Annotated in this window: 39 protein-coding genes, 2 tRNA genes and 1 pseudogene; 31 read left to right on the top strand and 11 right to left on the bottom strand. The window is 66.8% G+C overall.

What is annotated here, in order from left to right:
* Positions 1–448, top strand: a pseudogene (locus E4L96_RS23855) (hypothetical protein); the annotation flags it as partial.
* Here the strand turns inward: E4L96_RS23855 and rnk are convergent.
* A complete protein-coding gene (gene rnk / locus E4L96_RS17770) occupies positions 355–846 on the bottom strand; it encodes a nucleoside diphosphate kinase regulator (protein ID WP_135208553.1) in 492 nt (163 codons plus the stop codon). The pseudogene E4L96_RS23855 and the gene rnk overlap by 94 nt on opposite strands.
* Positions 847–1,138: 292 nt before the next feature.
* On the opposite strand from rnk, the gene E4L96_RS17775 reads away from it, so the two are divergent.
* The 3 genes from E4L96_RS17775 to E4L96_RS17785 all read left to right on the top strand — a co-directional run bounded on the left by E4L96_RS17775 (position 1,139) and on the right by E4L96_RS17785 (position 3,729).
* Complete coding sequence (locus E4L96_RS17775; protein WP_135208554.1) at positions 1,139–1,582, top strand: hypothetical protein; 444 nt, start codon at positions 1,139–1,141, stop codon at positions 1,580–1,582.
* Between the two features lie 486 nt (positions 1,583–2,068).
* Complete coding sequence (locus tag E4L96_RS17780; RefSeq protein ID WP_135208555.1) at positions 2,069–2,659, top strand: TMEM175 family protein; 591 nt, start codon at positions 2,069–2,071, stop codon at positions 2,657–2,659.
* A gap of 2 nt (positions 2,660–2,661) precedes the next feature.
* The gene (locus E4L96_RS17785; protein ID WP_135208556.1) at positions 2,662–3,729 is read left to right on the top strand and encodes a DUF1176 domain-containing protein; all 1,068 of its coding nucleotides are present in this window, start codon (positions 2,662–2,664) and stop codon (positions 3,727–3,729) included.
* Positions 3,730–3,781: 52 nt separating this feature from the next.
* Here the strand turns inward: E4L96_RS17785 and E4L96_RS17790 are convergent, their stop codons facing one another.
* On the bottom strand, positions 3,782–5,029 hold the full coding sequence (locus E4L96_RS17790) for a serine hydrolase domain-containing protein (RefSeq protein ID WP_167758730.1): 1,248 nt from the start codon (positions 5,027–5,029) through the stop codon (positions 3,782–3,784).
* A gap of 133 nt (positions 5,030–5,162) precedes the next feature.
* On the opposite strand from E4L96_RS17790, the gene E4L96_RS17795 reads away from it, so the two are divergent.
* From E4L96_RS17795 to E4L96_RS17815, 5 genes are all read left to right on the top strand, one after another.
* A complete protein-coding gene (locus E4L96_RS17795; RefSeq protein WP_135208558.1) occupies positions 5,163–5,789 on the top strand; it encodes a hypothetical protein in 627 nt (208 codons plus the stop codon).
* Between the two features lie 108 nt (positions 5,790–5,897).
* Positions 5,898–8,063, top strand: coding sequence for a M3 family metallopeptidase (locus tag E4L96_RS17800; RefSeq protein WP_135208559.1), 2,166 nt, complete (start codon positions 5,898–5,900; stop codon positions 8,061–8,063).
* Positions 8,064–8,117: 54 nt separating this feature from the next.
* Complete coding sequence (locus tag E4L96_RS17805) at positions 8,118–8,525, top strand: hypothetical protein (RefSeq protein ID WP_135208560.1); 408 nt, start codon at positions 8,118–8,120, stop codon at positions 8,523–8,525.
* Positions 8,526–8,619: 94 nt separating this feature from the next.
* Positions 8,620–9,144, top strand: a complete 525-nt coding sequence (locus E4L96_RS17810; protein ID WP_135208561.1) for a MerR family transcriptional regulator — start codon at positions 8,620–8,622, stop codon at positions 9,142–9,144.
* Between the two features lie 32 nt (positions 9,145–9,176).
* Entirely contained in the window at positions 9,177–9,488 is a 312-nt protein-coding gene (locus tag E4L96_RS17815) for a DUF4404 family protein (RefSeq protein WP_135208562.1), read from the top strand.
* Between the two features lie 53 nt (positions 9,489–9,541).
* Here the strand turns inward: E4L96_RS17815 and E4L96_RS17820 are convergent, their stop codons facing one another.
* On the bottom strand, positions 9,542–10,054 hold the full coding sequence (locus E4L96_RS17820) for a DUF1269 domain-containing protein (protein WP_229414591.1): 513 nt from the start codon (positions 10,052–10,054) through the stop codon (positions 9,542–9,544).
* A 151-nt stretch (positions 10,055–10,205) separates the two neighbouring features.
* On the opposite strand from E4L96_RS17820, the gene E4L96_RS17825 reads away from it, so the two are divergent.
* The 3 genes from E4L96_RS17825 to E4L96_RS17835 all read left to right on the top strand — a co-directional run bounded on the left by E4L96_RS17825 (position 10,206) and on the right by E4L96_RS17835 (position 17,086).
* Positions 10,206–12,446, top strand: a complete 2,241-nt coding sequence (locus E4L96_RS17825) for a YgiQ family radical SAM protein (RefSeq protein ID WP_135208563.1) — start codon at positions 10,206–10,208, stop codon at positions 12,444–12,446.
* Positions 12,447–12,718: 272 nt separating this feature from the next.
* A complete protein-coding gene (locus E4L96_RS17830; RefSeq protein ID WP_167758731.1) occupies positions 12,719–14,131 on the top strand; it encodes an RCC1 domain-containing protein in 1,413 nt (470 codons plus the stop codon).
* Between the two features lie 129 nt (positions 14,132–14,260).
* Positions 14,261–17,086, top strand: coding sequence for an EAL domain-containing protein (locus tag E4L96_RS17835; protein WP_229414593.1), 2,826 nt, complete (start codon positions 14,261–14,263; stop codon positions 17,084–17,086).
* A 68-nt stretch (positions 17,087–17,154) separates the two neighbouring features.
* On the opposite strand, the gene E4L96_RS17840 is transcribed toward E4L96_RS17835, so the two are convergent.
* Positions 17,155–18,276 (bottom strand): AI-2E family transporter, encoded by a 1,122-nt coding sequence (locus tag E4L96_RS17840; RefSeq protein WP_135208565.1) that lies wholly within the window; start codon positions 18,274–18,276, stop codon positions 17,155–17,157.
* On the bottom strand, positions 18,273–18,713 hold the full coding sequence (locus E4L96_RS17845; RefSeq protein WP_181017625.1) for a cyclic nucleotide-binding domain-containing protein: 441 nt from the start codon (positions 18,711–18,713) through the stop codon (positions 18,273–18,275). Before E4L96_RS17845 ends, E4L96_RS17840 begins: the two co-directional genes overlap by 4 nt.
* Positions 18,714–18,931: 218 nt before the next feature.
* Here E4L96_RS17845 and E4L96_RS17850 point away from each other — a divergent pair, with 218 nt between their 5' ends.
* Together E4L96_RS17850 and E4L96_RS17855 are read left to right on the top strand one after the other, a co-directional pair.
* Positions 18,932–20,092 (top strand): GGDEF domain-containing protein, encoded by a 1,161-nt coding sequence (locus E4L96_RS17850; RefSeq protein WP_229414599.1) that lies wholly within the window; start codon positions 18,932–18,934, stop codon positions 20,090–20,092.
* Between the two features lie 87 nt (positions 20,093–20,179).
* Positions 20,180–20,824 (top strand): CCXG family PEP-CTERM protein, encoded by a 645-nt coding sequence (locus tag E4L96_RS17855; protein WP_135208568.1) that lies wholly within the window; start codon positions 20,180–20,182, stop codon positions 20,822–20,824.
* Between the two features lie 54 nt (positions 20,825–20,878).
* Here the strand turns inward: E4L96_RS17855 and E4L96_RS17860 are convergent.
* Both E4L96_RS17860 and E4L96_RS17865 read right to left on the bottom strand, forming a co-directional pair.
* Positions 20,879–20,955, bottom strand: a tRNA-Asp gene (locus tag E4L96_RS17860).
* Between the two features lie 36 nt (positions 20,956–20,991).
* Positions 20,992–21,067, bottom strand: a tRNA-Val gene (locus tag E4L96_RS17865).
* A 164-nt stretch (positions 21,068–21,231) separates the two neighbouring features.
* Between E4L96_RS17865 and E4L96_RS17870 the strand changes: the two genes are divergently transcribed.
* The 4 genes from E4L96_RS17870 to E4L96_RS17885 all read left to right on the top strand — a co-directional run bounded on the left by E4L96_RS17870 (position 21,232) and on the right by E4L96_RS17885 (position 27,030).
* Entirely contained in the window at positions 21,232–22,509 is a 1,278-nt protein-coding gene (locus E4L96_RS17870) for a glycerate kinase type-2 family protein (protein ID WP_229414594.1), read from the top strand.
* 221 nt (positions 22,510–22,730) lie between these two features.
* Positions 22,731–24,908, top strand: coding sequence for a TonB-dependent receptor (locus tag E4L96_RS17875; protein ID WP_135208569.1), 2,178 nt, complete (start codon positions 22,731–22,733; stop codon positions 24,906–24,908).
* Positions 24,909–25,012: 104 nt separating this feature from the next.
* On the top strand, positions 25,013–26,086 hold the full coding sequence (dinB, locus tag E4L96_RS17880; protein WP_267874338.1) for a DNA polymerase IV: 1,074 nt from the start codon (positions 25,013–25,015) through the stop codon (positions 26,084–26,086).
* Positions 26,087–26,133: 47 nt separating this feature from the next.
* Positions 26,134–27,030: a recombination-associated protein RdgC gene (locus E4L96_RS17885; RefSeq protein WP_135208571.1), complete on the top strand. Its 897-nt coding sequence runs from the start codon at positions 26,134–26,136 to the stop codon at positions 27,028–27,030.
* 17 nt (positions 27,031–27,047) lie between these two features.
* Here the strand turns inward: E4L96_RS17885 and E4L96_RS17890 are convergent, their stop codons facing one another.
* Entirely contained in the window at positions 27,048–27,533 is a 486-nt protein-coding gene (locus tag E4L96_RS17890; RefSeq protein ID WP_135208572.1) for an asparaginase domain-containing protein, read from the bottom strand.
* Positions 27,534–27,667: 134 nt separating this feature from the next.
* On the opposite strand from E4L96_RS17890, the gene E4L96_RS17895 reads away from it, so the two are divergent.
* Positions 27,668–28,423, top strand: a complete 756-nt coding sequence (locus E4L96_RS17895) for an L-asparaginase (protein WP_135208573.1) — start codon at positions 27,668–27,670, stop codon at positions 28,421–28,423.
* Positions 28,424–28,510: 87 nt separating this feature from the next.
* On the opposite strand, the gene E4L96_RS17900 is transcribed toward E4L96_RS17895, so the two are convergent.
* A complete protein-coding gene (locus E4L96_RS17900; RefSeq protein ID WP_135208574.1) occupies positions 28,511–29,515 on the bottom strand; it encodes a D-2-hydroxyacid dehydrogenase family protein in 1,005 nt (334 codons plus the stop codon).
* 367 nt (positions 29,516–29,882) lie between these two features.
* Between E4L96_RS17900 and E4L96_RS17905 the strand changes: the two genes are divergently transcribed.
* The 9 genes from E4L96_RS17905 to E4L96_RS17945 all read left to right on the top strand — a co-directional run bounded on the left by E4L96_RS17905 (position 29,883) and on the right by E4L96_RS17945 (position 40,637).
* Positions 29,883–31,733 carry a phosphoenolpyruvate carboxykinase (GTP) gene (locus tag E4L96_RS17905; RefSeq protein WP_135208575.1) on the top strand — a complete coding sequence of 617 codons (1,851 nt, stop codon included), beginning with the start codon at positions 29,883–29,885 and terminating at the stop codon, positions 31,731–31,733.
* A 157-nt stretch (positions 31,734–31,890) separates the two neighbouring features.
* Positions 31,891–32,319: a hypothetical protein gene (locus E4L96_RS17910; protein ID WP_135208576.1), complete on the top strand. Its 429-nt coding sequence runs from the start codon at positions 31,891–31,893 to the stop codon at positions 32,317–32,319.
* A 32-nt stretch (positions 32,320–32,351) separates the two neighbouring features.
* Entirely contained in the window at positions 32,352–32,969 is a 618-nt protein-coding gene (locus tag E4L96_RS17915; protein WP_135208577.1) for a TetR/AcrR family transcriptional regulator, read from the top strand.
* A 191-nt stretch (positions 32,970–33,160) separates the two neighbouring features.
* Positions 33,161–33,766, top strand: coding sequence for a 2-hydroxychromene-2-carboxylate isomerase (locus E4L96_RS17920; protein ID WP_135208578.1), 606 nt, complete (start codon positions 33,161–33,163; stop codon positions 33,764–33,766).
* A 54-nt stretch (positions 33,767–33,820) separates the two neighbouring features.
* A complete protein-coding gene (locus E4L96_RS17925; RefSeq protein ID WP_135208579.1) occupies positions 33,821–34,255 on the top strand; it encodes a GNAT family N-acetyltransferase in 435 nt (144 codons plus the stop codon).
* Positions 34,256–34,408: 153 nt separating this feature from the next.
* Positions 34,409–37,195, top strand: a complete 2,787-nt coding sequence (locus E4L96_RS17930; RefSeq protein WP_229414596.1) for a TonB-dependent receptor — start codon at positions 34,409–34,411, stop codon at positions 37,193–37,195.
* A gap of 25 nt (positions 37,196–37,220) precedes the next feature.
* Positions 37,221–38,303, top strand: coding sequence for an alpha/beta fold hydrolase (locus E4L96_RS17935; RefSeq protein ID WP_135208580.1), 1,083 nt, complete (start codon positions 37,221–37,223; stop codon positions 38,301–38,303).
* A 190-nt stretch (positions 38,304–38,493) separates the two neighbouring features.
* Positions 38,494–39,147 (top strand): response regulator, encoded by a 654-nt coding sequence (locus E4L96_RS17940; RefSeq protein WP_135208581.1) that lies wholly within the window; start codon positions 38,494–38,496, stop codon positions 39,145–39,147.
* Positions 39,144–40,637, top strand: coding sequence for a sensor histidine kinase (locus E4L96_RS17945; RefSeq protein WP_135208582.1), 1,494 nt, complete (start codon positions 39,144–39,146; stop codon positions 40,635–40,637). Before E4L96_RS17940 ends, E4L96_RS17945 begins: the two co-directional genes overlap by 4 nt.
* Here E4L96_RS17945 and E4L96_RS17950 read toward each other — a convergent pair.
* Complete coding sequence (locus E4L96_RS17950; RefSeq protein ID WP_135208583.1) at positions 40,549–41,037, bottom strand: hypothetical protein; 489 nt, start codon at positions 41,035–41,037, stop codon at positions 40,549–40,551. The two genes, E4L96_RS17945 and E4L96_RS17950, sit on opposite strands and share 89 nt — an antisense overlap.
* Positions 41,034–41,549, bottom strand: coding sequence for an SRPBCC family protein (locus E4L96_RS17955; RefSeq protein ID WP_167758732.1), 516 nt, complete (start codon positions 41,547–41,549; stop codon positions 41,034–41,036). The genes E4L96_RS17950 and E4L96_RS17955 overlap by 4 nt, the downstream gene beginning before the upstream one ends.
* 154 nt (positions 41,550–41,703) lie before the next feature.
* Here E4L96_RS17955 and E4L96_RS17960 point away from each other — a divergent pair, with 154 nt between their 5' ends.
* The 3 genes from E4L96_RS17960 to E4L96_RS17970 form a co-directional block, all read left to right on the top strand.
* Entirely contained in the window at positions 41,704–42,432 is a 729-nt protein-coding gene (locus E4L96_RS17960) for a hypothetical protein (RefSeq protein WP_135208585.1), read from the top strand.
* 55 nt (positions 42,433–42,487) lie between these two features.
* Positions 42,488–43,216, top strand: a complete 729-nt coding sequence (locus tag E4L96_RS17965; protein ID WP_135208586.1) for a hypothetical protein — start codon at positions 42,488–42,490, stop codon at positions 43,214–43,216.
* Between the two features lie 64 nt (positions 43,217–43,280).
* Positions 43,281–43,956: AraC family ligand binding domain-containing protein (locus E4L96_RS17970; protein ID WP_135208587.1), on the top strand; the 676-nt coding region annotated here is incomplete at its 3' end.

A 43,956-nucleotide genomic window follows, 5' to 3' on the forward strand; every position in this document is an offset into this window, starting at 1 on the left:
CCTCGAGAAAGGCTCTGCGGCCGGTAAGCCGGGCGAGGGCAAACCGTCCATCCAGCTGGCGCGGGCTCTGGTGCCGTCGGCGTCTGCCAAACCGGGCAAGCTGGTGACCGATGGCGCGCCGCTGGCCGCCGCCGCGGAGCCAGCCGCCGGCGCCAGCTGTGACGCTGCGGCGTCTGCCGGCAAGTCGGGCGGGCAGACCGTCCCGCCGACCGGTGAAATGCGCCAGGTCGGCGGCAAAGGCCGCCTGCAGTTCTTCACCGCGCCCGCGACTGGCTGTGAAAAGCGCGGCCTGTTCGTGGTCACCGGCGACCTGCTGGACGCGCACACGGTCTACCAGAACTTCACCTATGTGCGCTACGTGAACCCGAAAAACGGCCGTGCGGCCGAAGGCTGGGTCCAGAGCGAGCGCCTGACTGCCCCCAGCCGGACGCTGGCCGACAAGGACTGAAGGTCGTAGTCGCCAGCCCGCTCGGGCTGGTACACAATCTCGATGGCTTCGACCGTGAAGGTGCGGCCATCGGGATGCGTCCACTGGATGCGATCCCCCTCCCACAGCCCCAGCAGGGCGCTGCCGACCGGTGACAGCACGGACAGCGTGTCCGGCGCCTGCGCCAGATCCTTCGGGTACACCAGCCTGCGGCACAGCTCCGTGCCGTCCTCCAGCAGGCGGAACTTAACTTGCGAATTTAACGTACGACCTTTGGGTGGCATCTCCCAAGGCTCGACCGCGTTCGCGCGCACCAGCTCCTCCGACAGCGCCGCCGTGTGCGCGGCCGACGGTAATTTGGTCAACAAAATATCGATCCGGTTGAAATCGACGGACGAGATGGTGATGTCCGGGTTCATGTTTTGCTTCTCAATCTTGATTCAGTCCTCGGCGAGGACGGTTGTCATGCGCGCCTCAAGGGTGGAGGCGACACGGAATCGTGCAGAGGCTCGGCAAGCAGGCGTCAACGCTTGCCGAGCTTAAGCAAGCCGGGCAAGGATGCGGGGAGGAAGTGGGTGGCCGGGGTGGACATGGCGAATTGATTATACCCCCGTGGTTGGCGCACTCGCCGAGACACCGTGTATAGTTCAGCAGGTCACATTATTTACTGAACAACACGGCGCCGGGAACTGTCATGGGATTTTGTAAGCGATGAACACTCTGCTTCGCCTGCTTCTGCTTCTCGCTCCGCTCGTTGCTTTCGCTAGCGGTGGCCCCGATCCCATCGTCGGAACGTGGCAGCATACGCTCATCGTGCAGGTGGCAGACGGCAAGGTCGTCCGGCGAGAACAGGCGACGGATGGCTCCAGCATGGAATTCCGCGCGGACGGCACATGGACCTTGTCCAGTCCTCAGAATCAGGCTTCCGGCACCTATCGTCGGCTGGATCGGGACCGCATCGAAACCACAATCACCGGTTCGGACCACCCGCGGCAGATTGGCGACGCCTCGGTGAAGCGTGCGGTCGTGCAGAACGACAGCCTGATCCTGACCGTTGACTATGACAGCGAGAAGATGAAAGTCTTCCCTGCACGCGCCGACGGGACGCGCCCGCAGTCCATGTCTGTTACCTCGACGTTTCGCCGCGCACGGTGAACACATTTAGAGCCTGCATTGGCTCCCTTCACTGATCCCGGTCGCATCCTGAAAGTGAACTGAAATCGTCGACGTACTGCAAGACTGGAAGTTACAGCGAGAGCAATTCACTCTCCGGCCAATCTCATGACTCGTACACATGCAATTTTGTTCGTAGCGACGTTGATAATCTGTAGTGTTGTAGCCGCGTGTAGCCACCGAGCGTTTCGGATCGAAGAAGGATTCGCTGCGATCACTCCTAGGGAGACAATAGATCAGATCGTCAATCGACTTGGCAGACCAGACATGCGAGAAACCACGCATCCATTTACCCGATATGCCAGCGTACCGTGCGTAGAACCCTGCAAACTACGGCTCTGGTGGGAACATCCAATATTGAAGGGCTTGGAGGCGTGGTCCGTCGAGATCAACAGCAAAGGCACCGATATCCGCAAGGCGCACTTTGTATCCCCATGACGCGATTGAAACAGAACCAAGGGTAGCTATATGGGCAAGAACCGCCTGGAAGCCTTCAGCGATGGCGTCATCGCGATCATCATCACGATCATGGTGCTGGAGCTGAAAGTGCCGCATGGGGCGACGATCGAGACGCTGCTGCCGCTGTGGCCGATTTTCGTCAGCTACGTCCTCAGCTTCGTCTACGTCGGCATCTACTGGAACAATCATCACCACATGTTCCACGCCGTGCAGCGTGTGAGCGGCGATGTGCTGTGGGCGAACCTGCATCTGCTGTTCTGGCTGTCGCTGATCCCCTTCGTCACCGGCTGGATGGGCGAGAACCATTTCGATACGCTGCCCGTCTCGGCCTACGGTGGCGTTCTGCTGATGTGCGCGATTGCGTATTCGATCCTGGCGCGGCGCCTGGTCCGTCACCACAACACGGCCCTGCAGCGCGCCATCGGCAAGGACGCGAAAGGCTGGCTGTCGATTGCGATGTATTTGCTCGGTATCGGCTTGTCGTGGGTGCAGCCCTGGCTGGGAGCGCTCGTGTATGCCGCCGTGGCCGCGATGTGGCTGATTCCGGATCGCCGCATTGAAGGCCATCTCGCGGCCGAAGACAATCACAACAAGGAATAAATATGCTTCGGTGGAGCGCCTACGCTGTGCTGGCGCTGGCAGGCAGCGCCGCGCATGCCGCCGACCCCGCCAGCGTCAGCTTCCAGCACAACGACTGGGAACTCGCCTGCGACAACACCCGCACCTGCCGCGCCGCGGGCTACCAGCCGGACGACCAGGACGAGAATCCGGTGTCGGTGCTGCTGACCCGGCACGCAGGACCGAACCAGCCGGTCTATGGCGAGGTTCAGTTCGGCACTTACGGCGACAATGCGCCGGACGTTCCGGCCACCGTCACGCTGAAGATCAATGGCCGCGCTGCCAGCACGATCAAGCGCGACAAGAACCGCAACTTTCATCTCACGTCCGCCCAGGTCGCAGCGCTGCTCGCGGTCCTCAACAAAACCACCACGGTCGAATTCGTCGCCGGCGAGACCACCTGGACGCTGTCGACCAAAGGCGCGTCCGCCGTGCTGCTGAAGATGGACGAATTCCAGGGCCGTCTCAACACGCCGGGCGCGCTGGCGCGCAAGGGTACGCAGCCTGAAGACAAGGTGCTGCCGCCGCTCGCGCTACCGGTGATCGTGGCTGCTGCGGTGCCGAAAGCCCTCGACAAGGCGGCGCTGGCCGCGCTGGACCGCAAGGCCATCACGGCTGAACTGCGCAAGGCCATCAAGCTGGAAGACTGCGACGAACTCGCGACCATTGGCAGCGCCGAGAACCCGCTGGACATTGCGCCGCTCAGCAACGGCAAGCTGGTGGTCTCCGCCACCTGCTGGCGCGCCGCCTACAACACGGGCAGCGCCTTCGCCGTGATCAACGCGCAGGCGCCGTATGCGCCTGTCATTGTGACGACACTGGCCAATGACTACGCCGATGGCGTGATCGGCGCCAGCCAGAAGGGCCGTGGGCTGGGCGACTGCTGGTCCAGCGAGGACTGGACCTGGGACGGCGCCCGCTTCGTGCACACCCACGCGACCTGGACCGGCATGTGTCGCTTGATCGCTCCCGGCGGCGCCTGGGATCTGCCAAGCCTGGTTACCACAGTCAAAGCGGTGCCGGGACAGAACGCAGCGGACAAGGGCAAATAAACGGTCGAGCGGCGCATCCTGAGCGGTAGACCGTCGACTTCTGAGCGCCGCGCTACCAGCGACCATAGTGATTGACTACGCCGCGCCAGAACGCGTCGGCATCCTTGCCCAAAGTGGTGCCGCCGGCTTTGGCGGTGGCGTTGGCCGCCGTCTGCACCAGCACCAGCTTGAGGGCCGGGTCGATCAGGATCATCTGGCCGTACACGCCGATCATGGCGAAACGGCGCTTCTCGGTGGGGAAGGTCCAGAACTGGTACGAATAGCCGTAGTACGGCGTGGCCACATGCGGACGGAAGGCTTCCGGCGCGCGGCGCCAGTCGGTGGCCTCCATCAGGTAGTCCTTCGGAACGATCTCCTTCTGCGCCGGATCGTCCGGCCGCACGCCGTCGTTGGCGAGCACGATGCCGAGGCGCGCGTAGTCGTGCAGGGTGGCGTTGAAATTCCCGGCCGCGCGTTCCAGGCCGGTGCGGTCCGCTCGCCACAGGGCTGACGTCTCCGCGCCGATCGGCTGCCACAGGCGGGAGGTCAGGTACTCGCTCAGGTTCATGCCGGTGGCGCCGCGCAGGACGGCGGCCAGCACCTCGGTCTCCGCGCTGGCGTAGGCAAAGCGCGTCCCTTGCGGCGCATCGCGGACCGTGATGGTGGGGGCCGCGTTTTCGACACCGCCGCGGATCACCGCGCGCGCCCAGCGCTCCAGGTCATCGTTGCCGTCGTAGCGCTCCTCGAAGTGGGCGCCGGAGGACATGCGCAGCAGGTTGCGGATGGTGGTCTCGCCATACAGGGTGCCGGCGGTCTTGGGGAGGTAGTGGTCCACGCGGTCGTCCAGCGAGGCGATCTTCCCCTCGCGCAGGGCGATGCCGACGGCCAGCGAGACGATCGACTTGGCCATCGAATTGGAGACGAAGCGCTGCATGGGCGTGCGGTCGTACTGGTAGCGCTCCACCTGCACCACGCCGTCCTTGATGATCATGAGGCCCATGATGCGCTGGCGTGCCAGGTAGTCGCTGACGGTGAGGTTGATGCGGCCGTCCCCGCTCCAGCGAATCGAAGGCTCGCTCGCGGCGCGGGGCAGTGGCATCGGCGCGGTGCTTGGCGCCAGCACGTTGGCTTTACCGCCGAAAATGCCTTCGATCTCGCCTTGCGCCGTGAAGGAGCCGACACGTACCGCCTCGTCGTAGAACCAGTTCTTGGCCGTGCCGACCGGGTAGCCTTGAGCCTTGCCCAGTTTGTCTTCGTCGGGGGCCGCACAGGCTGCAGTGGCGGCCGTGGCAAACAGCAGTACATACAGGGGAGAGCGCATTCCCGCGTCCTTATCAGGGTGACAGCCCGACAGCTTACCTCGGCCGTGCCCTGCCATGTGCAGCCGAAAGATTGCCCATCAGACAGGAAGGTGTGTATAGTTGCCCGACCCTTAACCTTGTTGAAAGTGCACCATGACCGACAACGTTTATGCCGCCCCGCAGGCGAACATGTCGTCCGCCAGCGACCAGTCCGGCGACACCCGCTTCTTTGTGGTGTCGACCACCAAGCTGGCGGTGATGTACCTCGGCACGTTCGGCATTTACCTGCTGTACTGGTACTACAAGCAGTGGGAGCTGTACAAGGAAAGCCAGCCATTCGATTCCCCGGCAGGCAAGATCTGGCCTGCCATGCGCGCCATTTTTTCGTTTCTGTTCACGCACGCTCTGTTCGGCAAGGTGAAGGCGGCGCAGCCGGACCACCCCGCGGTCGCAGCGTGGTCGCCGATGCGGGATGCGACGCTGGTGGTGCTGCTGATGTTCGGGCCGATGATCCTGTCCTGGACCATGCCTGGTCCGCATTCGCCCCTCACGCCGCGGCTGATCGCCATGGCGCTGATGTTCCCCATCGCCACCGTGCTGTGCCGCGTGCAGGCGCGCATCAATGCCGTCTGCGGGGACGAGACGGGCGCGGCGAACCGGCACATCACCGGCGCCAACATCGCATGGCTCGTGCTGGGCTCCCTGGGCTGGCTCATCTTTGGCCTGGCCGGGATCGGCCTGCTGCTCGGAATGAATGAGTCCGGCGCGGACGGGTACTGAGCGTCACATGCATACATCCGCGTCCGTGACTGTGGCGGATGCGCCTGCTATTATCGGCGGCTGAGCTGGCCCGTGCGGCCAGCGTTTCTCAATGACCCGAGACACTTCATGACCCGTCGTCCCCAACTGCTCCTGATCGCCGCCAGCCTGGCGCTGATCCCCGCGGCGCATGCCGCCACCACGCCGGCCGCCAAGCCGGTGACCGCCACCGCTGTCACCGCCAAGCTGGATGCGTCCAACCCGTTCGCGAAAGTCAGCCCGCTGCCGCTGCGCTACCCGCAGTTCGACAAGATCAAGGACGAGCACTTTCTGCCCGCCTTCACCGCCGGCATGGCCGAGCAGCTGAAGCAGATCGACGCCATCGCCAGCAACCACAATGCGCCGAGTTTTGACAACACCATCGTGGCGATGGAACGCTCCGGCCAGCTGCTGACGCGGGTGGTCACCACCTTCAGCAACCTGCAGGGCGCGAACACCAACGACACGCTGGACGCGATCGACCGCGAGATCCAGCCCAAGCTGGCTGCGCACAACGACGCGATCTACATGAACGAAAAGCTGTTCAAGCGCGTGCAGACCCTGTACGACAAGCGCGATGCGCTGAAGCTGGACGCCGAATCCAAATACCTGCTGGAGCGCTACTACAAGGACTTCGTGCGCGCGGGTGCCAAGCTGTCGGCGGCGGACAAGGACAAGCTCAAGGCCCTGAACAGCGAGATGGCCGGCCTGCAGTCGCAGTTCTCGCAGAACGTGCTGAAGGAGATGAACGCCTCGGCCCTGGTGGTCGACAAGCGCGAGGACCTGGCGGGCATGCCGGAAGCGGACATCAACGCCGCCGCGGCAGCCGCCAAGGCCAAGGGCATGGACGGCAAGTACCTGATCGCGATCTCCAACACCACCGGGCAGGCACCGCTCGCGGTGCTGACCAACCGCGAAGTGCGCGCGCAGCTGCTGGCCGCCTCGATGGCGCGCGGCAGCCATGGCGGGGAGTTCGACAACCGCGAACTGGTGCGCAAGCTGGCCACCCTGCGTGCGCAGAAGGCCGCGCTGCTCGGCTTCGAGACCTACGCCGCCTATTCGCTGGACGACCAGACCGCGAAGGACACCGCGACCGTCAACAAGCTGCTGGCCGAACTGGCCAAGCCTGCGGTGACCAACGCACGCAAGGAAGCGGCGGACATGCAGCAGCTGATCGATGCCGACAAGGGCGGCTACCAGCTGGCGCCGTCCGACTGGGCCTACTTCAGTGACAAGGTGCGCGCGCAGCGCTATGCCTTCGACGAGAACCAGCTCAAGCCCTACCTGGAGCTGGACAACGTGCTGACCAAGGGCGTGTTCTTCGCCGCGAACAAGCTGTATGGGATCAGCTTCAAGGAGCGCAAGGACCTCCCGGTGTACAACCCGGACGTGCGCGTGTTCGACGTCTTCGATACCGACGGCAAGCAGCTCGCGATCTTCCTGTTCGACCCCTACGCACGCTCCAACAAGAACGGCGGCGCGTGGATGAACGAGTACGTGTCCCAGAGCGGGCTGCTGGGCACCAAGCCGGTGGTGGCCAACCACGTCAACATTCCCAAGCCCGCGGCGGGCCAGCCTACGCTGCTGACCTGGGATGAAGCCAAGACCATGTTCCACGAGTTCGGTCACGCGCTGCATGGCATGTTCTCCAACGTGAAGTACCCGCGCTTTGCGGGCACCAATGTGCCGCGCGATTTCGTCGAGTACCCGTCGCAGGTCAACGAGATGTGGGCGGCGTGGCCGGAAGTCCTGGCCAACTACGCCAACCATTACCAGACCGGCGCGCCGATGCCGAAGGAGCTGCTGGACAAGGTGATCGCTGCTTCGAAATTCAACCAGGGCTTCGCGACCACTGAGTACCTGGCCGCATCGCTGCTGGACCAGCGCTGGCACCAGCTGAAGGCCACCGAGATCCCGGCGGATGTCGTCGGCTTCGAGACTGCGGCGCTGAAGGACGCGGGTGTGGACTTTGCCGCGGTGCCGCCGCGCTACCGCACCACCTACTTCTCGCACGCCTTCGCGGGCGGCTATTCGGCGGGCTACTACTCCTACCTGTGGGCCGAGAAGCTGGATGCGGATTCGGTCGAGTGGTTCAAGGAGAACGGCGGCCTGCTGCGCAAGAACGGCGACCATTTCCGCAGCACGCTGCTGTCGCGCGGCGGCACGGCGGATGCGCTGGAGATGTTCCGCAATTTCCGCGGGCGCGAGCCGGTGATCCAGCCGCTGTTGATCCGCCGCGGGCTGACTGCGCAGTGATGTTCTCGCAGTGATGATCGCGCAGTGATGATCGTCTAAGCGCTTGACTTGTCTATGGCCTGCGGCTTCATCATGCAGGCCATGGACGATCTGACTCTTCTCGCGCAGGTCGAGGCTTGCGCGCTTGACCCTTCTCTCTTCAACCATGCGGGACACGTGCGGCTGGCGCTGGCCTGCCTGCACACTGCCAGCGGTGATGCCGATCTGGCCGCGGCGCGCTGTTGCGCGGCGATCGCCCGCTATGCCACGCATCTCGATGCGGCGGACAAATTCCACTGGACGGTGACCGAAGCGCTGGTGCGGCTGCTGGCGGCCGGGCTGCACGAAGAGATTGCACGCGATGCGCGGGCCTGCCTCGCACGGCACTACAGCGCCGCCGCGCTGGCCGCACCGCAAGCGCGGGCGCATTTCGTTGCGCCGGACCTGCTCCCGCTGCCCGGGTGCGCAGGTGCGCTCGGCTGATCCGGCTCATGCGCTCGCGGGGCGAACCGGCGCGGGCCGCAGCGCCCGCGCTGCATCTGCCGCCACTTGGCGCCGGCTCTGCTAACCTGACGGCATGAGCACCTACTCCATCGGCCAGCTCGCGCGCATCGCCGGCGTGTCTCGCACCACGCTGCTGTACTACGAGCAGGCGGGCCTGCTGGTGCCGCGGGCGCGTAGCGCGGCGGGCTACCGCCACTATGACGAGGCGGCTGCCGAGCGGGCGCGCCGCATCGCGGCCTACCGCGCCACCGGGATGCCGCTGGCGTCCATCGCCGCGCTGCTGGATGGGCAGGCCGCATCCGCCATCGAACAGCGGCTGGGCGAGATCGCGCGCGAAATGGCGCTGCTGCGCGAACAGCAGGCCGTGCTTCTGCGGCTGCTTGGCAAAACCGACGGTGGCCAGATGGACAAGGACCGCTGGACCGCGCTGCTGCGCGAGGCCGGGATGGACGATGCGGCCATGGCGCGCTGGCACGCGCTGTTCGAGCGCCAGTCGCCGGACGCGCACGCATCGTTTTTGCGGTCGCTGGGGCTGGACGACGATGAGGTGTCCCGCATTCGCTCCTGGGCCGCCGGAACCGGCCAAAACGGTGTATAAATGGTTCTCAACCGTCATCATCGAGGCTAGCCATGCAGGAACCGAATTCACCGTCCGACCTGAAAGCGCACCTGGAGAACGTCCACGCCGATGTGGCCGCCACCAACGACGTGAACCCCGAGCTGCGCACCCTTCTGACCCAGCTGGATGGCGACATCCACAGCCTGCTGCAGCGGCGCGCAGCCGAGACCGGCGCCGGGGTGCAGACCGGCGAGGAGCCCAGCCACACCTATGGGCTGGCCGAACGCGCGCAGGAAATCACGGCGCGCTTCGCGGCCGAGCATCCGCGCCTGGAGCCCACGCTGCGGCAGCTGTCGACCATGCTATCCAACATGGGGATTTGATCGACCGGCGCCTGCGCGGCCCTGGCACGGCCAGGGCGCAGGGGCGGGTGACGCTACGGGAAGGCCGGGACGTGTGCGTCCTGGCCGCCGAACTTGATCTCGGGGTGGCGGCTTTCGAGCAGCTCCTCGATCTCGGCCACGCGACGGGCGGGCAGGTCCACGATCAGCAGCACCTGGCCTTGCGCGATCCGCTCCATGAACGGCGCCAGCCGCGAATTCGGGTTGGCCGCGCCATTCATGCCCGAGGCCCAGGTGCCGAACAGCGCACCGCCGAGGCCGCAGGCCAGCACGGTCATCGCGCCCAGGTCCAGACCTTCGGGCGGGAAGGCCGTGATCAGCCCGCCCGTGATCAGGCCGACCAGCCCGCCGACCATCATGCCCATCTGCATAGCGTGGATCAGGTCGGTCTTGTGGAAGGGATTCCCGTCCGGCATATCCTGCGGCAAGGTCCCATCGCGGGCGATGAAGTGCAGGTGGCTTTCGCTGATCCGCTTGAGCAGCAGCTCGTCCAGGATGGCACGCGCGCTGGGGATGTCGGGCAGCATGTAGTACAGGCGGCGGTTCATGGTGGCCTCCTTCATGGGATTGTCACTTTCGTTATAGTCCGCGCAGGGCCCGGGCGCAATCGTCCGCTCTCAGCATTAAGCTTTTGATTATTAAGCCAATTTGCGACACCTGCCCCTGCGGGCAGTAAGGTTTTCCGGTACAATCACGCGGATGAATTCCCCGGTAAACCTGTTCGCGACCGTTCCCAAGCGGTCTGCCCGCGCTGCTGCTGCGCCTTTCCTCCCGATGTCCCGCGCCGAGATGGACAGGCTCGGCTGGGACCAGTGCGACGTCATCCTCGTCACGGGCGACGCCTACATCGACCATCCGTCGTTCGGCATGGCGCTGGTCGGCCGCCTGCTGGAAGCGCAGGGCTACCGGGTCGGCATCATCAGCCAGCCGGACTGGCACTCGGCCGAGCCGTTCCGCGCGCTCGGCAAGCCACGCCTGTACTGGGGCGTCACGGCGGGGAACATGGACTCGATGGTCAACCGCTACACGGCCGACCGCAAGATCCGCTCCGACGATGCCTACACCCCTAACGCCGAACCGAACAAGCGCCCGGACCGTACCGTCACCGTGTACGCCCAGCGCGCGCGGGAGGCATATCCGGACGTCCCGGTCATCATCGGCTCGATCGAGGCCTCGCTGCGCCGCATCGCCCATTACGATTATTGGTCGGACAAGGTGCGCCGCTCGGTGCTGATGGATTCCAAGGCCGACCTGCTCATCTTCGGCAACGCCGAGCGCGCGCTGGTGGACCTGACGCACCGCCTGAATGCGGGCGAGAACATCAAGGACATCCGCCACCTGCGCGGCACCGGCTTCCTGGTGCCGCACGGCTGGCTGCCGTCGCCGGAATGGGGCGTACACAACTCCTCGCGCGTGGACGTGCCGGGCAAGGTCGATCCGCATCCGAACCCGTATGCGATGGCGAACGAAGACAAGACCGCCTGCGCCACTGACGCCGCCAAGGCCGAGGCCGAGGTCGTCAAGCCGATCCGCATCATGACCCGCGAAGAGCGCCAGCAAATGGCGCGCGAGAAGCACGCCCGCACCGTGGTGCGCCTGCCCGCCTACGACGTGGTCAAGGACGACCCGGTCATGTACGCGCACGCGTCGCGCGTGTTCCACCTCGAATCGAATCCTGGCAACGCGCGTGCGCTGGTGCAGCAGCACGGCGAGCGCGACGTGTGGCTGAATCCGCCGCCGCTGCCGCTGCAGATGGACGAGATGGACGGCGTGTACGACCTGCCGTACGCGCGCAGCCCGCACCCAAGCTATGGCAAGGCGCACATCCCGGCGTGGGAGATGATTCGCTTCTCGGTGAACATCATGCGCGGCTGCTTTGGCGGCTGCACCTTCTGTTCGATCACCGAGCACGAAGGGCGCATCATCCAGAGCCGCTCCGAACCGTCGATCCTGCGCGAGATTGAGCACATCCGCGACAAGACCAAGGGTTTCACCGGCACGATCTCGGACATGGGCGGGCCGACCGCCAATATGTACCGCCTGCAGTGCAAGGACAAGAAGATCGAGGAGACATGCCGCCGCCTGTCGTGCGTGTATCCCAGCATCTGCTCCAACCTGAACACCGACCACAGCAAGCTGATCTCGCTGTACCGCAAGGCGCGCGCGATCCCGGGCATCAAGAAGGTGCTGATTTCGTCCGGCCTGCGCTATGACCTGGCGGTGCGCTCGCCCGAGTACGTGAAGGAACTGGTCACGCACCACGTGGGCGGGCTGCTGAAGATCGCGCCCGAGCACTCGGAAGAGAACACCCTGTCCAAGATGATGAAGCCGGGCATGGGTGCGTATGACGAGTTCAAGAAGCTATTCGACAAGTTCTCGCTGGAGGCAGGCAAGAAGCAGTACCTGATCCCCTACTTCATCGCCGCCCACCCGGGCTGCACCGACGAAGACATGCTGAACCTGGCGCTGTGGCTGAAGAAGAACAACTTCCGCCTGGACCAGGTGCAGACCTTCATGCCGACGCCGATGGCGATGGCGACCACCATGTACCACTCGCGCAAGAATCCGCTGCACAAGGTGACGGAGGATTCCGAGGTGGTGGAGACGGCGCGCAGCGGCAAGATCCGCAAGGTGCACAAGGCCTTCCTGCGCTATTACGATCCCGAAAACTGGCCGGTGCTGCGCGAGCACCTGGTCAAGATGGGCCGCGGTGATTTGATCGGCAACGGCGAGCGCCACCTGATCCCGCCGCCGGGCGGCAGCCTGGCGCAACGCGAGGAGCCGGTTGCGGCCGCTCCGGCACGGCGCGGCAACGCCACCGTGCGCGTCGCCCCCGCCCGCGTCCGGGCCCCTGGCATGCCTGCCGCGTCCGCGGCAACCGGCAAAGCCCGCCCGTCCATCCTCGACACCATCAAGACCAAGCGCCCCGCCAAGCGCTGACATCTTCGTCCGCGCCTTATCCCCGGATTCCTCCTACCCCTCTAGTCCGGGGTACGTCCCGCCTCCCGGAGCGGGGACGTACCCCGCCCTCAAACCGGTGAGAAACGATTCACTCGTCTATGTCGGGTATGGGGACGTACCCCGGCGTGGGAGCGGGGACGTACCCCGGTTTTGAGAGGGGAATTGGCGGTTATTCGGGGGATGGGGAGTTAATCGGCGCGGGTAGACTGGCCGGGTTATGGCTATATGCCGGAATTCGGCTTGAGATAATCATGAAATCATTTTGGATGCGGCCCTTCGCGCTGCTGCTGGCGCTGGCCACTTTGCTGACCGCGTGCGGCGGCGGAGGCGGCGGTAGCTCGTCGTCGACCGCGACCCCGTCCGGGCCGACCCTCACTTCGATCACGGTGGCGCCTGCGAACGCAGCCGTCAACGTCGGCACCACCCAGCAGTTCACTGTCACCGGCACTTATTCGGACGGCAAGTCGGCGGCCATCAGCAGTGACATCACCTGGTCCACCGGCAATTCCAGCGTGGCTATCATCGCCACGTCGGGCCTCCTGACCGGCAAGGGCGTCGGCACCGACATCGTGACCGCCAAGGTCGGCAGCGTCAGCGGCACCGCCAAGGTCACCGTCAAGGGCGCGTATCTCACCATGGCTGCCGGCGGTGCGCACAGCGTGGCGCGCCTGGCCGACGGGACCCTGCGCGCCTGGGGCCTGAACCGCTCCGGCCAGCTCGGCGACGGCAGCAGCGCGGACCGCACCACGCCCACCGTGGTCGGCACCGACAAGACCTGGAAGGATGTCGCCGCGGGTGAATTCCACACCGCCGCCATCAAGGCCGACGGCAGCTTGTGGACCTGGGGTTTCAACCAGAACGGCCAGCTCGGCGATGGCACCACCACCGACCGCGCCACGCCGGTCAAGGTCGCTGTCAGCGGTACCTGGGCCGCGGTCGCGGTGGGCAAGGGGCACACACTGGCGCTGAAAACCGACGGCACGCTGTGGGCCTGGGGCCGCAACTTCAACGGCCAGCTCGGCGACGGCACCAACACGGACCGCCTGGTGCCGACCAAGATCGGCGTAATCGTGAACTGGAAGAGCATCAGCGCCGGCGACACCCATTCGGCCGCGCGGCGCGCCGACGGCACCATCTACACCTGGGGCGGCAATGCCAACGGCCAGCTGGGGGCGGGCAGCACCACGGACAGCAACACCCCGGCCAAGGTCGGCACCTCGACCTGGGTCAGCGTGCTGGCGGGCGGCAGCCACACCATCGCGATCCGCTCGGACGGCGCGCTGTTCGCCTGGGGTGCCAATGGCAATGGCCAGCTGGGCCTGGAAGACGGCCTGGACGTGTCGGTTCCGACCCAGGTCGGCAGCGACACCAACTGGGCCGCGGCCTCCGCCGGTGGCGCGCACACGCTGGCGCTGAAGTCGGACGGTACCTTGTGGGCCTGGGGCGCCAACAGCGACGGCCAGCTCGGCCTCGGGACGCAGTTCGACGCCTTCACTCCGAAGCAGGTGGGCAAGGCCAGCACCTGGACCATCCTGTCCGCGGGCAAGGCGCACAGCCTGGCGCTCCAGGCGGACAACACGCTGTGGGCCTGGGGCCGCGGCGTGGAAGGCCAGCTGGGCGACGGCAAGGCTGTGTCGCAGACCGCGCCGGTACAGATACCGTAAGGCGTTTGACAGTTGTCCCAACGAAAAGGGTTCTCTGCGGAGAGCCCTTTTTTGTGTCTTCCGCTGACAAATCGGTACATAGAAATACTCATTTCCGACAAGAAGCAAGATAAAATCTGACAAATCGTCTTGTCTCTCCGCTCCATGGACCTGGCCAGCCTCCTCCGCCGCAAAAGTTTGTCCGCGCTGTCCGCCGTCCTGGCGGTTGTGGCGCTGGCGGTCCCGCTCTCGGCGCAGGCCCTGGAAAAGGTCACCCTGCAGTTGAAGCACACCCACCAGTTCCAGTTCGCGGGCTACTACGCCGCGCTGGAAAAGGGCTACTACCGGGACGCGGGCCTCGATGTCACAATTGCGGAGGGCCACGACGGCAATGAGCCCGAGCGCAAGGTGATCGCGGGCGAGGCCGAGTACGGCGTCGGGTCGTCCAGCCTGCTGCTGGCGCGGCTGGCGGGCAAGCCGGTGGTGGTGCTGGGCGTGGTGTTCCAGCATTCGCCGTACGTGCTGCTGGTCCGCCAGCACAACAGCTCGCCGAACATCCACGACATCAAGGGCAAGCGGGTGATGATCGGCTCGCTTACGGACGAGCTGACCCAGGCCGACGAGCTGGTCGCGTTCCTGAAGAAGGAAGGCATTCCGATGTCCAGCCTGATCCGCGTGGACCACAGCTTCAATCCGGATGACTTCATCAAGGGCAAGGTCGATGCGATGTCGGCCTATGTGACCAATGAGCCGGACTATCTGGACCGGGTCGGCTTCCTGTACGACGTATACAGCCCGCGCAGCGCGGGCATCGACTTCTACGGCGACAACGTGTTCACCAGCGAGAAGGAGCTGGCCCAGCACCCCGAGCGCGTGAAGGCCTTCCGCACCGCCACCATGCGCGGCTGGCAGTACGCGATGAGCCACCAGGAGGAGATCGCGGACCTGATCCTCTCCAAGTACACGCGCCGCAACGACCGCCAGCATCTCCTGTTCGAAGCGCGCCAGATGATCCCGCTGGTGCAGCCGGTGCTGGTGGAAATCGGCTACATGAATCCGGAGCGCTGGCACCACATCGCGGACGTGTATGCGGACCTGGGCCTGCTGCCCAAGAACGCGAACTTCGACGGCTTCCTGTACAACACCGGCAGCAACCGCGACCTGACCTGGCTATACCGGCTGCTCGCGGGCGCCGGCCTGCTGCTGCTGCTGGGAAGTTTGGTGCACTTCTCGCAGCTGGCGCGCGAACGCCAGAGGGCGCAGGTGGCGATCCGCAAGGGCGAGCAGCGCTTCCGTACCATGTTCGAAGAGGCGCCGATGGGCATCGCCCTGCTGCAGCCGGCCAGCGGCGCGTTCAAGGACATCAACTCGCGCTTCGCCGAGATCAGCGGGCGCAATGCATCCGACCTGCGCGCGATCCACTGGAACGACATCACGCATCCGGACGACGTCTACAACGAGACCGAGCAGATGGCGCTGCTCAAGAGCGGCAAGATCGAAGGCTTCAAGACCTCCAAGCGCCTGATGCGAGCCGATGGCTCGGTGGTGTGGATCGATGCCTCGATTGCGCGCATGGACGAAGAGGGCGCGGAGCCGCATCTGCTCTGCATGATCGAGGACGTGACCGAGAAGAAGAAATCGGAAGCGCTGATCTGGCAGCAGGCCAACTTCGACACGCTCACCCAGCTGCCGAACCGCCGCATGTTCCTGGACCGGCTGGAGCACGACATCCTCAAGTGCCGCCGCGAGAACAAGCGCATCGCAATCCTGTTCATCGACCTCGATCACTTCAAGGAAGTCAACGACACGCTGGGCCACCACCAGGGCGACGTGCTGCTGGTGGAGGCGGCGCGCCGCATCCGCAGCTGCGTGCGCGAGTCGGATACGGTGGCGCGCCTGGGCGGGGACGAGTTCACCATCATCCTCTCGGAGCTGGAGGCGGTGGCGCGGGTAGAGACCATCGCGCAGAAGATCATCACCGAGCTGCAGGCGCCGTTCGCACTGGGTCAGGAGCAGGCCTTCGTGTCGGCCTCGATCGGCATCACGATCTACCCGGACGACGCGCGCGACATCGACGACCTGCTCAAGCACGCGGACCAGGCCATGTACGCGGCCAAGGGCGCGGGCCGCAACCGCTTCTCGTACTTCACGCCGGCGCTGCAGACGGCAGCGATCAACCGCATGCGGCTCACCAATGACCTGCGCGCCGCGGTCAAGCAGAACCAGTTCGCGCTGTACTTCCAGCCCATCGTGCACCTGGAGACGGGGCGCGTGCACAAGGCCGAGGCGCTGATCCGCTGGCTGCATCCGCAGCGCGGCATCGTCAGCCCGCTGGACTTCATTCCGCTGGCCGAGTCCACGGGGCTGATCGTGGACATCGGCGAATGGGTGTTCCGCGAAGCGGCGCGCTGGGTGCGTAAATGGCGCGACGAGATCGACCCAGAGTTCCAGGTGTCGATCAACCAGTCGCCGGTGGAGTTCCAGCGCGACGGACGCGCCTACGACGGCTGGTTCGCGCACCTGCAGGAGCTGGGGCTCGCGGGCAGCGCGATGTCGGTGGAGATCACGGAAGGGCTGCTGCTGGATGCCAGCCGCGGGGTGCAGGACAAGCTGCTGCAGATGCGCGATGCGGGCATGCAGGTGGCGCTGGACGATTTCGGTACCGGCTATTCGTCGCTGGCGTACCTCAAGAAGTTCGACATCGACTACCTGAAGATCGACCGCACCTTCGTCCGCAACCTGGCGCCGGATTCGAGCGACATGGCGCTGTCGGAGGCCATCATCGTGATGGCGCACAAGCTGGATTTGATGGTGATCGCGGAAGGCGTGGAGACCGCGCAGCAGCGCGACCTGCTGACCGAGGCGGGCTGCGACTACGCGCAGGGCTTCCTGTTCGCGCGGCCGATGCCGGGCGAGGAATTCGACGCGCTGCTGCGCGCGCAGGCCAGCGCCGAGCGCGAGTTCGCGCTCAAGTAGAACGACCGGCGGCGCGGTGGCCGGACGGCCGCCGCACGTCCATGTCGGACTTTCTCAGGCGATGACCATCATAGTCCGCGCGCGGCGAGGCGGGTGCGCAGGCGCAAGGCGTGGCGGTGGCGGGCGCGCAGGCGGGGGCTGGTCATCAGGACGCCGAGCGTCTGGCCGATCACCATCACCACGCCGAGCACCGGCAGCACCAGCATCAGACCCGCCACCCCGGCCAGCGCGCCGCCGATGAAGATCATCAGCACCGTGACCATCGGGTGGATCTGGAGGCTGCGGCCCAGCGTCAGCGGCATGAAGACGAAATCGTCCAGCAGCCGCACCAGCACGAACACCACAATTGCACCGTAGGCCAGCATCGGCTCTCCCGGAACATCCGTGGACGCCACGATCACCACCAGCACGCAGCCGACGACCGAACCGACGAACGGCACCCACGCCAGCACCGCCGCGATGAAGCCGAGCAGCAGCGGCTTGGGTACGCCGATCACCCACAGGCCAAGCGCCAGCACCGCGGTATCGAGCACCGTCAGCTTGAGCATGCCCTGGAAGTAGCGGCGCGCGGTCTGGTCGACTTCATGCAGCAGGTACAGGGTCTTCTCAAAAAACGCGTTCGGCACCGCGCGCGCGAGGAAGCGTTTGAAGCGCGCGCCGTCGCGCAGGAAGAAGAAGGTGAGGAAGGGCGCCAGCAGCAGCGACGGCAGCCAGGCCAGCGTGCTGACGACGATCGACGGCAAATGCTTCTGCACGAAGGTGTTGGTGAAGGCCGCAAAGCGCGCATCGGCCAGGCGCGCGATGCGCATCTTGTGCGCGATCGGAAAGCGGTCCTCGATCTCGGTGAGCGTGTGGCGCACGAAGGCGATGCCGCCGTCCGCATAGCGTGTGGCTGTGTCCTGCCACGGCTCGGTCCCGCCGCCGGACCAGGTGGAGGCGCCGATCACCACCAGTGCCACCAGCACGCAGAAGCCGCCGCCCACCAGCATCGCCGCCGCCGCATGCCCGAAGCCCGCGCGGATCAGGCGCTGCATCGGCGGCAGCAGCATGTAGTACAGGACGATGGCCAGGATGAAGGGCACCGCCAGCCACAGGGCGTGGTTCACGAGCGCCAGCAGCAGACAGGTGGCGCCGATGATCCCGGCCCACACCACCGGTCCGCTCGACGAGGGCGAGGGCAGGGTGTTCACAGGGCCTCGACCTGGGAGCGGCCGTCCATCCAGGCGCGCAGGCGGTGGCCGATGTGGCGCGCCAGCGCCAGCGAGATCTTGTAGCCGATCACGGCGTCGGTCTCCATCAGGCCCATGAAGTCGGCGCGGAAGAACACGGCCATCTCGCACGGCGCGATCGCGCGCGCCTGCGCATTGCGTGGCGAATCGTCCAGCAGGGCCAGGTCGCCGAGGAAGGCGCCCGGTTCCAGTTCGGCCACCAGCTGCTGCGCGCTGCCCTGGCCGCGCGCGATGGCCACCCGGCCGGACAGGATCAGGTACAGGGCCTGGCCCTCCTCGCCCTCGTCGAAGATCACTTCGCCCGGCAGGTAATGGCGCTCATGCAGCAATCCGTCCACGATGCGCAGTTCCAGCGGCGTGAGGCTGGAAAACAACGCCGTGTTCTGTAAACGCTGCATGCGCGGCGAACGCTCCGGTTGTCTCAATAAGCCAAAGATCACATCATTTCCTACTGTTCAGGTCAGTTGATTATCCGCCAGAATAGACCTGAAGAAATTCTCGGAATGTCTCGGAATTCAATCGGATCGGTCGAAATATCGGTGTAGTATAGTGCCCTTAGGCAATATTCGTGGCCTGTATCATAAGATTTCGACGGAAGGGGTGCCCCTTGATCGACGTGAAAACCTTCATGCTGGTGATGGCCATCGGCAACATCGCCTTCGCGATGATGATCGCCGGGTACGCCCGCGGGGGCGAAGAGAATCCGGCCATGCGGGTGTGGATGTGGGCCAAGCTGGTGCAGGGCCTGGCGAACGGTCTCGGCTGGCTGCGGCCGGACTTGAATTCCTGGATCGTCGATGCCGCCGCGAATACCGCGCTGATCGGCGGGTTCGCGCTGGAGACTGGCGCCTACTCGACCTTCCTCGGCGCGCAGCGCTGGAAGCGGGTGGTGGTGCCGCTGGCGCTGATCTGCGTGCTGCTGATGCACAGCGCGCGCTTCGGCGGCGTGGGCGCCGGCGGGCTGATCGCGATGATGTCGACCTTCATGGCGGTGTTCTCCGCCAGGATGGCCTGGCTGCTGCTGGCGCCGCGTGCCGACAAGACCCTGCTGCAGCGCCTGGTCGGTCTGAACAACCTGCTGTTCACGCTGGTCATGGCGATGCGCGCCTACACGGGCGCGGTGCACAGCTCGATCGGCGTGTTCACGCCCGGGGTGCTGTCCACGGTGACTTTCCTGGTTGGCTACACGCTGCTGATCGTGAACGGGTTCGGCTTCCTGCTGATGTGCAAGCAGCAGGACGACCGCAAGATGCGCGCGCTGGCCACCACGGACAGCTTGACCGGGCTGGTGAATCGGCGCGCCTTTTTCGAGCGCACCGAAAATGCGCGCATGCTGTCGGCCCGGCTGCGCAAGCCGGTGGCGCTGATGATGCTGGACATCGACCACTTCAAGCGCCTCAACGACCGCTTCGGCCACGCCACCGGGGACGAGGCGCTGTGCCTGTTCGCCCGCACCGCGCTGGCGACCCTGCGCGAGCACGACATCATGGGGCGGCTGGGCGGCGAGGAGTTCGCGCTGGTGATGCCGGGGACGACGCTGTCCGGCGCGCTGCACGCGGCCGAGCGCCTGCGCAACGAAGTGTCGGAGGCACCACTGCTCACCGATGGCAACAATTACAAGCTCACGGTCAGCATCGGCGTGGTGATGATCGACCCGAACGAGCACATCAACGCCGCCCTGGCGCGCGCCGACGCCGCCCTCTACGCCGCCAAGTCCGCTGGCCGCAACCGGGTCGAATGCGGCGACGCCATCAGCGCGAGCGCCGACGTGGCCTGACGCACGTCGGGCGGGCCGGCGCCATTTCAGCGGAACGGCGCCGCATGGTCTAGATTGTCTTCATGATTCCTCATCATGGAGGCAAACATGTCCACGCTTCACATTCCGGCGCTGGCCGCCGCAGCCCTGCTTGCTCTCGTGCCCGCGCGCGCCAGCGAGATCGAGGTCACCACCGCCTACTCAACCGCCCCTGCGCAGCCCACGGCCCAGGCCTACCTTGCCGTGGTCAACGTGGCCGCGCAGACGCCGCATGCCGGGTACGGTACCACCACCATTGCGCTGTACGACAACGTCAGCAATCACGGGCTGTTCGGCGGGCCGGTCACGGACATCGGATTCAAGTCGGTGATCGATTTCGTGGTGGCGCCGGACAAGGCCGGCGATTGGGCCTTCCGGGCGGGCGTCGATTTCGGCCGCGGCGGCGCCATGCTGCTCGATGGCGCCGTGCTCGACTTCAACGCGTCAAACGTCTGGTGGGGTGGCTCCTACGCGGACCTCGGCAGCTACCTGCACGGCCTGGCGACGGTGGAATCCGGCGCGCATCAACTGGTGCTGGTGGGACTGGAGGAGTGCTGTGACGGCGGGCAGCAGGCGCAGTTCAGCGTGGCTGGCGGGCCCTACCAGACCTTCGGCAGCGCCGATGGCTTGTCGCCCGTGCCCGAGCCGGCGGCGTATGCGATGCTGCTGGCGGGATTGGCAGGATTGGCTGCGCGGGCGCGGCACCGGCGCTAGCGTGCGGCAGCGCAAATGAAAAAGGCCCGACGCGAACGTCGGGCCTTTCTGTGTTGGCGGAGCGGACGGGGCTCGAACCCGCGACCCCCGGCGTGACAGGCCGGTATTCTAACCAACTGAACTACCGCTCCTAAACTGCGAAACCGGTATCGATGAAACAGGGATGCTGGTGGGTGCTGAGAGGCTCGAACTCCCGACCTACGCCTTGTAAGGGCGCCGCTCTACCAACTGAGCTAAGCACCCGCTTGGCCCTGCATTCATCCGCGATGCTGTTGCTTCATCGCGAAGAGGCCGAATCATAAACAATCCCTTCCGGTTGCGCAAGTGCTTTTCGAAAAATCGTGCGCGCTGAACCGGACGCGCTGGCGCGGCAGTATGATCGGAACATCATGCCCACGGAGCCGCCGATGCCCGCTGTGCCACCCCTGCCGCTACCCCCGCGCGAGCTGCTGCAGCACCTGTTCGAGACTGCCGTCGCGGCGGTCGATCCGCTGCGCATCATCGGCCCCCATTTGCCGCCCCGGCCGCGCGGGCGCATCGTCGTGATCGGCGCCGGCAAGGCCTCGGCCCGCATGGCGCAGGGCGTGGAACAGCATTACGGCAGCGGCGTGGAAGGCCTGGTCGTCACCCGCTACGGCCATGGCGCGCCTACCCGGCAGATCGAGATCATCGAAGCGGGCCACCCGGTGCCGGACGAAGCCAGCGAAACGGCGGCCCACCGCATCCTCGACACGGTGCGCGGCCTGACGGAAGACGACCTGGTGCTGTGCCTGATGTCCGGCGGCGGCTCGGCCCTGCTGTCGTTGCCGGCGCCCGGCCTGTCCGTCACCGAGAAGCGCGCCATCCACAAGCAGCTGCTGCGCTGCGGCGCGCCGATTGCGGACATGAACTGTGTGCGCCGCCACCTGTCAGCGGTGAAGGGTGGGCGGCTGGCGCTGGCCTGCCACCCGGCCCGCGTGGTGACCCTGGTGGTCTCGGACGTGCCGGGCGACGACCCGGCCGTGGTCGCCTCCGGCCCCACGCTGCCCGACGGCAGCACGGCCGCCGCGGCGCGCGCCATCCTGGCCCGCTATGCAATTCCCGTCTCGCCCGCCGTGGAGGCGGTACTCGCCGACCCCACGCTGGCGGCACCGAATTCGGACGATGCGCGCCTGGCGCGCAACAGCGTCACCGTGATCGCCAGCGCGCAGGCCGCCCTCGATGCCGCCGCCGCCGCCGCGCGCGAGGCGGGCTACACCCCGCTGATCCTCTCTAACAGCCTGGAAGGCGAGGCGCGCGAAGTGGCCCTGGTCCACGCGGGCATCGCGCGCCAGGTGCGCCAGCACGGCCAGCCACTCGCCGCACCCTGCGTGATCCTGTCCGGCGGCGAAACCACGGTCACGGTGCGCGGCACCGGCCGGGGCGGGCGCAATGCGGAGTTCCTGCTGGCGCTCGCCAGCGCGCTCGATGGCGCACCCGGCGTGCACGCCATCGCCTGCGATACCGACGGCATCGATGGCACCGAGGATAATGCGGGCGCCCTGATCGACCCCGGCACCCTGGTCCGCTCGCGCTTCGACGCACGCGAGCTGCTGGCCAATAACGACGGCTATTCCTTCTTCGCCGCGCTCGACGACCTCGTCATCACCGGCCCCACCCGCACCAACGTCAACGACTTTCGCGCGATCCTCATCGACCGCGCCTGAGCCCGCGGGCGCAGGCTCATATGCACATCTGCGGCCAAAACGCTGGCTTTGGCAGCCAAAACTGTTGTTTGTTATCCCCTTGACAGTGGTTTGTCTTGCAATCGCCCGCTGCGCCGCACAAAATACCGGCCTTACAAAACAACAACAACCGTAGGGATCCCCTCGGCGACGAGTTAGCGGAGACAGCCCCGCAAGATCACTCACTTGTAAGGAATACACACATGCTCAAGAAGTCCCCGTTGCTGGTCGCCCTGTCGGCCGCACTGCCGATGACGACCGTGTTCGCCCAGTCGACCGAAGCGCCGGTGCTGCAGTCCGTCACCGTGACCGCCCAGCGCCGCACCGAAAACATCAAGGAAGTGCCGGTGTCCGTCAGCATCCTGAACGTCGAGAAGCTGGACGTGCTGAACTCCTCCGGCCAGGACATCCGCGTGCTGGCCGGTAAGGTGCCGAGCCTGAACATCGAGTCGTCCAACGGCCGCGTGTTCCCGCGTTTCTACATCCGCGGCTACGGCAACACCGACTTCAACGCCTTCGCGTCCCAGCCCGTGTCGCTGATCTATGACGACGTGGTGCAGGAGAACCCGATCCTGAAGGGCTACCCGATGTTCGACCTGGCCGGCGTGGAAGTGCTGCGCGGCCCGCAGGGCACCCTGTTCGGCCGCAACACCCCGGCCGGCGTGGTCAAGTTCGACTCGGCCAAGCCCAAGCTCGGCAAGACCGAAGGCTACGCGAACGCGTCGTGGGCGACTTTTAACACCACCAACCTGGAAGCTGCCGCCAACGTGCCGCTGTCCAGCGAGTGGGCCCTGCGCGCGTCGATGCTGCGCCAGCACCGCGACAACTGGGTGAACAACACCTTCACCCACGAGAACGACGCGCTGGAAGGCTACAACGAGCATGCCGAGCGCGTGCAGATGCTGTACCAGCCGAACGCGCAGTTCAACGCGCTGTTCAACGTGCATCAGCGCACCACCACCGGCAGCGCGCGCCTGTTCCGCGCCAACATCATCCAGAAGGGCAGCAACGAGCTGGTGCCGGGCTTCGATGAAGAGAACATCAGCACCAACGGCCGCAACTACCAGCACCTGAAGACCAATGGCGCCAACCTGCGCCTGTCGTACGACCTCGGCGAGTACAAGCTGTACTCGATCACCGGCTGGGAACACGTGATCGACTACTACAGCCGCGGCGACATCGACGGCGGCTACGTGGGCGGCCCGGGCTTCGTGCCGTTCCAGGTGGAGAGCGCGGCCGGCATGCCGAACCTCGGCCAGCTGTCGCAGGAATTCCGCGTCGAGTCCAAGCAGAGCGGTCCGCTGAACTGGCAGGCCGGCCTGTACTACTTCGACGAAGACGGCACCGCCTCGACCAACGCCTACAACAGCGACACCGGCGGCCAGACCACCCACCTGCAGAGCAACCAGAAGAACAAGGCCTGGGCCGTGTTCGGTTCGGTGAACTACAACGTGAGCGAAGCGCTGACCGTGCGCGGCGGCCTGCGCTACACCAACGACAAGAAGGACTTCCGCACCACCGAGCGCGTGAACGTGGTCCAGACCGGTCCGGATTCAGTCAGCACCAGCGCCTCCAAGGTCAACTGGGACCTGTCCGCCACCTGGCGCCTGAACCCGAACGTGAACGCGTTCGGCCGCATCGCCACCGGCTTCCGTGCCCCGTCCATCGCCGCCGCCTCGGCCAGCGTGCCGATCACCGTGGCCGATTCCGAGACCATCGTGTCGTACGAAGCCGGCGTGAAGGCCGACCTGTTCGACAAGCGCGCGCGCGCCTCGGTCAGCCTGTACGACTACCAGGTCAAGAACCAGCAGCTGACCGTGGTCGGCGGTAACTCCAACGTCACCAAGCTGATCAACGCAGCCAAGACCGATGGCCGCGGCGTCGAGTTCGACTTCGACGGCTACCTGATGCCGGCCCTGCGCGTGTCGTTCGGCGGTTCGTACAACTTCACCGAGATCAAGGATCCGTCCCTGTCGGTGAACAAGTGCGGCCAGTGCACCATCACCGACCCGATCAACGCGGCCGGCCGCGTCGAGATCAACGGCAACCCGCTGCCGCAGGCGCCCAAGTACTCGCTGAACGCGACCGCCAAGTACACCTGGCCAGTGGCCGACGGCCAAGCCTTCGTGTACACCGACTGGTCCTACCGCAGCAAGGTCAACTTCTTCCTGTATGAAGCCGCCGAGTTCGTAGGCAAGCCGCTGACCGAAGGCGGCATCCGCGTCGGGTACACCTGGCACGACGGTAACTACGAAGCCGCCGTCTACGGCCGCAACATCACCAACCAGATCCGTGCCACCGGCGCGATCGACTTCAACAACCTGACCGGCTTCGTCAATGAGCCGCGTATCTGGGGCGTGCAGTTCAAGGCATCGTTCTAAGCCTTGCCTGCATGACGAAAGGGCTGCTGCGGCAGCCCTTTTTTATTGTCGGGACGGTTCTTTTGCGCGATACTGTATGGAATCACAGTACTCCGTTCGCCCGCTTGCAACCGCCCGTCCGAAAAATCATCCATTGCGACTGCGACTGCTTCTACGCGTCGGTCGAGATGCGCGACGACCCCAGCCTGCGCGGCAAGCCGCTGGCCGTGGGCGGCCGGGCCGACCAGCGCGGCGTGGTCGCAACCTGCAATTACGAGGCGCGCAGGTTTGGCATCCATTCGGCGATGGCGACGGCGCAGGCGCTCAAGCTGTGTCCGCACCTGATCGTGATTCCGCCGAACATGGAGAAGTACCGGATCGCCTCGCGCCAGATCATGGACATCTACCAGACCTACACCGAGCTGGTGGAGCCGCTGTCCCTGGACGAGGCCTATCTCGACGTCACCGCCTCCACCCAGTGCAAGGGCAGCGCGACCCTGATCGCGCAGGAGATCCGGGCGCGCATTTTCGAGACCGTCGGCATTACCGCCTCGGCGGGCGTGGCGCCCAACAAGTTCGTGGCCAAGATTGCCAGCGACTGGAACAAGCCGGACGGGCTGTGCCTGGTGCGGCCGGAGGAGGTCGATGATTTCGTCGCCGCGCTGCCGGTGAAGAAGCTGCACGGCGTCGGCAAGGTGACCGCCGCCAAGCTGAACAAGCTGGGCGCGGAGACCTGTGGCGACTTGCGCAGCTGGACGCTGCAGGAGCTGCAGCACCACTTCGGCAGCTTCGGCGCGCGGCTGCACGACCTCTGCCGCGGGATCGACGTCCGCGAGGTGTCCAACGCGCGCGAGCGCAAGTCGATCAGCACCGAGGAGACCTACACGCCGGATATCCCCGACCTGGCCGGCTGCCTGGCGCTGGTGCCGGAACTGTGGGAGAGCCTGTCCGGCCGCATCAAGCGTTGCGGGGCCGAGGGGCAGATTGAAAAGCTGTACGTCAAGATCCGCTTCGCCGACTTCCACCGCACGACCGCCGAGTGCGTCGGCTCCGTGCCCGACATCGATACCTTCCGCCGCCTGATGGACACCGCCTGGCACCGCTCGCCCCAGCCGGTGCGCCTGCTGGGCCTCGGCGTGCGGTTGGGTGAAACAAACAGCTCCGATCAACTCAGTCTTTTTACCGACCAGGCCGTGTAAAATGGCGGGTTCCTCCAGACCGTCCGCATCATCCGGAAAGCAAACACATGTGGTTCAAGAATCTCCAGATCTACCGTCTCCCCGCTCCTTGGAATTTCTCTGCCGAACAACTTGAAGACGCCCTGAAGGGCTTTGGCTTCGCGCCCGCCAGCAGCAATGAGCTGATGCGCCAGGGCTGGGACTCGCCGCGCGGCAACGGCAAGCTCGTGCACGAAGTGAACAAGCAGATGCTGATCGTGCTCGGCACCGAAAAGAAGCTGCTGCCGAACTCGGTCATCAACCAGGTCGCCAAGGCCAAAGCCGCCGAGCTGGAAGAGCAGCAGGGTTTCCCGCCGGGGAAAAAAGCGATGAAAGAACTGAAAGAGCGGGTGGCCGACGAGCTGCTGCCACGCGCGTTCTCGATCCGCTCCAACACCTTCTGCTGGATCGACCCGGTCAATGGCTGGCTGGTGGTCGACGCGGCCAGCCCGTCCAAGGCGGACGACGTGATCAAGCACCTGCTCAAGGCCGTGGACAAGATGCCGCTGTCCAGCCTGCGCGTGCAGCGCTCGCCGGTGGCCGTGATGACCGCCTGGCTGGAAATGGACGAAGCCCCGTACGGCTTCACCGTGGACCAGGACACCGAGCTGCGCGCGACCGGCGAGTCGAAGGCCGCCGTGCGCTATGTTAAGCACACCCTGGAGCCGGATGACATCCGCCGCCACATCGCCGCCGGCAAGCAGTGCACGCGCCTGGCGATGACCTGGAACGACAAGGTGTCCTTCGTGCTGACCGAGCAGCTGGCCATCAAGGGCATCAAGCCGCTGGATGTGCTGAAGGAAAACGATGCCGTGACCCGCGACGATGCGGAGCGTTTCGACAACGACATGCTGCTGATGACGGGCGAACTGTCCCAGCTGATGAAGGACATCGTCGAGGCCCTCGGCGGCGAAGCCGAGGCCTGACCCCGCCGTGCGGCAAGTTAGAGCGGCTGGAACACTCCAGCCGCTTTGTTTTTCTGCACGTTGTTCCAGCTGAACACCTGCCCGTTCATGGCCACGTACACGCCCGCGGGCAGCGTCTGCGCCACGCCGACGGCCACGCCGAGGTTGAACAGCGCGTCCGAGTTGGCGATCTCGTAGGGGATCATGGCGCCGGTGAACACGATGGTCTTGCCGAGGTTGGCCGCGCCGAGCACGCGCGCCGTTTCCGGCATGGTATCGGTGCCGTGCACGATCACGATGGCCGGTTCGGAAGCGGCCGCACACGCCGCCAACACGCGCTCGCGGTCGGCATCCTGCATATCCAGCGAATCGAGCAGCGGCAGCACTTCCAGCGCCACCGGCACCGTCATGCGCGTGCGCTTGATTACGTCCGGCAAGTGCGAATCGGAAAAGCCGAGCACACCCGTCAATTCGTTGTAATGTTTATCGAAAGTGCCGCCCGTAGCGACGATCCGGATGCCCATGGTGTACCCTTGCCTGAACGTTGGGGAAATCGAAAAGCGTGCATCTTACCAAACCTGTTTCAGCATGTGACGGGGCTGGATTGTTGAGCAAACGCTCCCTATATTGGTGGTCTTTGCTAGTTGGGATGTTCTGAATGAAAGCTCTTGCCCCAGGCACTGTGATCTTCCATCGCCACCGCGGCTATGGCGTGATCACGGCCGTCAACCTGCTGACCGGCTGGATCTCGGCCCGCTTCGGCACCGAGGCGCGCGCACTCGATCTGAACCTGTCGAGCGACGAGGTGCAGTTCGGCGACGGCGAGCCCATCCTCTTCCGCCGCGCCCCGCCGGACCGCATGCCGCACGCGCGCCTGATGCAGATGGTGCGCCAGTTGCACCGTGCTGGCTACCAGCGGCTGTATCTCTACTCGTGGCCGAAACCGTCCGGACTGCACTGGCGCTGGCATCTGTTCACGGGGCAGCGCGAGTGGCTGCAGCGCTCGTGGCGCGAGGGCTGGTATGGATCGGGAGCGGACTACAACTTCAATCCCGTGATGGGCTGGGGCGATTCGCCGGGCGCGACCACGGATGAGCTGGTGCATACGCTGGCCAAATTCGACCCGCAGGGACTGGCGCAGGCGCTGGGCCGGGACGAGGATCACGCGCGCTGGTTCGAGGAGGTGTGCGAAGCGCTGCTGCCGGGCTACATGTACAGCCTGGACATGGATCCGGCCACGGCGGGGCAGGATGCGCCGGCGCTGCCCATCGTGCCCGTGCGCGCGGGCATGCCGGCCTACAGCGGGCCGGAGCTGGCGTGGCCGCCGGGCTGGAAGGGCATCTGGCGCAAGCAGCACCTGCTGCCCGCGCCCAAGCGCAACATCATCACCGGAATGCCCGAGATTCCGGGCTAAGGGCTGGCGCCGCCGCTTCGCGCTCACAGCCGCCGCGATCTGCGCGCGCCGCGCGCCGCAGCCCGCGCTCGCGGAGAACCGGAAGCCTCAGGCGCCGCCACGCGGCCGCGTGAACGCTTCCGGATTGAGAATGTTCGTCGGAATGCCGTTCGCAAACGCGACGACGTTGCGGAAGGCCGCCTCGAAGTACAGCTCGTAGCTGTCCCGCTCGACATAGCCGAGGTGCGGCGTGGCCAGCACGGTCGGGATGCGCAGCAGCGGATCATCCGCAGGCAACGGCTCCGTATTGAAGACATCCAGCGCCGCCCGCCCCGGCCGCCCCGCATGCAGCGCGGTGACCAACGCCCCCTCCGCCACCAGTTCCGCCCGGCTCGTGTTCACGAACAACGCGTCCGGCTTCATGCGCGCCAGATCGTCGCCGGTGACGATTCCCCGCGTCGCATCATTGAGCCGCAGGTGCAGCGTCAGCACGTCCGCTGACGCGAAGAACTCGTCGCGGGAAGGCGCCGCGCGATATCCCAGCTCCACCGCCGCAGCACGGCTCGCCTCGCTCCCCCACACCATGACGTCCATGCCGAACGCCTTGCCGTACCCGGCCACCATCCGCCCGATCTTGCCGAAGCCCCAGATCCCCAGCGTGCGCCCTTGGTTCACCACGCCGAGCGTATTGAGCAGCGGATTGACCGACGCGGTCTGCCACAGCCCGTCCTTGAGGTTGGCCGCATAGTTCACGATCCGCCGCTGCGCCGCCATGATCAGCGCCCAGGTCAGCTCGGCCGGGGCGACGGGCGAGCCGACGCCCTCGGCAATCGCCACCCCGCGCTCGGTGCAGGCTGCCACGTCGATGTGCCCGGCCACTTTCCCCGTCTGCGAAATCAGCCGTAAGTGCGGCAGCTTGGCCAGCAACGCCCGTGACACCGGGGTCCGTTCCCGGATCAAGACGAGCGCCTCGACGCCCTGCAAGCGGATGGCGAGCTGCCCCAGCCCGCGCACGGTATTGGTGAACACCTTGACCTCGTGCCCGTCCAAAATTTGCCACGCCTTGAGCTGGCGCACGCTGTCCTGGTAATCGTCGAGAACCGCAATTTTCATGTGAGTTAGCCGATCTTATCCATGATTTCGTAGGGAAATAACAGGAAACCCGAGCGTCCGAATAGCTTACTACTTTACTCAAGCATTATTCCTACATTTTTGTAGTGCGGCCATATAAACGAGGCAAATCGAGGTGTACAATCGGCCCGAATCGTGGGATCCGGCCGGCCTCATGGCCCGGTGCATCCCAGCATTATCGCGCGGACTTTGCCTTGGACGAAGCCGCGCTTCCGGGCCACCGGTAGAACCGCCGTACCGCCGAACCAATCCAAGTGACTGGCTCCAGAGCGCAAGCGCTTCCCACAGCGCACGACGATCCTGCCGGGGCCGGGACTGACCAGTTTCTTTATTTGGCATTGGAGGCTGTATGAACCAACCTGTGATGGGAGGCGTGGCGGCGTTGAACGTTCCCCCGTACATCAAGAACCAGAAGCTGATCAACTGGGTCGCCGAGATCGCCGCGCTGACCAAGCCGGACCGCATCTACTGGGCCGACGGCTCGGCCGAGGAAGCGGACCGCCTGTGCAAGGAAATGGTCGCGGCCGGCACCATGCGCAAGCTGAACGAAGCCAAGCGCCCGAACTCTTACCTGGCCTGGTCGGACCCGACCGACGTCGCCCGGGTCGAGGACCGCACCTTCATCTGCTCCGAAACTCCGGAACAGGCCGGCCCGACCAACAACTGGATGGCGCCGGGCCAGATGCGCACCATCCTCAACGGCCTGTTCGACGGCTGCATGCGCGGCCGCACGCTGTACGTGATCCCGTTCTCGATGGGCCCGCTGGGCTCGCCGATTGCCCACATCGGCGTCGAGCTGTCCGACTCGCCTTACGTGGTGGTCAACATGCGCATCATGACCCGCATGGGCCGCGGCGTTTACGACGTGCTGGGCGCGGACGGCGACTTCGTTCCCTGTGTGCATTCGGTCGGCAAGCCGCTGGCCGCCGGCGAGCAGGACGTGGCCTGGCCGTGCAACCCGACCAAGTACATCGTCCACTATCCGGAAACGCGCGAGATCTGGTCGTTCGGTTCCGGCTACGGCGGCAACGCGCTGCTGGGCAAGAAGTGCTTCGCGCTGCGCATCGCCTCCAACATGGGCTACCAGGAAGCGAAGCAGGGCGGCACCGGCTGGCTGGCCGAGCACATGCTGATCCTGGGCGTACAGTCGCCGGAAGGGCAGAAGCACTACGTGGCTGCCGCCTTCCCGTCGGCCTGCGGCAAGACCAACTTCGCCATGCTCATCCCGCCGAAGACTTTCGACGGCTGGAAGATCACCACCATCGGCGACGACATTGCCTGGATCAAGCCGGGCCCGGACGGCCAGCTGTACGCCATCAACCCGGAAGCCGGCTACTTCGGCGTGGCGCCGGGCACCAACGAGCAGACCAACTACAACTGCATGGCGTCGCTGCGCGAGAACGTCATCTTCACCAACGTGGCGCTGACCGATGATGGCGACGTGTGGTGGGAAGGCCTGACCAAGGAGGCGCCGGCGCACCTGATCGACTGGCAGGGCCGCGACTGGACTCCGGCCTCCGGCACCAAGGCCGCGCACCCGAACGCGCGCTTCACCGTGGCCGCCACCCAGAACCCGGTGATCGACGACAAGTGGGACGACCCGCAGGGCGTGCCGATCTCCGCCTTCATCTTCGGCGGCCGCCGCTCGACCACGGTGCCGCTGGTGACCGAGGCGCGCAACTGGACCGAAGGCGTCTACATGGCCGCGACCATGGGCTCGGAAACCACCGCCGCCGCCGCCGGCCAGATGGGCGTGGTGCGCCGCGACCCGTTCGCGATGCTGCCTTTCATCGGCTACAACATGAGCGACTACTTCCAGCACTGGCTGAACCTGGGCACCAGGCTGCCGCAGCAGCCGAAGATCTACTGCGTCAACTGGTTCCGCACCGATGCCAGCGGCAAGTTCGTGTGGCCGGGCTTCGGCGACAACATGCGCGTGCTGAAGTGGATGCTGGAGCGCGTGCAGGGCGCCAGCGGCGGCGACGAGCACGTGTTCGGCACCTCGCCGCGCTACGAGCACCTGAACTGGGACGGCGTCGAGTTCACCGAGGAGCAGTTCGGCACCATCACCTCGATCGACAAGGCGGCCTGGCTGGAGGAACTGAAGCTGCACGAAGAACTGTTCGACAAGCTGGCCTACAACCTGCCGCAGGAGCTGGTCGAGACCAAGGAGCAGATCGCGCAACGCCTGGCGTCCTGAGACGCCGATCGATTCATCAGCTGAGACTGACCCGGCGTGCCGCAAGGCCGCCGGGTTTTTTTCGTCCCTGACCCTGGTTGTAACCGGGAGCGCCCGCCCTAGACTGGGGGGATGCCGCTGCGACGGCGCCGCGGCAACCAGAACAGGGAGGTCCATCATGAAAGCCATCGTCCTGCTGGCTGCCGGAATCGCCGCGGCCAGTCCCTTTGCATCCCTCGCCCAGCCGCAGGCCCAGACCCCGCTGCCCGGCGTGGAAGTCACCGGCCATGCGCCGCAGCCGTACCCGCTCACCTTTCTCGACCCGGCGGAAGTGCGCCGCCTGCATGGCGTGTACGACATGGACAACGGCATGGAAGTGCCGATCGACGTGCGCGGCCGGGTGCTGTACGTGAACCTGGACGGCCGCATCACCGCGTTGCGCGCCGTGACCCGCGACGTGTTCCTCTCGCGCGACGGGCAGATGGCGCTGGCCCTGGCCGACATCGACCTGCCCACCGTGGCCATCAGCTACTCCGTGCGCGGCCGCGCCCCGGTGATGATGGCGGGCGGCCTGGGCACCGGAGCGGCGCTCGCGAGAAAAGAGTAGCACTTTCGCACAGCTGTGCTAAACTCCGCCGCATGGACAACCTGACAGCCAAGAGCGAAGCCACCTACGCCGCGATCATCAACGCCGCGCTGGACATGGCCGCCGCCGAGGGCATCGGCAAGCTGTCCCTCGGCGAGCTGGCCAAGCGCACCGGCATCAGCAAGTCCGGGGTGTTCTCGCGGGTCGGGTCGCTGGAAGCCCTGCAGACTGCGGTGCTGGACGAATTCGACCGCCGCTTCGTCACCGCCGTGTTCGTGCCCACGCTGGAGCTGCCGCGCGGCCTGCCGCGCCTGAACGCCCAGATCACCAACTGGCTGACGCGCGCGTCCGGCCCAGGGCTGGACAGCTCCTGCCTGTACATCGCGGGTGCATTCGAGTTCGACGACCAGACCGGCCCGGTGCGCGACCGTATCGAGCAGGGCACCCAGGCCTGGCGCGCGTCGCTGCGCAAGACCATCCTGCAGGCGGTGGAGGCGGGCCATCTGCGGCCGGACACCGACCCGGAGCAGCTGGTCCACGAGATCTACAGCCTGGTCGTCGGCCTGGTGCACGACACGCGGCTGCTGCGCGATGGCCAGGCGGGCAAGCGCGCGCTGCGGGCGTGGAACCGCCTGATTTCGACGTACCGGAGCCTGAACGCCGAGGCTTGAACCGGCGCCCATTTTTTTGATTCTATTTCGCACGGGTGTGCGAAATAGGCCGATAACCGAGAGGAGCGTTCCATGAAACTCACCTTGCTGGCCGTGGCGCTGGCCGTGCTGTACCTGTTTGCGCCCGATACCGCCGAGATCCTGCGGCGCCTGCCCAACACCAACGACGACTTCACTCTCTGAGGACTCCCATGGACCGCGCCATCGACTTCTATTTCGACTTCACCTCGCCCTACTCGTATCTGGCGTCCACCCAGATCGAGGACATCGCCGCCCGCCACGGCCGCACGGTGCGCTGGCATCCGGTGCTGCTGGCCGGTCTGACCGAGGCCACCGGCGTCAAACTGACGCCCTTCGTGCCGATTAAATTTGCGTACGCACTGAAGGATTTGGCACGCGGGGCGCGGCTGCGCGGTGTGCCGTTCGCCATGCCGCAGGATTTTCCCAAGCTGTGGCTCAATCCACCGCGCGCCTTCCTGTGGGTGCACGCGGCGTATGGCGAAGACAAGGCGCGCGCCTTTGCGCAGCGCGTGTTCGCCAAGGCCTTCGGCGAAGGCGTGGGCGTCAACGACGTGGAGGTACTGGCCGAGGTGGCGGCGCGGCTGGACATCGACCCTGACGCCTTGCGCGCGGGCGTGCATGACGACGAAGTGAAGGCCGCGCTCAAGTTCCGCATCGAGACCGCGCTGGCCAACGGCGTGTTCGGGGTGCCCTTCATGGTGGCCGATGGCGAAGCCTGGTGGGGCGCGGACCGCGTGCGCGAACTGGATGAGTACCTGGCCGGCCAGCCCGCGTGACCGGAACGGGCGGCCTTTAAGCGGCCTTAAGTCCGCTGGCCTATCATGGCCGCCATGATGACCGTGACTGCCCTTGCCTCGGACGAGGAGATCCGCGCCAGCTATCCCGTCATGGCCCAGCTGCGCCCGGACCTGGACGCGGCCGGTTATCTCGCGCAGGTGCGCAGCTTGCAAGCGACCGAAGGCCTGCGCCTGCTGGCGGTGCGCGACCAAGGCCGCATCTGCGCGGTGGCCAGCTACCGCATCATCCGCATGCTGTACTGCGACCGCATTCTCGTCATCGACGACCTGGTGACCGACCAGGCACACCGTTCGCAGGGCGTGGGCAGCCGCCTGATGGACGGCCTCAAGCACGTGGCCCGCGCGCAGCAGTGCCGCGAGGTGCAGCTGATTTCGCGCACCACGCGCGAGGATGCCCACCGCTTCTACTTCCGCCAGGGCTTCGGGATCGAGTGTTTCCACCTGCGCTGGAAAGTCACCCCCGGCTGAACTGGCCCGCGCGGGCCGCACCGGCCCGCCTTTGGCTGGCCTTCAGCCAGTCTTGACCTTCCCTTGAGACGCCGCCGCCACACTGCTGTCGGCGGCTGTCCGTACGTCCGCCGCCAGACATCCATTCAGACCAACGATATCCAAGAGGGAGACATGCTCACACATTCCACCATGGCGCGCGCCGTCGCGCTCGCGCTGGCCATCCTGGCCGCTGGCACAGCCGCGGCGCAGGACAGTGCGGCCGCACCGGCGGCCCCCATCCAGCGGGTCGAGATCACCGGCTCGAGCATCAAGCGGGCGGAGGCCGAAACGGCATCGCCCGTGCAGGTGATCACCCGCGACGACCTGGCCAAATCCGGCAAGGCGACCGTCGCCGAATATCTGCAGACCCTGACCTCGGACGGCGCCGGCTCGCTGCCGACCGGGTTCGTCAACGGGTTCGCCGCCGGCTCCACGGCCATTTCCCTGCGCGGGCTGGGCGCCACCTCCACCCTGGTGCTGCTCAACGGCCGCCGCATGGCGCCGTTCGCGCGCGCCGACGACGGCCAGAAGACCTTCACCGACCTGTCCACCGTGCCCATGGAAGCGGTGGACCGCATCGAGGTGCTGAAGGACGGCGCTTCCGCCACCTACGGCGCGGACGCCATCGCGGGCGTGGTCAATATCATCCTGCGCAAGGACATGAACGGCACCATCGTCAAGGCCACGGCGGGCACCAGCACCGGCTATCACGACAACAACCAGGCACGCGCCGCGCTGACCTGGGGACGCGGCGACCTGGACGCGGACGGCTACAACCTGCTGCTCAACGCAGAGGTCTACCGCAGCAACGAACTGCTCAACAAGGACCGGCGCGACCGCGCCTGGATCGGCCATGGCGACCTGCGGCCCTGGGGCTATGCGCTGGAGACCCAGTTCGCCACCGGCTTCCTCAGTTCGGGCGTGCCGGGTGCGAACGTCACCGGCGCGCTGCGCAACCCGGTCACCAACGCATATGTGTTCCTGCCCGGCTGCGCCCAGCTGTCCGAGTCGGTGCAAGCCGATCCCAAGGTGTGCGTCGCCCACCAGGACCAATGGCGCAGCATGCAGCCGCAGATCGACGGCTACAACCTGTACGCCAAGGGCACCTGGCGCGTCAACGGCGACCTGCAGGCCTATGCGGAAGCGAGCTACTCGAAACGCGACACCTCGTCCCAGCTGGCGCCGCCGACCATCACGCCGACCGTGTCGTTTCCGCCGAATGCCGCCTATCCGCAAGGCCTGATCCCGTACGGCTCGGGCAGCACGGCGATCCTGATGGCGGCCCAGCATCCGCAAAACCCGTTCGGCGCGGCGGTGCGCGTCCGCTACGGCGCCTGGGACGTGGGACCCAACCTGCGCGAGGCCAATAATGAATTCAGCCGCGTGATCGTGGGCCTGAAGGGGCAGGTGGCCGGCTGGGACATCGATGCGGGCCTGCTGCACTCGCAGTCCGAGCTGGAGCTGGCCGCGCTGGCCCTGAACATGGGCGTGCTGAAGGCCGCTCTCGGCGACCCGTCCAGCTCGTTCTTCCCCTACTACATCGGGGCGGAAGCCAAGAAGAACCCGGCGTCGCTGTACGCGGCCCTGGCCGGCACCGTGCGCTCCCACTCGACCACCAGGCTCGATAGCATCGACGCCAAGGCGTCGCGCGAACTGCTGCGTCTCCCCGGCGGCATGCTGGGGCTGGCGGTGGGTGTCGAGCACCGCGAGGAGAAGGTGGACAACCCGTCCTTCCCCGGTTCGGAAAACGGCAGCATCAACCAGAACTACGTGGCGGCCAAGGGGAGCCAGGAGATCACCGCCGTGTATGCGGAAGTGGCCGCCCCGGTCCTGCCGGCGCTGGAGCTGTCCGCCGCCGTGCGCTATGACCGCTATAACGCCTTCACCTCCACCACGCCCAAGGCCGGGATCAAATGGACGCCTCTGAAAACGCTGGCGCTGCGCGGCACCTACTCGGAAGGCTTCCGTGCGCCCGGCCCGGCCGAATCAGGCAAGGAGTCCCAGTCGACCGGCACCGCCACCGCCACCGATCCGGTCCGCTGCCCGAACGGCACGCCGCTGCCGGGCGCCTCGGCGGCCGACTGCCAGGCCTCCATCACCGCGATCAAGGTCGGCGATCCCAACCTCAAGCCGGAGACCTCGCGCGGCGTCACGCTCGGCATTGTGTGGGATCCGTTCGAGGGCACCTCCCTCGCGCTGGACGGCTGGCGCATCCGCCGCGAGAATGAGATCAACCCGCTGCCGTACAACGAAGCGGCCGCCTTGCCCACCGCCATCCGTTCGGACAACAACCTGAAGGATGCGCACGGCGTGGTGATCCCGAACACCGGCACCCTGCTGCTCACCTACGCTCCGTACCGCAACTCGAGCTACACCGAGATCAAGGGCGTGGACCTGGACCTGAAGAAGCGCCTGCAGCTGGGCGCCGCCGGGCGCCTGACGCTGAACCTGACCTGGACCCACATCGCGTCCTGGCTGCGGGCCGAGTCGGCGACCGTCAAGTACCAGTACGCAGGCACGCACGGCAACTGCGACACCTCCAACTGCGCCGGAACGCCCAAGGACAAGGGCAGCCTCACCGCCGCCTGGGACCGCGACGGCTGGAACGTCAGTGCGACCGCCAACTACCGGGCCGACATGCAGAACGTCCTGTATGCGGGCGCCCGCTGCGCCTCGGCGTTCGCGGACAAGAGCCCGGCGCCGAATGCGGACTGCCGCCTGGCCTCGTTCACCACGGTGGACCTGTCGGTGCGCTACAACTTGTCGCGCCAGCTGCAGCTGTTCGGCTCCGTCAGCAACCTGTTCGACAAGATCGCACCGCTGGATCCGCTCACTTACGGTGGCATGAGCTACAACCCGATGGACGCCAGCGGTGCGATCGGGCGGTATCTGAAAGTGGGTGCGCGCTACAGCTTCTGATGGACGACCGTATGAGGACAGACATATGAGGAGGGCCGGGCGCGCGGGCGCGGTGCCGGCGCTGGCTGTGGCTTTCGTCCTCATCGCCGGCTGTGCGTGGCGGCTCGCGGCCGATCCGCCCGCTGGGCCGTGGGCGGTCGAGCGCAGCTGGCGCCTGCGCGTCAATGGCGTCCCCGAGCAGGTCTGGCTGCGCGGGCGGCGGGCGGAGCTGCCACTGCTGCTGGTGCTGCACGGTGGCCCGGGGACCAGCGAGATGGCGCTGTTCCGCCATTTCACCCCCGGGCTGGAGGAGGCTTTCCTGGTGGCGCACTGGGATCAGCCGGGGACCGGCCGGTCCTACGTCTCCGAGGCGTTCGCGCGCCCGCTCACCATGGAGGCCGTGCTGGCCGATCTGCACCTGGTGGTCACGCATTTGCTGCGCGCCACCGGCCGCACCCGATTGGTCTTGCTCGGCCATTCATGGGGATCGGCGCTGGCCTTCCAGTACGCGCAGCGCCACCCCGAAACGGTGGCGCTGGTGGCGGGGACCGGGCAGGTGGCCGACATGCGGGCCGGCGAACGCCTGTCCTGGGAGTACGCGCGGGCGCAGGCCGCGCAGCGGCGCGCCACGGTGGCGCAGCGCAACCTGGGCGGCATCGGCCCGCCGCCGCACACCGTGGAGCGCATGCTGGTCGCACGCCATTGGGTCGAGCGTTTCGGCGGCACCTTCGCCAACGGGATGTCGACCGGGGACCTGGTGTGGGGCGCGCTGCGGCGGCCCGAAACCAGCCTGCTGGATCTGTGGCGCTTCGGCGCAGGCAACCGCCGTTCCCTGGCGGCTCTGTGGCCGGCGTTCGCGCAGCTGGACCTGCGCCAGAGCGTCCCAGGGCTGGAGGTGCCGGTCCTCCTCCTGCTCGGCCGGGCCGACCAGGTGACCCCGGCGCCACTGGCGGCGGCCTACCTGGAGCAGCTGCGCGCACCGGGCAAGCGCCTGGTGTGGTTCGAGCGCGCGGCCCACAATGTGCCGTTCGAGCAGCCGCGGGAGTTCGTCGATGCCCTGCGCGCCGGCTACGCCGCGCTGGTGTGGCAGCCGGCCCACGGCGGCCCGGCCGGCGCGGCGGGCCTTTAGCAATCCTTTAGAGACTGGGGTTATGATCGGAAAAAGACGCCCGCCCCGGAATCCGGGCCGGGCGTGAATCACGCGATGGAATGCTGGACCCGGACGGCCGGGATCCAGCAGCGCCAGTATCGGGCAGTTGTCTCAAGATTGGCTCAAGGGCAGCTTGCGATACGCTCAAGGCGCGTGGAGGGAGAGCAGGGTGCGTTTGTGTTTGATTGAAGACGATCTCGAACTGGGCCAGGCACTGCACGCGGCCCTCAACGATGCGCATGAAACGGTCTGGGTGCGCCGCGCCGCTGACGGGGAGCGCTTGCTGATCGCCGAGTCGTTCGATGTGGCGATCCTGGACCTGGGCCTGATCGATGGCGACGGCCTCGAACTGCTGGCGCGGCTGCGCGCGCAGGAACTGGACATGCCGGTGGTGGTGATCACCGCGCGCGAGGCGCTCGAGGTGCGCCTGCGCGGCCTGAACCTGGGCGCCGACGATTTCCTGGTCAAGCCGTTTGCCACCAGCGAGCTGCTGGCGCGGGTGCGCGCCGTGGCCCGGCGCGCCAATGGCTGGAGCCACGGCCGCGAAAGCGTCTGGACGGTGCGCGAGCTGACCCTGGACGAGGGCCGCATGCTGGTGCGGCGCGACCAGGCCCCGCTGGCCCTGTCCCCCACCGAATTCGCCCTGCTGCGCGCCCTGATGCGGCGCGCCAACCGGGTGCTGACGCGCCGCCAGCTGGAGAGCTGGGCCCTGCCCAACAGCGACGCCCAGGCGCTCGACGTGCACATGTCCAATCTGCGCAAGAAGATCGGCGGCGACTATATCCGCACGATCCGGGGCGTCGGCTATGTGATGGAGAAATGACCCGCATGGCCGCGCCCCCGTCCGCCCCGCCCAACCGCTCCCTGAGCCTGCGGCTGTTCGGCTGCTTCGCCGCCGTGATGGTTCTCCTGTGGATCATCATGCTGGCCGGGATGCTGCTCGAAGCGGCGGGCGTGAACCGCGACCGCCAGGAGCGCGAGCTGGGCGTGTTCGCGCGCATGTCCCTGCACGCCTTGGCGGATCACGCCGGCGGGCCCGGCCTGGCCGAACGGGCCCGCCGCTTCATGGCGCTGGAAGACGAGATGCGCAATGTGTACTACGCGGACTGCATCGGCCCGGTGACCATGCAGGTCTGGCGCGGCGCCACGCTGGTGTATGACCACGGCGGCCTGCCGGGCGCGCGGCCGGCGGGCGGCCTGGCGCGTCTCGAGCACGGCGGCACCTCGTGGCTGACCGCCAGCGCGACCGACCCGCGGAGCGGCCTCACCGTGCGGGTCGGAACCGAGGAAACGCTCGGCTTCCTGCTGCGGAAAACCAACTGGAGCTTTATGTTCCTGCCGCATGTCCTGAGCATGCCGCTGAACCTCATTCCGCTGTGGTTCGTGGTGCGCCGCGGGTTGCGCCCGATCCGCGAGATCATCGGCGAGCTGCGCGGGCGCGACAGTGCCGACCTGTCCCCGCTGGCCACGCCGCCCTACCGCGAGCTGCAGCCGCTGACCGGCGCGATCAACACCCTGATGGAGCGGCTGGACGAGCGCATCAGCCGCGAACGCGATCTGCTGGCCGACGCGGCGCATGAGCTGAAGACACCGATGGCCATCATCCAGGCCAACGCGGATAACCTCCTGGCCGCGCGCGGGGCCGCGCAACAGGCCCGCGCGCACGCAGGGCTGGAGCAGGGTGTCCGCCGCGGCGCCCATGCGGTGCACCAGCTGCTGGCGTATGCGCGCTCGGGCGCCCATGCCGCCGATCTGCGCCAGGTGCCGCTCGACCTGGGCGAGCTGCTGCTGGACCGGGTGGCCTGTTTCGCCACCGTGGGGCTGGCGCGCGGCATCGACATGGAGCTCGACTGCCAGCCCGGCGTGACGCTGCCGCTGCATCGGGAGAGCATGGCGGCGGTGATCGACAACATCCTCGACAACGCCATGAAGTACGCTCCGGACGGATCGCGCGTACGCGTCACCCTGGCCGCCAACGCGGAAGGGACCACGCTGGAAGTGTCGGACCAGGGGCCCGGCATCGCACCGGAGCTGCGCGCCAAGGTGTTCGAGCGGTTCTACCGGATCCCGGGCAGCACGGCCTCGGGCAGTGGCCTTGGCCTGCCGATCGCGCGCCGTGCGCTGCTGCACAACGGCGGCACCATCGCGCTGAATGACGCCCACGGCGGTGGCTTGCGCGTCGTAATCGCGCTGCCGCCCCCCTCCGCGCCGCCCACCGCGGCGCTCAGTGCCGCGCCGGAGCTGCTTCCGGAGCCTGCGCCGCGCGCCGTGCCAGCAATGCCAGAACCATCCCCACACACAGCATGTGGCTGACCACCACGGCGTAGGCCACCCACAGCGCGTTGAAACGCGGTGCGGGTGCCTGCGACAGCGGCATCACGACGAAGTTCATCACGGCATAGATCACCAGCCCTGCCAGCGCGCCGGTGCGCAGCGGCGCGCCCAGCAGGCGGGGAAAGGCCTGCACCACCAGCGCAAAGATCGCGGCGATCACGCAGGCCATGGCGAAGTGCAGCGCGGCGCCGAGCCAGGCGGAGGCGCTGCCCCCCTGGAAGGCGGCGGGCCCTTCCAGCCCGGCCGCCACGCTTTGCAGGATGCGGGTGGGCGGGACCTCCCGGTACAGATACCAGAACACCATCGCGCTCACGATGTCGAGCACGGCGATAATGGCGCCCCAGGCGAGGGCGCGGCGGCACAGGGTGACGGCAGTCATGGGGTGGCGTCTCCGTTCATGGATACAGGTGGATGGCAGCGGCCGAGATATTCTGCCAGCCCGGCGAGTTCGCGTTGCAGATAGCGCTGGTTGAGCCGCCCGAACAGCAGCGCCGCCGCGGCCGCACATGGCCCGCGCAGCGTGATCGTGAGGCACAGCTGGCAGCCGTCCGCCGCGGGTTCGATCCAGTGCCCCGCCTGCACGGAGACGCCCAGGCCCTGGCAACTCCAGCTGAAGCCACGAAAGGGCTCGGCCTGTTCGACCGTCCAGGTCGCGGGCAGCAGGCCGGGCTGGTGGAGCCGCACGCGCGCTCCCGTCACCAGCGTGGCCTGGTGCACCCATGCGGCGCGGGTCACGGTCGGGGTCCAGCGCGGCCAGCGTTCCACATCGCGCAGGGCCGCCCAGACTGCGGCGGGAGGTGCGGCGAGATGGCCGTGCAGTTCGTAGCTGACGCAGCGTGGCGCGCGGCTGACCAGGACCGCGGCAGCGGCCGGGAGGCGAATGGCATCCAAGGGCAAAGGTCTCGAGAGTGCGATCCCGGTATTGTCGCGCAAGGCCCGGCCAGGTGGCTAAAGGCCGGCTAAAGCCCGGCGCCTTAAGCCAACCTTTAGCCAGTCTTGCGATGATGCGCCCTGGTGTTTCCTCGAAATCTCTACCGGAGAATGCATGCGCTTTCGATTCGCGACCCCGTTGGCCGGCGCTGTCCTGGCCTCCCACCTCATTCTGTCCACCGCCGCGGCGCAGGCCCCGGTGCCGCAGCCCGGCCCGTATGCGCGCATGGTGGTGATCCAGCCGCACGCCGGCCAGGCCACCGCCTTCGAAGCCGGCTACCAGCGCCACCTCGAGTGGCACCGCGGCGCACAGGACCGCTGGACCTGGTACGGCTGGAACTTCGTGCTGGGCGACCGGCTGGGAAAATTCATGGATGGCACCTTCTTCCACGCCGCCGAGGACTTCGACGATCCCGTGCGTCCGGCCGACGACGGCGCCGACAACGTGCGCAACGTCGAGCCCTACGCCGATTTCGAGAGCCACGGCATCTACGAGCGCCTGGCCAGCGTCAGCGCCGGCGCACCGCTGCCGGACACCGCGCCCTACCTGGCCATGACCACCTACTTCGTCGCGCCCGGTGCCGCGCCGCGCTTCGAGGAGATCCTGCGCGCGCAGGCCAGGGCCCAGCCGGCGGGATCCCGCTTCAGCTGGTACCGCATGACAGTGGGCGGCGAGGCCCCCGCGTACGTCCTGCTGCGCGCGGTACCGAGCTTCGGCGCCGCGGCGCATCTCACCGACTGGTTTGCCGGGGCCCGGCCGCCCGCGGCCACTGGCGTTGTGACGCGGGTGCGCGCGGAGCTGCTGCGCTATGCGCCCAAGATGAGCTACCATCCGGAGGGCTAAAGACAGCCGGGCCACCGCCCGGCCCAGCGCCCACCCTGTTCGCGAAGGAGCTTCCGTGCGTTGTCGATTCGTGGTTCTGCTGGCCGCCGTGCTGCTGGCCGGCGATCTGGCCCTGTCCCCGGCGGCCGCTCAGGCCCCCGCTCCGCAGCCTGGACCGTACGCGCGCATGCTCGTGGTCCAGCCAAATCCCGGCCAGGACCGCAGCTTTGACGAGGGCTACCAACGCCACATGGAGTGGCACCAGGCGGCGCGTAACCCGTGGACCTGGTATGGCTGGTATTTCGTGCTGGGCGAACGGATGGGCAAGTTCGCGGCGGGGAGCTTCTTCCATGCGGCGACCGATTTCGACCATGTGCTGCGGCCGGGGGAGGCCGGTCTGGACATGCTGCGCAATGTCAGGCCCTACGCCCACTTCGAGAACCAGGCGGTGCTCGAACGCCTGGCCGGTCTGAGTGCCGGCGCGCCTTTGCCCGACAGCGCGCCGTTCCTGGCGATGCATACCTGGTACGTCGCGCCCGGCCAGGCGCAGGCCTTCGAACAGATGCTGCGTGCGCACGTGCGCAGCCGCCCGGCGGATGAGCGGTTCAGCTGGTACCGGCTGGCGCTCGGGGGCGAGGCTCCGGCATATCTCCTGCTGCGCGCCGCCCCGAGCTTCGGCGGCGCGGCCCAGCTGCCCGACTGGTGGGGGCCGCCGCAGCCGGGAGACGTCCCCGGCGTGGTGCTGCGCGTGCGGTCGGAGCTGCTGCAGTTCATGCCGCACCTGAGCCACCAGCCAGGCGGGTGACCTGGCGGCTGCCGTGCGACCGCCTGCATCCGGAGCCGCGCCTGCCCTGGCCGCGCAGCGTGACATGAGCCCATCCTTGCAGATGCGTGCCGTGGGACCGGAGGCCGACCTGGTGGCCGGCCACTCGGCACGCGCCTTTGCGCCGCACAGCCATGAGCAATATGGCTTCGGTCTGGTGCTGGCGGGGGGCCAGCGTTCGCGCAGCCGCAGTGGCATCGTGGAGGCGCGGCGCGGAGACCTGATCAACGTCCTGCCCGGCGAGATCCATGACGGTGCCCCGCTCGATGCCAGCGGCCGCGCGTGGACCATGCTGTATCTCGATGCACCCTTGATGGAGCGGCTGTTGCTCGATGTGAGCGGCGCGCGCCAGCGCGCGGCCAGCTTCGCCGGGCCGGTGCTGTCGGACCCCGCCGCCGTGCGTCAGCTGCAGCGGGTGCTCGCTTGCGCCGCCCACCCGCACATGCCGCCCGCCGCGTTCGAGGAGGCCTTGCTGCCCCTGCTCGCCTGCCTAGTGCGGGACGTGGACCGTGTACCGCCCTGCAGCGACGCAGTGCGGCGGGTGCGGGCCCGCCTGGACGAGGCGCCCGAGCTGCCCCATTCGCTGGACGCGCTCGCGGCCGAGGGCCAGATCGGCAAATTCCACCTGATCCGCAGCTTCGCCGCCGTCACCGGCCTGACGCCGCACGCCTACCTGGTGCAGGCCCGCCTCGGCCTCGCGCGGCGCCTGAGCGACGCGGGCC

It is taken from the genome of Zemynaea arenosa, from assembly GCF_004614185.1.
GTDB classification, from domain to species: Bacteria; Pseudomonadota; Gammaproteobacteria; order Burkholderiales; family Burkholderiaceae_D; genus Telluria; species Telluria arenosa.

Bases quoted from the DNA above. Each gene is read 5' to 3' on its own strand.
- E4L96_RS17890 (WP_135208572.1), bottom strand. From the start codon at position 27,533: ATGGGCATCCGGATCGTCGCTACGGGCGGCACTTTCGATAAACATTAC.
- E4L96_RS17895 (WP_135208573.1), top strand. From the start codon at position 27,668: ATGAAAGCTCTTGCCCCAGGCACTGTGATCTTCCATCGCCACCGCGGC.
- E4L96_RS17960 (WP_135208585.1), top strand. From the start codon at position 41,704: ATGCGCTTTCGATTCGCGACCCCGTTGGCCGGCGCTGTCCTGGCCTCC.
- E4L96_RS17905 (WP_135208575.1), top strand. From the start codon at position 29,883: ATGAACCAACCTGTGATGGGAGGCGTGGCGGCGTTGAACGTTCCCCCG.
- E4L96_RS17790 (WP_167758730.1), bottom strand. From the start codon at position 5,029: ATGCGCTCTCCCCTGTATGTACTGCTGTTTGCCACGGCCGCCACTGCA.
- E4L96_RS17795 (WP_135208558.1), top strand. From the start codon at position 5,163: ATGACCGACAACGTTTATGCCGCCCCGCAGGCGAACATGTCGTCCGCC.
- E4L96_RS17825 (WP_135208563.1), top strand. From the start codon at position 10,206: ATGAATTCCCCGGTAAACCTGTTCGCGACCGTTCCCAAGCGGTCTGCC.
- E4L96_RS17950 (WP_135208583.1), bottom strand. From the start codon at position 41,037: ATGACTGCCGTCACCCTGTGCCGCCGCGCCCTCGCCTGGGGCGCCATT.
- E4L96_RS17845 (WP_181017625.1), bottom strand. From the start codon at position 18,713: ATGCAGCGTTTACAGAACACGGCGTTGTTTTCCAGCCTCACGCCGCTG.
- E4L96_RS17875 (WP_135208569.1), top strand. From the start codon at position 22,731: ATGCTCAAGAAGTCCCCGTTGCTGGTCGCCCTGTCGGCCGCACTGCCG.
- E4L96_RS17785 (WP_135208556.1), top strand. From the start codon at position 2,662: ATGCTTCGGTGGAGCGCCTACGCTGTGCTGGCGCTGGCAGGCAGCGCC.
- E4L96_RS17820 (WP_229414591.1), bottom strand. From the start codon at position 10,054: ATGAACCGCCGCCTGTACTACATGCTGCCCGACATCCCCAGCGCGCGT.
- E4L96_RS17830 (WP_167758731.1), top strand. From the start codon at position 12,719: ATGAAATCATTTTGGATGCGGCCCTTCGCGCTGCTGCTGGCGCTGGCC.
- E4L96_RS17915 (WP_135208577.1), top strand. From the start codon at position 32,352: ATGGACAACCTGACAGCCAAGAGCGAAGCCACCTACGCCGCGATCATC.
- E4L96_RS17885 (WP_135208571.1), top strand. From the start codon at position 26,134: ATGTGGTTCAAGAATCTCCAGATCTACCGTCTCCCCGCTCCTTGGAAT.
- E4L96_RS17870 (WP_229414594.1), top strand. From the start codon at position 21,232: ATGCCCGCTGTGCCACCCCTGCCGCTACCCCCGCGCGAGCTGCTGCAG.
- E4L96_RS17945 (WP_135208582.1), top strand. From the start codon at position 39,144: ATGACCCGCATGGCCGCGCCCCCGTCCGCCCCGCCCAACCGCTCCCTG.
- E4L96_RS17930 (WP_229414596.1), top strand. From the start codon at position 34,409: ATGCTCACACATTCCACCATGGCGCGCGCCGTCGCGCTCGCGCTGGCC.
- E4L96_RS17780 (WP_135208555.1), top strand. From the start codon at position 2,069: ATGGGCAAGAACCGCCTGGAAGCCTTCAGCGATGGCGTCATCGCGATC.
- E4L96_RS17810 (WP_135208561.1), top strand. From the start codon at position 8,620: ATGAGCACCTACTCCATCGGCCAGCTCGCGCGCATCGCCGGCGTGTCT.
- E4L96_RS17775 (WP_135208554.1), top strand. From the start codon at position 1,139: ATGAACACTCTGCTTCGCCTGCTTCTGCTTCTCGCTCCGCTCGTTGCT.
- E4L96_RS17900 (WP_135208574.1), bottom strand. From the start codon at position 29,515: ATGAAAATTGCGGTTCTCGACGATTACCAGGACAGCGTGCGCCAGCTC.
- E4L96_RS17805 (WP_135208560.1), top strand. From the start codon at position 8,118: ATGGCCTGCGGCTTCATCATGCAGGCCATGGACGATCTGACTCTTCTC.
- E4L96_RS17925 (WP_135208579.1), top strand. From the start codon at position 33,821: ATGATGACCGTGACTGCCCTTGCCTCGGACGAGGAGATCCGCGCCAGC.
- E4L96_RS17920 (WP_135208578.1), top strand. From the start codon at position 33,161: ATGGACCGCGCCATCGACTTCTATTTCGACTTCACCTCGCCCTACTCG.
- rnk (WP_135208553.1), bottom strand. From the start codon at position 846: ATGAACCCGGACATCACCATCTCGTCCGTCGATTTCAACCGGATCGAT.
- E4L96_RS17800 (WP_135208559.1), top strand. From the start codon at position 5,898: ATGACCCGTCGTCCCCAACTGCTCCTGATCGCCGCCAGCCTGGCGCTG.
- E4L96_RS17935 (WP_135208580.1), top strand. From the start codon at position 37,221: ATGAGGAGGGCCGGGCGCGCGGGCGCGGTGCCGGCGCTGGCTGTGGCT.
- E4L96_RS17910 (WP_135208576.1), top strand. From the start codon at position 31,891: ATGAAAGCCATCGTCCTGCTGGCTGCCGGAATCGCCGCGGCCAGTCCC.
- E4L96_RS17815 (WP_135208562.1), top strand. From the start codon at position 9,177: ATGCAGGAACCGAATTCACCGTCCGACCTGAAAGCGCACCTGGAGAAC.
- E4L96_RS17855 (WP_135208568.1), top strand. From the start codon at position 20,180: ATGTCCACGCTTCACATTCCGGCGCTGGCCGCCGCAGCCCTGCTTGCT.